33 protein-coding genes and 1 pseudogene (1 of these 34 running past the window's edge) are annotated in these 43,234 nt (G+C 67.7%); 17 read left to right on the top strand and 17 right to left on the bottom strand.

Annotation, left to right across the window (positions count from 1 at the left end):
* Positions 1-606 (bottom strand): annotated as a pseudogene (locus M2428_RS16025) (hypothetical protein); the annotation flags it as partial.
* Positions 607-912: 306 nt separating this feature from the next.
* Between M2428_RS16025 and M2428_RS16020 the strand changes: the two are divergent.
* The gene (locus M2428_RS16020; protein WP_277526940.1) at positions 913-1,431 is read left to right on the top strand and encodes a DinB family protein; all 519 of its coding nucleotides are present in this window, start codon (positions 913-915) and stop codon (positions 1,429-1,431) included.
* Positions 1,432-1,521: 90 nt separating this feature from the next.
* Here the strand turns inward: M2428_RS16020 and M2428_RS16015 are convergent, their stop codons facing one another.
* From M2428_RS16015 to M2428_RS16000, 4 genes are all read right to left on the bottom strand, one after another.
* Positions 1,522-2,586 carry a GNAT family N-acetyltransferase gene (locus M2428_RS16015; RefSeq protein WP_277526939.1) on the bottom strand — a complete coding sequence of 355 codons (1,065 nt, stop codon included), beginning with the start codon at positions 2,584-2,586 and terminating at the stop codon, positions 1,522-1,524.
* A gap of 21 nt (positions 2,587-2,607) precedes the next feature.
* On the bottom strand, positions 2,608-6,303 hold the full coding sequence (gene cydD, locus M2428_RS16010; RefSeq protein WP_277526938.1) for a thiol reductant ABC exporter subunit CydD: 3,696 nt from the start codon (positions 6,301-6,303) through the stop codon (positions 2,608-2,610).
* Positions 6,304-6,310: 7 nt separating this feature from the next.
* On the bottom strand, positions 6,311-7,360 hold the full coding sequence (gene cydB, locus M2428_RS16005) for a cytochrome d ubiquinol oxidase subunit II (RefSeq protein WP_277526937.1): 1,050 nt from the start codon (positions 7,358-7,360) through the stop codon (positions 6,311-6,313).
* Positions 7,361-7,423: 63 nt separating this feature from the next.
* Positions 7,424-9,019: a cytochrome ubiquinol oxidase subunit I gene (locus M2428_RS16000; RefSeq protein WP_277526936.1), complete on the bottom strand. Its 1,596-nt coding sequence runs from the start codon at positions 9,017-9,019 to the stop codon at positions 7,424-7,426.
* 319 nt (positions 9,020-9,338) lie between these two features.
* On the opposite strand from M2428_RS16000, the gene M2428_RS15995 reads away from it, so the two are divergent.
* Complete coding sequence (locus M2428_RS15995) at positions 9,339-9,725, top strand: BlaI/MecI/CopY family transcriptional regulator (protein ID WP_229993248.1); 387 nt, start codon at positions 9,339-9,341, stop codon at positions 9,723-9,725.
* A 6-nt stretch (positions 9,726-9,731) separates the two neighbouring features.
* On the top strand, positions 9,732-10,721 hold the full coding sequence (locus tag M2428_RS15990; protein WP_277526935.1) for a M56 family metallopeptidase: 990 nt from the start codon (positions 9,732-9,734) through the stop codon (positions 10,719-10,721).
* Positions 10,722-10,748: 27 nt separating this feature from the next.
* Here the strand turns inward: M2428_RS15990 and M2428_RS15985 are convergent, their stop codons facing one another.
* A complete protein-coding gene (locus M2428_RS15985; protein WP_277526934.1) occupies positions 10,749-12,857 on the bottom strand; it encodes a DNA topoisomerase IV subunit B in 2,109 nt (702 codons plus the stop codon).
* Between the two features lie 251 nt (positions 12,858-13,108).
* On the opposite strand from M2428_RS15985, the gene M2428_RS15980 reads away from it, so the two are divergent.
* Positions 13,109-13,330 (top strand): hypothetical protein, encoded by a 222-nt coding sequence (locus M2428_RS15980; protein ID WP_026266251.1) that lies wholly within the window; start codon positions 13,109-13,111, stop codon positions 13,328-13,330.
* Positions 13,331-13,597: 267 nt separating this feature from the next.
* On the opposite strand, the gene M2428_RS15975 is transcribed toward M2428_RS15980, so the two are convergent.
* From M2428_RS15975 to M2428_RS15960, 4 genes are all read right to left on the bottom strand, one after another.
* Positions 13,598-14,935 carry an RNA polymerase sigma factor gene (locus M2428_RS15975; protein WP_277526933.1) on the bottom strand — a complete coding sequence of 446 codons (1,338 nt, stop codon included), beginning with the start codon at positions 14,933-14,935 and terminating at the stop codon, positions 13,598-13,600.
* Between the two features lie 283 nt (positions 14,936-15,218).
* Complete coding sequence (locus M2428_RS15970; RefSeq protein ID WP_277526932.1) at positions 15,219-16,859, bottom strand: DUF4192 family protein; 1,641 nt, start codon at positions 16,857-16,859, stop codon at positions 15,219-15,221.
* A gap of 126 nt (positions 16,860-16,985) precedes the next feature.
* Positions 16,986-18,317: an MFS transporter gene (locus tag M2428_RS15965; RefSeq protein WP_277526931.1), complete on the bottom strand. Its 1,332-nt coding sequence runs from the start codon at positions 18,315-18,317 to the stop codon at positions 16,986-16,988.
* Positions 18,318-18,351: 34 nt separating this feature from the next.
* Positions 18,352-19,290 carry a PAC2 family protein gene (locus tag M2428_RS15960; RefSeq protein WP_277526930.1) on the bottom strand — a complete coding sequence of 313 codons (939 nt, stop codon included), beginning with the start codon at positions 19,288-19,290 and terminating at the stop codon, positions 18,352-18,354.
* Positions 19,291-19,669: 379 nt separating this feature from the next.
* Here M2428_RS15960 and M2428_RS15955 point away from each other — a divergent pair, with 379 nt between their 5' ends.
* The 4 genes from M2428_RS15955 (at position 19,670) to M2428_RS15940 (ending at position 25,247) form a co-directional block, all read left to right on the top strand.
* Positions 19,670-21,211, top strand: coding sequence for a leucyl aminopeptidase (locus tag M2428_RS15955; RefSeq protein ID WP_277526929.1), 1,542 nt, complete (start codon positions 19,670-19,672; stop codon positions 21,209-21,211).
* Between the two features lie 266 nt (positions 21,212-21,477).
* On the top strand, positions 21,478-22,863 hold the full coding sequence (gene lpdA / locus M2428_RS15950) for a dihydrolipoyl dehydrogenase (RefSeq protein WP_277526928.1): 1,386 nt from the start codon (positions 21,478-21,480) through the stop codon (positions 22,861-22,863).
* Between the two features lie 115 nt (positions 22,864-22,978).
* Entirely contained in the window at positions 22,979-24,745 is a 1,767-nt protein-coding gene (gene sucB, locus M2428_RS15945; protein WP_277526927.1) for a 2-oxoglutarate dehydrogenase, E2 component, dihydrolipoamide succinyltransferase, read from the top strand.
* 151 nt (positions 24,746-24,896) lie between these two features.
* Positions 24,897-25,247: a hypothetical protein gene (locus tag M2428_RS15940; protein ID WP_229995712.1), complete on the top strand. Its 351-nt coding sequence runs from the start codon at positions 24,897-24,899 to the stop codon at positions 25,245-25,247.
* A gap of 101 nt (positions 25,248-25,348) precedes the next feature.
* On the opposite strand, the gene M2428_RS15935 is transcribed toward M2428_RS15940, so the two are convergent.
* Complete coding sequence (locus M2428_RS15935; protein ID WP_277526926.1) at positions 25,349-25,732, bottom strand: VOC family protein; 384 nt, start codon at positions 25,730-25,732, stop codon at positions 25,349-25,351.
* A 147-nt stretch (positions 25,733-25,879) separates the two neighbouring features.
* Between M2428_RS15935 and M2428_RS15930 the strand changes: the two genes are divergently transcribed.
* On the top strand, positions 25,880-26,308 hold the full coding sequence (locus tag M2428_RS15930; RefSeq protein ID WP_277526925.1) for an OsmC family protein: 429 nt from the start codon (positions 25,880-25,882) through the stop codon (positions 26,306-26,308).
* Between the two features lie 168 nt (positions 26,309-26,476).
* On the opposite strand, the gene M2428_RS15925 is transcribed toward M2428_RS15930, so the two are convergent.
* Positions 26,477-30,076: a S41 family peptidase gene (locus M2428_RS15925; RefSeq protein ID WP_277526924.1), complete on the bottom strand. Its 3,600-nt coding sequence runs from the start codon at positions 30,074-30,076 to the stop codon at positions 26,477-26,479.
* A 73-nt stretch (positions 30,077-30,149) separates the two neighbouring features.
* On the opposite strand from M2428_RS15925, the gene M2428_RS15920 reads away from it, so the two are divergent.
* Positions 30,150-31,043: a TIGR01777 family oxidoreductase gene (locus M2428_RS15920; RefSeq protein ID WP_277526923.1), complete on the top strand. Its 894-nt coding sequence runs from the start codon at positions 30,150-30,152 to the stop codon at positions 31,041-31,043.
* On the opposite strand, the gene M2428_RS15915 is transcribed toward M2428_RS15920, so the two are convergent.
* Positions 31,040-33,148 (bottom strand): serine/threonine-protein kinase, encoded by a 2,109-nt coding sequence (locus M2428_RS15915; RefSeq protein WP_277526922.1) that lies wholly within the window; start codon positions 33,146-33,148, stop codon positions 31,040-31,042. The genes M2428_RS15920 and M2428_RS15915 overlap by 4 nt on opposite strands.
* A 107-nt stretch (positions 33,149-33,255) precedes the next feature.
* Here M2428_RS15915 and lipB point away from each other — a divergent pair, with 107 nt between their 5' ends.
* From lipB to M2428_RS15895, 4 genes are all read left to right on the top strand, one after another.
* Positions 33,256-33,924 carry a lipoyl(octanoyl) transferase LipB gene (gene lipB / locus M2428_RS15910; protein ID WP_277526921.1) on the top strand — a complete coding sequence of 223 codons (669 nt, stop codon included), beginning with the start codon at positions 33,256-33,258 and terminating at the stop codon, positions 33,922-33,924.
* Positions 33,921-34,928: a lipoyl synthase gene (lipA, locus tag M2428_RS15905; protein WP_018772382.1), complete on the top strand. Its 1,008-nt coding sequence runs from the start codon at positions 33,921-33,923 to the stop codon at positions 34,926-34,928. Before lipB ends, lipA begins: the two co-directional genes overlap by 4 nt.
* 90 nt (positions 34,929-35,018) lie before the next feature.
* On the top strand, positions 35,019-35,780 hold the full coding sequence (locus tag M2428_RS15900; protein WP_277526920.1) for a DUF4191 domain-containing protein: 762 nt from the start codon (positions 35,019-35,021) through the stop codon (positions 35,778-35,780).
* Between the two features lie 143 nt (positions 35,781-35,923).
* Positions 35,924-36,337, top strand: coding sequence for a DUF3817 domain-containing protein (locus M2428_RS15895; protein ID WP_277526919.1), 414 nt, complete (start codon positions 35,924-35,926; stop codon positions 36,335-36,337).
* Positions 36,338-36,455: 118 nt separating this feature from the next.
* On the opposite strand, the gene M2428_RS15890 is transcribed toward M2428_RS15895, so the two are convergent.
* Positions 36,456-36,893, bottom strand: coding sequence for an RDD family protein (locus tag M2428_RS15890; RefSeq protein WP_277526918.1), 438 nt, complete (start codon positions 36,891-36,893; stop codon positions 36,456-36,458).
* A gap of 284 nt (positions 36,894-37,177) precedes the next feature.
* Between M2428_RS15890 and glnA the strand changes: the two genes are divergently transcribed.
* The 3 genes from glnA (at position 37,178) to M2428_RS15875 (ending at position 40,850) form a co-directional block, all read left to right on the top strand.
* Positions 37,178-38,602, top strand: a complete 1,425-nt coding sequence (glnA, locus tag M2428_RS15885) for a type I glutamate--ammonia ligase (RefSeq protein ID WP_277526917.1) — start codon at positions 37,178-37,180, stop codon at positions 38,600-38,602.
* 335 nt (positions 38,603-38,937) lie between these two features.
* Complete coding sequence (locus tag M2428_RS15880; protein ID WP_277526916.1) at positions 38,938-39,066, top strand: hypothetical protein; 129 nt, start codon at positions 38,938-38,940, stop codon at positions 39,064-39,066.
* A gap of 254 nt (positions 39,067-39,320) precedes the next feature.
* Entirely contained in the window at positions 39,321-40,850 is a 1,530-nt protein-coding gene (locus tag M2428_RS15875) for a hypothetical protein (RefSeq protein WP_277526915.1), read from the top strand.
* A 38-nt stretch (positions 40,851-40,888) separates the two neighbouring features.
* Here the strand turns inward: M2428_RS15875 and M2428_RS15870 are convergent, their stop codons facing one another.
* The 3 genes from M2428_RS15870 to M2428_RS15860 all read right to left on the bottom strand — a co-directional run.
* Positions 40,889-41,404 (bottom strand): GNAT family N-acetyltransferase, encoded by a 516-nt coding sequence (locus M2428_RS15870; protein WP_277526914.1) that lies wholly within the window; start codon positions 41,402-41,404, stop codon positions 40,889-40,891.
* 48 nt (positions 41,405-41,452) lie between these two features.
* The gene (locus M2428_RS15865) at positions 41,453-41,869 is read right to left on the bottom strand and encodes a VOC family protein (RefSeq protein ID WP_277526913.1); all 417 of its coding nucleotides are present in this window, start codon (positions 41,867-41,869) and stop codon (positions 41,453-41,455) included.
* A gap of 72 nt (positions 41,870-41,941) precedes the next feature.
* A protein-coding gene (locus M2428_RS15860; RefSeq protein ID WP_277526912.1) for a bifunctional [glutamine synthetase] adenylyltransferase/[glutamine synthetase]-adenylyl-L-tyrosine phosphorylase crosses the window boundary here: on the bottom strand, positions 41,942-43,234 show its end. The gene runs 1,719 nt beyond the window's last position; the window shows 1,293 of its 3,012 coding nt (coding positions 1,720-3,012); its start codon lies beyond the right edge, outside the window; its stop codon occupies positions 41,942-41,944.

Below are 43,234 nucleotides of genomic sequence, written 5' to 3'. Positions count from 1 at the left end.
CTCGGCGAGGGAGAGCCGGCGCCGTGCCTCCGCGGCGCCGATCCGCAGCCGCGCCCGCAGGAATTCCGCGGTGTTCCGGTACCCGTCATCCACGATTGACGCCGGCCCGGAGGACGCATCAGCCGCCGTCGCCGTAGCGGACGCGGCCGCACCCACGGACGCCGTCACACCCGCTGACACGGCCGCCGACACGGATGACGCGTCAGTCTCGGCCGCCGTCGCGCCTGCCGCGGTGGTGCCGGCAGGTTCTGCGGCTCCGGATCCGCCGGTCTGCCAGCCGGCGGGGCTCTCGCGCCAGCCCGTGGTCCACGAGGTGACCGCGCCCGCGGCAGCCCCGGCTGTGTTAGCGGACTGCTTCCGGGTCCGGTCCACGGCGGCGGCCGCGACCAGCTGCAGATACTCCACGGTGCGCGAGAACTCCTCCACGCGTCCGGCGAAGTCCGACGCGGCCCGGAATCCCCAGGATCCGGCGTCCTCCACCGCCGTCGCACTCACCGCCTGCAGCGCGGCCAGCGCGCCGTCAACCCCGTCCACACCGGGTTGCCGGACCGGGGCCGGGCCCCGGTCCGTGTCCTCGCAAGCAATGAAATCCCTGACGGCTTCCATGACTCGAGTCTGGACTCGGGGTGCGACATTAATAGCGACCCTGGCACCGACCGCGATATCGCCACGGCCGGGTTTGTCGTCGACATGGATTTGTCCGCCGCACCACAGCTGCGGGGAACGCGGCGGCCAGGTGTACGTGCCCTCATAGGAGCCTGCTCTAGGAGTCCCACGACTGTCTTGCCCGCCACCCAGCCGGTGTGCCCTTCGTGTTCCACCGCAGGCCACCAAGGGTCGCAACTGCGCCCCACCCCGGCTGCCGCAAAGAGTCGGGATGCCCGGCGGGACAAATGCACCTACACTGCTGGAATGCCTATCATTCCGGATACCAAGGACTGGACCTGGGTCCTGTCACGGCCCTGCCCCGAGTGCGGTTTCGATGCCTCCGCTGCGACCCCATCCACGGCGCCGGGGATGGTCACCAGCATGCTCCCGCGATGGCGGGCAGCCCTGCGACGTCCGGACGCGGCGGAGCGCCCCAATCAGGCCACCTGGTCCGTCCTCGAGTACGGCTGTCACGTCCGGGACGTCTTCACGTTGTTCGATCACCGCCTGTCCCTCATGCTCACCGAAGACGATGCCCGGTTCGATGACTGGGACCAGGACAAAACAGCAATCGAGAAGGACTACGCCAATGCCGACCCAGCCGAGGTCGCCGTCGAGCTAACCGCCGAAGGCGAGCAGATCGCCGCGTCCTTCGCTCGCGTCCCGGAGGAGGACTGGGGCCGCAAGGGGACCCGGAGCAATGGCTCCGTGTTCACTGTCCTGACCTTCGCGCAGTACTTCCTGCACGACGTCGTCCATCACCTCCACGATGTGGACGGCTAGCGCCTGGACGGCTGGCACCCAGACGGTTAGCGCCTGGACGGCTGGCATCCAGTACGGCAAGTCTGCGGGTCCGCTATATAAAAGCAGTCCCTAAGCAGCCGCCTCCGGGCCTGCCGGTTGGAGATCCTTGTCCCACGCCATGCTCCGGTTGACCGCCGCGTAGCCCATTTTGACGTAGAGCGCGAGGGCTCCGGTCGGGTTCTCCGAATCGACGTCCAGCGAGGCGACGTCCATCCCCGCGGCGGAGAAGCGGCGCATGGCATCGGCCAAGAGCACCTGCGCGATGCCCCGGCCCCGGAATTCCCGCCGGACTCCGAGCAGCTCCGTGTAACCCTCGCGGAACCCCCGGGTCGTGGCGGCCTCGGCGTCGTGGGTGGCCAGCTGGTAGCCGGCCACCGTGCCGGTGGAACGCTCCAGTACGACGCCGCTCAGGTCCGGCCGGGCCTGCGGGTCGTTCACCACAAAGCCCCAGGCCTCCTCGTCGCGGGGTTCGCTGCCCCAGTGGTCCCGAAATGCCGCGTTGTGCGCCAGCCGCACCGGCTCATGCAGCGCCGGTCCAAACGTCACGAGCTCCAGTCCGGCGTCCAGGCCGGCCTCGGGCACAGCCTGGTTCAGCGGCCGGTGCATCTCGTTGTAATAGCGGACAATGCGAAAGCCGGAACCGGCGAATAAGGCGGCCTGGTGTTGATGCTGCTGCTCCGTGTAGAGCCGCAGCCTGGGGCGCGGGACCGCGGTCCGTGCGTCGCCGGCCTCGTCGGCATGCTCCGCCGCCCCCGCGTCCTCTGCAAAGCGGTCCCTGGTCCGCTGTTCCATCCAGCCCAGCAGCCCGGTGCCGATCCCGCTCCCCTGCCACTCAGGGTCAACGCAGCCGGAGCCGTTCGCCTTGTCACCATCGCGGTTCTTGCTGATCCGGCCGTAGGCCCGGGCAACGCCCTCCGCATCGAATCCGAGGATGGTGTTTGCCGCCACCGGGTTGTTCTTCGACTCCATGATCTGTTCCAGATCCGCCCGGCGCTCAAACCAGACGGGCTGCTCGACGGCGGCGGTCCGGGCGATCAGACCGGCCCACGCGTCGAGGTCCCGGTGCTCCGCCGCCCGCCAGGACAGCCGGGGATCGAGTGCGGGCCGGGGCTGGAGCTCGCCGTTTGGGTTCATGGGAACAGGCTAATAGGCGGGCTACCCCCGCGCCAGCACGGCCGCCGGCGCCGGACCTTCGCCTGTGGCGGCCGCGGCAGCCGCGGCGTCCAGGTCAAGTCTGGTGTCAGCGGCGTCGATATCGTTCGGGTTGTGGGTGACAAGGACAACGGTCCGGTCGCGGAGACCGTCCCGCAGTTCGGCGAGCATGAGCCTGCCTGATTCCGCATCGAGGTGCGCGGTCGGTTCGTCGAGCAAGATGACATCGGCCCCGGTCATGAGCGTGCGCGCCACGGCCAGGCGCGTACGCTCCCCGCCACTGAGGAACGCCCCGCCCGGGCCGATCCGGGTGTCCAGTCCGTCCTCAAGCCGGGCCAGAAGCGGACCGAGTCCGACGGCGCCGAGGGCAGCGCGCATCTGGTCGTCGCCTCCGGCCGGAGCGGCCTTTCCGGCCCGCGCCGCGTCCCCGGACCCAGTCGCGGCAGCGTCCGTGCCGGCGGGTTCCGGCACGGGTGCCGGCTCCGGCCGCGCCAGGAGAAGGTTGCCGCGGATGGTCGAGTCGAACAGGTGTGCCTCCTGCGGGCACCAGGCGGCACGTCCGCTCAGGTACAGGTGGCCGCTGGCCGCCGGCAGGAACCCCAGGATCGCTGCCAGCAGGGTCGACTTGCCGGAGCCGGAGGCACCGGTGACGGCGAGCCAGCGCCCAGGCCCGGCCTCTGCCGTGAGTCCGGTAAAGACGTTGCCGCCGCCCGGCCAGGCAACAGCGAGGTCCACCAGTTCGATCCCGGGCCCGCCGCCGGGCCGCGAGGCCACGGGCACCAGGCCGCCGGCAACGGCGTCGTCGCCCTCCGGTCCATCGTTGGCCCCCGGAGCCAGGACGCCTGCCTCGCTGATCCGCCGCATGACGGCGCGCAGCGCCGGGTACTGTCGCACAGCCGTGGTGATCGCCCCGTACGGGTCCACCAGGGCAAGCTGGACAAGGACGACCACGGCGACCGTCGCCGGTTCGACCGCGCCGCTAAGAGCGAGCGGGGCGGCCAGCAACGCACTAGCCAGGGCGGCTCCGGCGCAGGCCAGGACGGTCAAGGCCTGGCCAAGCCCTTCCGCCCAGGCCGAGCGCTGCGACGTAGCAGTCGCGGCCCGGTCTGCCCGGCCTATCGCACCCAGCACGGGGGCGCTCACGCCGTTGGCGTGGAGTTCTGCGCGGGCGTCCAGGGTGGCGGCCACGTGACGGAGCACGCCTGAGCGGAGTCTTTGTTCGGTGCCGGCAGACATGCGGTCGGCGGCCAACGCCAGAGCAGGGGCAACCACAATGCTCAGCAGCGCTGCCGCGCACACCGCGGGCAGCGCCGCGGGAAGCAGCAACCCGATCCCGCCCACAGCGGCCGCGGCGACAGCTATGGCAGTCACGGGCGGCAGCACGACGCGGGGCAGGAGCTCGCGGACAGTGTCGACGTCGTCCACCACCGTGCCCAGGACGTTGCCGCCCTGCAGCAGCCGGCGCAAGGACAGTGCCCTGCGGCTCAGCGACTCCCACAGCCGGCCCCGGAGCCGGGTCAGTGCGGCAAACACGGCGTCATGCAGCAGCAGCCGTTCGGCGTACCGCAGGCACGCCCGGCCAACGCCGAAGAACCGCACGCCGACGATCGCGGTGAGCAGAAACAGGATGGGCGGCTGCTCGCTGGCGCGGATGATCAGCCAGCCGGACAGCCCGGCGAGGGCGACGGCGAACAGCGCCGCCAAAGTGCCTACGGCTCCGGCGGCAACAAATCGACCCATCGCCGGGGCCAGCAGGCGACGCAACTGGGAGGTGACTGAGCCGGCCGAGCCGACGGTCACGGCAGGCGCGGCGCCAGCCTCAGGGCGGCCCGGCGCCGGGATCGGTGTCACGCTCGGGCTCGGCGTCGCGGCACCCGCTACGGAAGGCTGCCGGATTGCCGCGGCCTGGTCGTCCGCATCGACCAGGGCAGATGCTGGCCAAGGCGTGACGGCGTCCGGATGTTCGATCCCGTGGTGCCCGCCGCCGTGGGGGGCCACCGCGACCAGTGAGTCGGCAAGCTCACGGGTCTGCCGGTCGTGTGCGACGAGCAGCACAGTGGCCTGTCCGCGGAGCCCGGCAAGGGCCCGATTGACCATTGTGGCCGATGCCCGGTCCAGATGGGCGGTGGGTTCATCCAGGAGCAGTACGCTGGCTCCGGCTTCGATCCGCGCCAGCCCGCGGGCCAGCGCCACCCGCCTCAGCTCCCCCGGGCTCAGTTCGGCCGGGTGCTTGGCCGCCAGGTGCTCCGCGCCCACGCCCGCGAGGCACCGCTGCGCTGCCGCATCGACATTCGTGCTGGCCGACGTGCCGGCCGGAGCGCCGGCGGCAGTGCCGGCCGGAGCGACGGCGTCTGGTACATAGGCCGCAATGCCGGCTGCACCGCCAGTTGCACCGCCAGCCGCGGCGGCGTCGAGCCCGTACGTTGGAACGCCGAGATACAGGCGGATCTCGTCCAACACCGTGGAGGCCACCATGACGGGGTGCTGTGGCACCCAGGCGACCTCCGCCGTCGTGAATCCTCCGAGGCGTCCGGACACGACGGTTCCCGTGCCCGTCCCGATAGTCCCAGCGAGGACTCCGAGCACGGTGCTCTTGCCGGCACCACTGGCCCCGTCGAGTGCCGTGATCCGGCCGGCAGGGGCGGTGAAGCTCAGCGGCCCGACGGCGGCGTCCGTGCGACCGCCGAACCGAACCGTCAGCCCGTCCACAGTGACCTCAGGCGGGCCAGCAGCGGGCCGGGCGGCCGGCGCCGGGTTTAGCGGCGTGGCTCCCGGGTCCGCGAGGACCGCAGTGGTTTCGGCGAGCGCTGCACGGCCGTCGTCGCTGGCGTGGTGTGCGGTGCCAAGCTCCCGGAGCGGCAGGTAGCAGTCGGGAGCCAGGATGAGCGCAAGCAGCCCTGCCTCAAGTGCCATGTCGCCGTGAACCAGGCGGACGCCGATGAACACGGCGACCACTGCTACGGAAATGGTTGAGATGAGCTCAAGAGCAAGGGCGGAGAGGAAGGCTGTGCGCAAAGTCCCCATGGTCCGGGAACGGTATTCCTCGGACATGTCCTCGAGTGCCTGGCGCTGGGCGGCGGCCCGGCCCAGGCCGACGAGGACGGGCAGGCCTTTGGCGAGCTCGATCATGTGGCCGGAGAGCCGCGCCAGTGCCGACTGGGCTTCCCTGACGCGTTCCTCTGTGTACCGCCCGATCAGGACCATGAACAGCGGCACCAGCGGCACCGTCAGAACGATCACCACCGCGCTGATCCAGTCGGCGAACAGGATGCGGGCCCCCAGCAGCAATGGAATGGTCGCACAGTTCACCAGCGCCGGCAGGTACTGGGTGTAGTAGTTGTCCAGGGCATCCAGCCCCCGGGTGGCCAGGACGGCGAGGCCGCCATCGGCGGGCCCGGACGCACGCGTTCCGTTCCTGAGCGCCTGCTCCAGCAGCTGCGAGCGCAGCTCCTCCTTCACCCCGAGCGCCGCCCGGCGCGATGCCACCGACTGCGCCCATACGGTCAGTGAGCGCAGCACGGCTCCGGCGGCGCCGAGAACCAGCTGGTCTGCCCAGGCTGGGTCATGCGCCGCAAGCCCGGCGAGCATCGATGCGACAGCCTGAGCCATCAGCACGAGGGACAGCGCCTTCAGGGCGGCCAGCAGGCCCAGCAGGTAGAGCGCGGAACGGGTCGCCGGGCCGGCGGGGAACGGTCTCATCAGGGAGTTAGTCCTTCGGTGCCAGCGCTTTGGCGGCGATCGCGGGAAGGAAGCTGTGCGCCTCCGGAATATGCGCCGCACTCACCCGGCGCCGGAACACCCAGTACGTCCAGGCCTGGTACGCCAGGACCAGCGGCAGCCCGATGCAGGCCACAATGCTCATCAGGCCCAGGGTGTAGTCCGAGGACGAGGCGTTGGAGACTGTCAGGTTGAATGCGGGATCCAGGGTGGACGGCAGCACCACGGGGAAGGCGGCACCGAAGATGGACGCGCTGCCGAGCAGGAGGAATGCCCCCAGCGACAAGAAGGCACGGCCTTCGGCATCCTTCCGGGCGAAATTCCACGCCAGGACTGCCGCGACAACGGCGGCGACGACGGCAGCGATGGTCCAGGCCTCGCCGCTGAGAAGTTGGAGGCTCACCGCCCAGCCGGCCATGGGCAGCAGCAGCACGGGCAGCAACCGGACGAACCAGGCCCTCGCCCGGTGGCGGACTTCGCCATCGGTCTTCAGGGCCAAGAACCCGAGCCCGTGCAGGAGGGAGAACCCGACGACGGCGAACCCGCCGAGCACGGCGTAGCCGCTGAACCAGGCGAACGGGCCGCCCTCGCGGTCACCGTTGGCATCCAGCGGCAGTCCCGTGGTGGTCAGGGCCAGTGCCGCGCCGACGCCGAAGGCCGCGACGAACGATCCTGCCGAAATGGCCCAGTCCCAGCGGGCGCGCCACCGGGGGTTGTCCACTTTGCCGCGGTATTCGAAAGCGACTGCACGGAAGATGAGCGCAACGAGGACCAGCAGCAGCGGCAGGTACAGTGCGGAGAACAGCGAGGCGTACCACAGCGGGAAGGCCGCGAAGGTGGCACCGCCGGCGGTCAGGAGCCAGACCTCGTTGCCGTCCCAGACCGGGCCGATCGTGTTAATCAGGACGCGGCGCTCCGTGTTGTCCCGGGCGAATACCTTCATCAGCATCCCGACGCCAAGGTCGAAGCCCTCGAGAAAGAGATAGCCGGTCCACAGCACCGCGATGGCGACGAACCAGATGGTGGGTAGCAGTTCCATGCTGAGAATCCTCTGCGCTTTTCCGTGTGGGGTTGCTGGGTAGGTGGGTTGCGGGGCCGGCGCCTAGTAGGCGAAAGCCAGGACGTCGTCGTCGGGCTTGCCCGGACCGCCCCGGGGGGTTTTGTCTTCGTTTTCGTCGACGGGGGCGTGCACAAGTTCCGGCATGGCCGAGGCCACACCGCCGCGGATGTACTTGACCAGGAGCTTGACCTCCACCACCAGCAGCACCGCATAGATGCTGGTCAGAACCACGAGGGAGGTCATGATCTCACCGGCCGAGACTCCCGGTGAGACGGCCGCGGCGGTGAACATGAACACCTGATCGATTCCGCTGGGGTCCGGGTTCGGGGCGACGACGAACGGCTGGCGGCCCATCTCGGTGAAGATCCATCCCGCGGCATTGGCACCGAACGGAGCGAGGATGCCGAACACTGCCAGGCGCATGAGCCCGCGGGAGGCCGGCACGGTTCCCTTGCGCGTGGCCCACAGTGCCACCAGGGCGGCGAGGGCGGCCACGCCGCCGAAGCCGATCATCATCCGGAAGCCCCAGTAGGTGACCTCCATGACAGGCACGTACTGGATCTGCTGGCCGGCGCGGTCCCCGTAGATGGGGTTGTCCGGCAAGGTGGTGCCGTACTTGGACTGGTACTCATCCAGCAGGCTGTTGACGCCTTTGACCTCCGTGGTGAAGTCGCCCTTGGCCAGGAAGGACAGGATGCCCGGGACCTCGATCACGGCCACGATGTCGTCGCAGTTCTTGGCGCCGACATTGCCGACGCTGAGGACCGAGAAGCCGGTGCCGTCGTGGCAGGCGGCCTCGGCGGCGGCCATTTTCATAGGCTGCTGCTCGAACATGAGCTTGCCCTGCAGGTCCCCGGTGACGGCGGTGCCCGCGAAGGAAATCATGGCGACGACGGCGCCGATTCGCAGCGAGCGGATCCAGACGGTGTGGTCTGCACGGTCCCGGCCGAGGATGCCGGCGGCCTCGCCGGGAATCACCTTGCCGTCGGCCCCGATCGTGTCGATGCCGTCGTGACGGCGGCGCCACAGGTGGTACCAGGCGATCCCGAGAAGGAAGCCTCCGGCGACGGCGAGGGCGCCGAAGAGGGTGTGCGGCACGGCCACGAGGGCGGTGTTGTTGGTGAAGACGGCCCACGCGTCGGTCATGACGGGCCTGCCGTTGACCATTTCGACGCCGACGGGGTGCTGCATCCAGCTGTTGGCCACAATAATGAAGTAGGCCGAGAAGACGGAGCCAATGACGGCGACCCAGAGGCAGGCCAGGTGGACGCCGGGTTTGAGTTGTTTCCAGCCGAAGATCCACAGGCCCAGGAACGTTGACTCGACGAAGAAGGCCAGGAGCGCTTCCATGGCCAGCGGGGCGCCGAACACGTCACCGACAAAGCGGCTGTACTCGCTCCAGGCCATGCCGAACTGGAATTCCTGCACAATTCCGGTGGCGACGCCCATGATGAAGTTGATCAGGAAGAGCTTGCCCCAGAACTTGGTCATGCGCAGATATTCCGGCTTGCCCGTGCGGTACCAGAGCGTCTGGATCACAGCCACCACCAGCCCGAGACCGATCGTGAGCGGCACCATCATGAAGTGGTAGACCGTGGTGATACCGAATTGCCAGCGTGCGATTTCCAAGGCGTCCAAGGCAGTCCCTACTTTTGGCTAGGTTCGAGCAACTTCTACATGGCGTAGAAGTAAGTCTTCTACAGAGTGTAGAACACGTCGGCGCTTCTCCGTAACTCAGACTCCCACGGCACGTCACGGCCTGCAATGGCCGGACAGCCGCCGCCCGGGGCAGCGGGGCCGCCGCACGACACGCCGGACGGCCGTGTTCTACTTCATGTAGAAAGAATGCGCAAAACGCGCTAAATTTGTAACTGAAGTGTTCACATACACCGCACCGGCAGGTACCAGCATTTTCCCAGCACGACGCCGGGGCGGCAGTCATAGAAGGATGTACGCAATGGCAAGTCTCGGTGAACTGGAACGGGCAGTGATGGACCTGCTCTGGGCAGGCCAAGAAGCTGCGACGGCCAACACGTTGCGGGACCTCCTCGCGCAGAGCACCCACCCCCAGGACGGCACCGCCGGACACGTGGGCAAGGACCTCGCGGTCACCACGGTGCTGACCGTACTCTCGCGCCTCGAGCGGAAGGGCCTTGTGGAACGCGAACGCGGCACCCGCCCGCACCGTTACCAGGCCGTCTCCAGCCGCGCGGACCACACCGCGGAGCTCATGCACGAGGTCCTCGGCTCCGCCCCGGACCGCGAGGCCGTCCTGGCCCGGTTCATTGGTTCCGTCACGGACAACGAAGCAGAAACCCTGCGCAAGCTTTTGGGCCGCAACTAGCGCCCGATGTTCTGGACCTCATATTTTCTGGCGGTCCTGGCGATAGCATTGGCGTGGCCGGTGCCTATCCTGCTCTCCCGTGCCCAGTGGCCGGCCCGCTCCCCCTTCACGGCAATGTTGCTGTGGCAGGCGATCGCCCTGGCCGGCGGCCTGTCCATGATCGGCGCCATGCTGGTCTACGGGCTCGAGCCGGTCGGGGATAACCTGATGTCCGGCCTGCGGGCCCTGGCGGGGATGGTGTTCAACAATGCCCCCACCACTGATCTGGGCTTTTGGCACATCTTTGCGCTCTCGACCGCCGCCCTGCTGACGGCGCACCTCGTTTTCACCCTGCTGCTGACGTACTACAAGATCCAGCGCCAGCGCCGGCGCCACCGCGAACTGCTGGACCTCTTGGCCTCTCCGTCTTCCGACGGCCCGCGGACCATGGTCCTGAACGTGGACTCGCCCGTGGCGTACTGCCTGCCCGGCGGCGCACGGTCCGTGACAGTTCTCTCCGACGGGCTCATGGCCGCCCTGGAGCCCGACGAGCTGCGCGCCGTGCTGATTCACGAGAACGCGCACCTTAGCCAGCGACACCATCTCCTGCTGTGGGCCTTCGCAGCGTGGCGCCAGGCCCTGCCGTGGCTCCCCACCACCCGGCTCGCGCAGGAGTCGGTCAACTCCCTGATCGAAATGCTGGCCGACGACGTCGCGCTCAAGACAGAGAGCAAGGCGACCCTGATCAAGGCGATTGCCATTGTGGCCAGCGGTTCCCCAGCCACCCCGGCGGCACGCCTGGCGTTCGGTGAGCCCGGCATGTCCGACGCCGACCCCAGCCAGCCCGGCGCCACCGGGGGCGCTGGTTCGGCCGGCACGACGGCGTCCCGCGTCAGCCGCCTGCTCTCGCCCCGGCCGCCGCTGTCGGAACCGCTGCGCGCCGCCGTCCTGGCCTGCTGCGCGCTGCTGCTGGCCGTGCCGACGGCCCTGTTGCTGGTCCCCGGCCTGCTCGGCTAGGGCCGGCCCGTCCCCGCGGGCGGGACGTCAGGCGTCGATGCGCTCCCGGTCCAGGTTTGCGGCCCCTGCAATGATGAAGTCCTTGCGCGGTGCCACGTCCGAGCCCATGAGGAGGTCGAACGTCTCTTCGGCCTGCTTGGCGTTCTCGATCCCGACCTTGCGGAGGGTCCGGTGCCGGGGGTCCATGGTGGTTTCGGCCAGCTGCTCGGCGTCCATCTCGCCCAGCCCCTTGTACCGCTGGATCGGCTCCTTGTAGCGCTTGCCCTCTTTGGCGAGCCGCGCCAGCAAGACATGGAGCTCTGCCTCGGAGTAGGTGTAGATCATCTCGTTGGCCTTCTGCCCGGCGTTGACCACCTCCACCCGGTGCAGAGGCGGGACGGCGGCGAAGACGCGGCCCTCGTCGATCATCGGGCGCATGTAGCGGAAGAAGAGCGTCAGGAGCAGGGTCCGGATGTGGGCGCCGTCGACGTCGGCGTCGGTCATCAGGATCACTTTGCCGTACCGGGCGGCGCTGATGTCGAACGTCCGGCCGGAGCCGGCTCCCACCACCTGGATCAGGGCCGCGCACTCGGCGTTGGAGAGCATGTCCCCCACCGAGGCCTTCTGGACGTTGAGGATTTTGCCGCGGATCGGCAGGAGCGCCTGGAAGTCGGAGGACCGCGCCAGCTTGGCGGTGCCGAGTGCCGAGTCACCTTCTACGATGAACAGTTCGGAGCGCCCGACGTCGTCCGTGCGGCAGTCGGCCAGTTTGGTGGGCATGGAGGAGGTTTCCAGCGCATTCTTCCGGCGTTGGGTTTCCTTGTGGACCCGCGCCGAAATGCGGGACTTCATCTCGCTGACGATCTTTTCCAGCAGCAGCGCGGACTGCGCCTTGTCGTTGCGGTTTGCCGACGTCAGCTTGGCGCTGATCTCCTGTTCCACCACCTTGGCCACAATGGCCCGGACGGCCGACGTACCCAGGATTTCCTTGGTCTGGCCCTCGAACTGCGGTTCGGCCAGCCGGACCGTCAGGACTGCGGTTAGGCCGGCAAAGATGTCGTCTTTTTCGATCTTGTCGTTGCCGGCCTTGAGCTTGCGGGCATTGGTCTCCACGGCCTTGCGGAACGTCTTGAGCAGGGCCTGCTCGAAGCCCGACTGGTGGGTGCCGCCCTTGGGCGTGGAAATGATGTTGACGAAGGTGCGGACCGTGCTGTCGTAGCCGATCCCCCAGCGCAGCGCGACGTCGACCTCGCAGTCGCGCTCGACCTCCGCGAGCTGGCTGTGGCCCTTTTCGTCGAGGACGGGGACGGTTTCCTTGAATTTCCCGGCACCGTGGAGGCGCCAGATGTCCGTGACGGCGGGGTCGGCGGCGAGGAAGTCCACAAACTCGGAGATGCCGCCGTCGTGGTGGAAGATCTCCTCATGCGGGCCCGATTCGCCGGGCGTGCCGGCAACCCTGCGTTCGTCCCGGACCGTGAGCTTCAAGCCGGGGACCAGGAACGAGGTCTGGCGGGCACGTGCGGCGAGGTCATCGTAGGAGAATTTGGCGTCGGGGGTGAAGATCTGCCGGTCCGCCCAGTAGCGGATCCGGGTTCCGGTCACGCCGCGCTTGGCCTTCCCAACGACGTCCAGCACGGAGCCGTCGATGAAGGGTTCGAAGAGCGTCGCGGGGTCCGGCTTGGTGCCCGGATCCTTGAACCGGCCAGGCTCCCCCCGGCGGAAGGACATCTTGTAGGTCTTGCCGCCGCGGTCCACTTCGACGTCCAGGCGGGCCGAGAGCGCGTTGACCACGGAGGCACCCACGCCGTGCAGGCCGCCGGAAGCGGTGTAGGAGCCGCCGCCAAACTTCCCGCCAGCGTGCAGTTTGGTGAAAACCACCTCGACGCCGGTCAGTCCGGTTTTCGGTTCGACGTCCACCGGGACGCCGCGGCCGTCGTCGTGGATCTCCACCGAATTGTCCGCATGCAGGATGATCTTGATGTCGTGGCCGAAGCCGGCGAGGGCCTCGTCGACGGAGTTGTCGATGATTTCCCAGAGGCAGTGCATGAGTCCGCGGGAGTCCGTGGAGCCGATGTACATGCCCGGGCGCTTACGGACGGCCTCGAGGCCCTCCAGCACGGAGAGGTGCCGGGCGGTGTAATCAGAACTGGGTGCCACGGGTCGTGAACTCCTTACAGGATCGGGACCGCCCCTGCTGCGTGCGCAGGCGGGCAGTCACAGAATTTGACGCTCTTCCTAGGTTAGTCGGACTCCGCGTCATCGACGGTTTGCCACTCCCCGCAGGGACCCTCCGGCCAGTCGCCGTTATTGAGACGTGATACGCGGACAGCGAAAGTAGGCCATCCGTTCCATGGTTTGGCCACGAATGCTGGTTATATAGGTATACCGATCTACTAAGGAGGCCGAACATGACAACAGCAGTTGCGGACCGCACACTGACCGCCGCAGACCGGTGCGATCGTTGCGGAGCACAGGCATATGTCCGAGTTGTTCTCGGTGCCTCCGGCGGTGAGCTTCTTTTCTGCGGCCACCACGCACGCGCCGTAGAGCCGACACTCAAGCCGCTCAGCTCAGACTGGCATGACGAGACTGACCGCCTTCACCAGAAGGCCCCGGTTCCGGTCGACTAGACCGCAACACCGGTTTCGTTTCGGCGCCCTACAGGGTTCCGGGCGACTTGAGACCACTGCATCAGGGCCCTTCCATATCGGAGGGGCCCTGATTCGTTAAGGGATGTGTGTCCGTGCTATCCGCGCGAAGCAACGTGGCGGCTCCGGGAGCGCCTGGCGGCAGTAACAGCAACGCGGGGCCATGTCCGGCCCCTTCCTCCGATGAGGATGGGCGGGAGGTGACCCCGCGTTGCTGCGACCTTCGCCTGGCCTGCGGCCTGTCGGCGCTTAGTCCAAGTAGTCGCGCAGGACCTGTGAGCGCGACGGGTGCCGCAGCTTGGACATGGTCTTGGATTCGATCTGCCGGATGCGCTCGCGCGTCACGCCGTAGACCTTGCCGATTTCGTCTAAAGTCTTCGGCTGACCGTCGGTGAGGCCGAAGCGCATCGCGACCACACCGGCTTCACGCTCGGACAACGTGTCCAGCACCGAGTGCAGCTGTTCCTGCAGCAGGGTGAAGCTCACGGCATCTGCGGGAACCACGGCTTCGGAGTCCTCGATGAGGTCGCCGAACTCGGAGTCGCCGTCCTCGCCAAGCGGGGTGTGCAGCGAGATGGGCTCGCGGCCGTACTTCTGGACCTCCACGACCTTTTCCGGAGTCATGTCCAGCTCGAGGGCCAGCTCCTCCGGCGTTGGTTCGCGGCCGAGGTCCTGCAGCATCTGGCGCTGGACACGGGCCAGCTTGTTGATGACTTCCACCATGTGCACCGGGATGCGGATGGTGCGGGCCTGGTCGGCCATGGCCCGGGTGATCGCCTGGCGGATCCACCAGGTGGCGTAGGTGGAGAACTTGAAGCCCTTGGTGTAGTCGAACTTCTCGACCGCACGGATCAGGCCCAGGTTACCTTCCTGGATCAGGTCCAGGAACAGCATGCCGCGGCCGGTGTAGCGCTTGGCCAGCGAGACCACCAGGCGGAGGTTAGCCTCCAGCAGGTGGTTCTTGGCACGCTTGCCGTCGTGGATGACGAACTCGAGCTCACGCTTGAGCTTCGGATCCATGGTGCCGTCGTCGGCGGCGATCTTCTCCTCGGCGAAGAGTCCGGCCTCAATCCGGAGGGCCAGGTCCACTTCCTGCTCGGCGTTCAGCAGGGCGACCTTGCCGATCTGCTTCAGGTAGTCCTTGACGGGGTCGGCGGTAGCGCCGGCGGACATGACCTGCTGCACGGGGGCGTCGTCGTCGTCGGCGTCGGAGTACACGAAGCCGGAGCCGGTGGTGGCCGCGGCCTTGCCGGCGACTTCTTCGCCTTCTACTTCGTCGCCGAGTTCGGCAGCGTCGGGCGTGATGTCGTCGAGATCCTCTTCGGCGTCGACGTCATCGTCAGACGTACTGGCTGAGTTGCCGGCGGCTTCTGCCGCGGCCTTGGCGCCGGGCTTAGGCCCGCGCTTCTTGGGCTCAGGCTTGGCGACTCCGGTTGCGGTGTCGCCACCCTCTGCGGAAGCGGCGTCCTTGACAGCCTTGTTGGCTGCGCGCGTGGCGGCGCGCTTGGCGTTGGTCGCCGCCTTCTTCTCCTCAGGGGACAATTCGGCCTGGTCGGCGGGTTCCTTCTTCGCGGAAGACGGGGTCACTGAAAACCTTTCTAGCTGCGGTCTGCGGAATCACCATACGGGCAACACCACTATGACCCTGTCAAGTCCGTGTTCAACATCAGGTGCAACCACGACCAGCAGAGCCACTTAGTAGAACTGCTGGGATGGCCTTAATGTTCCCTGTTTCCAAGGAACATTTAGGGCACTTGATACACGGACCCAACCGGGTCTCGGCAACCATTGTCTCACGGTTTTTTCCCTGAGTGCCTTTCGGGACGCCGGGTCCACCATATTGCCGCGGCTTCCGCGCCGCGTCAGTTACTCATGCCGCGTCAGGCGCAAATTTCTGCCAAGCAGCCTCGCGCCTGGCAGCCCAGCCGCAAAGGGTGCCGCGCCGGCCAAGCTCTGCCAGCAGTTCGGCGAGCCTGTACCCCGGGTGCTCCTGCAAGGCCTCCCGGTACAGGGCGTCGGCGTAGGAGCCGCGGCCTCGGCACCATTCGATCCAGCCCCGTGCCGTCACGGCGGCCGCGGTTGACTCCCCGTCGCCCAGAGCGCCGAGCCGCTCCAGAACCCGCTCGAGCCCGACCATCATGGCCCAATCCGGGACCGATGGCGCCAGTCCGAGCAGGACTTCCCCGTAACCGGGGACCGCTGCGGCAACCGGAGCGGCGCCGGCAGCGAACCCGCCGTCGGCTGGCGCCTCCGACAGCGGCGTTCCCCTAACTGGCGTGGAACGAGAAGCCGGATCGGACAAGCGATCGGGCAGGCGATCGGAAGAGCCATCCGCTGTATGGGCAGCTGTGCGGCCGGACATTTGCCCTGGCAGAGGACGAGGCGTCGGTCCGAGACCTGAGCCGGACATGGAGCCGGTCAAGGCGCCGGACCCTGCCTCCGTGTCGAACATGCCGAAGTCCTCAGCCCCGAATTCGGCCGCGGTTCGTCCGGCTGCCGCCATGACGAGCACAGCGTCCCGCCATGACGGAATGCACAGACTAGCCCGGAGGTAGCCGGCCAGTTCAGGTGAGAGCTGATGTGGCAGGGCCGCGGTCCTGGGATCGGAGCTACTGAGATCGGTTTTACTGGGACCCAGGTTCCCGGCGGGGTGGATCCCTGCCTCGGCGGCGGTGGCCCGAGGAGCCGGGCCGCTCGGGGCGCTCGGGGTGGGGCGAGGCGGATGCTCCAAGCCAGTGGCGGCCTGCATGGCCATCGTCCAGACATCGAGGACCTGGTCAAATTGGGTCCGGTCCCGCCGTCGCGGGGAGAATTGCTCCGCCCAGCCGCACTCGGCCGCGCGCACGGCGGGGTCCACAGGCAGCGGCGCCGGTTTGGCCCCTTGCGCGCCGGGGACGGCGCCGACGCTGCTGCCGCGGTAAACCATCTCGGCGTTGAGCCTGCTGTTCCTGATCTCCTCGATCGGCCGGCCGGGCGTCCCGCAGCACTCCGGATCATCGCAGTACGCGTTGCGCCAGAATTCAGCACCGATCATCCAGGCATCCCTCAAGGGCAATCCGGCTGCCTCGAGGGCGAGCTCGAGTTCCTTGAGCAGGGCCGCCCACGCATGGCCGCCGCCGCGGCTGTCCGCATCGGTGTCGGTGAAAAAGGCCAGCAGTGAACCGTCGGCCGCGTCGTCCGCCTGCAAGTAGGCCACAACGTTGCGTGCGAAGTCGGCCAGCGGATCCTTCCGGCCGGCGCCGGCGCCGCTTTTGGGGACAGCGCTTCCGCGCCCGCGGGCCCTCCCGCGGCCGGCGCCGCCGCCACCGCCGCCGCCGCTCGCTCCCCCACTGGCCGCGCGGCCGACGCCGCCGCCGGACAAGGGGAGGTCGACCCGCAAGGTGGCTCCGAGCCGTTTGCCTTGCAGGGTCATGGCCACGAGGCTGTTTTCCGGCCAGTAGCCGAGGGAGTGCGGGATGAAGCCCAGGATGTCTTCGGGGCCGGTAATTCTCAAGTGATCGGGAGCTGTCATGAGCCCAGCTTCGCGGCGGCCGCGTCCCCGCGGCAGTGCCAGACTGCGCTATGTGGATAACCAAGCACGGACAACGTGCGGGCCGTCAGAGCGGCAATAGGGCGCCCTAACCTGCCAAACAAGAGATCAGGGCGTGCGGCGGCGCTCCGCGACCAGCCTGCGCTGCGCGGCGAGGGCCTTGAGCAGCGGCGGAACCATGACCCCTTGGGCCGCCATCTGGAGCCGGACTTTCCGCCGGGTCACCATGATGCCGCAGGCTCCCCCGGCAAGCAGCAGGAACTGCACGCTTAGGGCCACCCGGAACGAATCCAGGCCGTAGAGCTCCCCCTGGGAGAACCCGCTGGCGTGCAGGAGGTCAAGCACCAGCCCAATCAGGTAGATGGACACCAGTGCGGCAATGAAGCCACCCACGTTGACAATCCCGGTGGCGGTGCCGAGCCGATGCGCCGGGTTGAAGGTCCGGGCGAAGTCGAAGCCAATCATGGAGCCGGGGCCGCCGACGGCCAGGGTCACCACGAGGCCAGCCAGGAGCCAGAGCGGCGAGCGTCCCGGCAACAGCAGCACCGCTGCCCAGGCGGCGGCGGTGCACCCGGAAATCAGCAGCACCATGGTGGAGCGCCGCAGCGGATGCCGGGCAACAAATCTGCCCATCAGGGGTCCGGCGGCAATGGCGGCGGCCACGTACAGCGCCATGAGGGCCGAGACGGTGCCGCGGTCCAGCCCCTGGGCGGAAATCAGGAACGGGTAGCCCCACGTCATGGCAAAAACGGTGCCGCTGAACTGGACGGTGAAGTGGCTCCAGAGCCCGAGCCGGGTGCCGGGCTGCCGCCAGGCGTGCGCCAGCGAAATGCCGGTAGCGCGCAGCCCCTGGGACGGCGAGGGAGGCGGGTGCCCGGGCGGCAGGTCCTGAAGCAGGAGCAGGACCAGCACGACGGCGAGGCCCGACATCGCAGCGAGTGTCAGGAAAGCAGGAGTCCAGCCCGCGGAGTGCAGGATCATCGCGAACGGCACTACGCTGAATAGCTGGCCCAGCTGCCCGGACATGCCGGTCAGCTGGGTGAGCAACGGCACACGCCTCGACGCGAACCAGAGCGGGATAAGCCGGATCACGGAGATAAACGTCATGGCGTCACCGGCGCCAACGAGGACACGTCCCAGGACTCCGCCGGGGATGTTGTCGGCAAACGCCAGCTGCAGCTGGCCGAGTCCCATCAGGACGCCGCCGCCGGCCAGCATGGCGCGGGAGCCGAACCGGTCCACGAGGATGCCTACGGGAATTTGCAGCGCCGCATAGACCAGCAGCTGCAGCACGGTGAAAAAGGAGATCTCGGCCGCGCTGGCGTGGAAGCGTTCCGTTGCCTCCAGGCCGACCACCCCGAAGGAAGTGCGCTGGCTGACCGCCACGAGATAGGCAAAGATCCCGATGATCCAGATCAGCCAGGCGCGGGGAGAGGTCACTCCCCCATTATGCCCGGTTCATGATAAATACTATTTATTCGCCGGGTTCTTTACGGGCCAGATACGCCTCGACGGCAGCACCAAGGGCATCGGCGTTCGGGAGTTGGTCGTTCTCATCTGCCAGCAGCGACCTCCGGACCGTCCCCTCGGCCTTTTCGTCGTACCGCGTCTCCAGCCGCGAAACCACCTGCTGGACCTCCTCGGAGGCCTCGATCTGCTCGGCAATCTGCCGGCCCACCTCGCGTCCCGCCTCGCGCAGGCGGTCGGTTGGCAGCATGAGGGACGTTGCCGCGCCCAGGTACTCCAGCCCGGCCACGGCGGCCGTGGGGTACTCGGCTTCGGCCAGGTAGTGCGGCACATGGATCACATAGCCGGCGACGTTCCGGCCGGCCTCCGTCAGGCGCAGCTCCAGGATGTGTCCCACCGCAGCCGGGACCTCCACTGTGGGCTTCCACACCGAGATTCCCTCGATCAGCTCCGGCCGGTTGCCGTGCACAGTCACACCGACCGGCCGGGTGTGGGGCACGGGCATCGGGATCGAATGGATCCAGGTGACGAGGTTGACGTCAAGCTCCTCGACGAGACCGACGACGGCGCGCGCGAAGCGCTCCCATTGCAGGTCCGGCTCGAACCCGGCAAGGAGCAGGAACGGGCTGCCCAGCCCGTCGACCAGCCGGTAGAGGGCCAGGCTCGGCGCCTGGTAGTCCTGCAGATGGTCCTCGACAAAGCTGATCTGCGGGCGCCGGGAGCGGTAGTCGATCAGCTGGTCGGCGTCGAACTCGGCGATCATCTGGGCATCGAGCGTGTCCAGCAGTTCAGCGGTGATCTGCCGGACCACGTGGCCGGCGTCGGCGAAGCCGGTGAACCCCATGACGAGGTTGAGTCCGCGCAGTTCGGGGCTGGAGAACAGCGCGTCATCACGGATGTAGAGCGACTGGGGATCCAGCAAAGAGCCGGAAATCCGTTCAATCACGGCGTGTTCCTTTCACGATGGCGGCGTGTGGGAGAAGCGGGGTGCGGTCCGTCGTCGGGACGGTGCCAAGCAGAACCCGCACAATCAGGCAGATCCTGCCGGCCAGTCCCATGAGGCACTCACCGCTCGGCAGCGCCGCTATCAATACAACGTCTCGGCGCCCGGGCTAATTCCTGCCTGGGGTGTGCTCCAGCTCTCATTCGATTCAATTTCCGCACTGCCGAGAGACTACGATCGGACATGGCCCCAGGGCTTGTTTTGCAGACACCGGGTTGCGTCCCAGACCGACGGCGCCCCCGGGATCCGTGGCAGGGCGCCAAACATGCAGTTCCTGCCGAATATCACCGAGAACCATCACAGAGAATTGAGGACTGTCCTCGTGGTCAAGAATAGTGAAGTCAAACTTAGTGCAGTCGCAGGGGATTTGAGGAAATCCCCCAGCGATGCCCTCGTCATCGGCGTCGGACAGGGCCCCGACGGCCCCGTCTTGCTCGACAATCCGCTGACGGCCAAGGCCGCGGAGGCCCTGGCGGAATCACTGAGCGTTCTTGGCATCACGGGCGCGGCGGACCAGGCCCACCGGCTGCCCGGCCTGCCCGAGGCTGGGGCCACTGTCCTGCTCCTCGCCGGCGTCGGCAAGCTGCCGGCGAAAAAAGTCTCAGCGAAGCAGCCGCTGTCCGAGGAGGCGCTGCGCCGCGCAGCCGGCTCGGCCGTCCGCCAGCTGGCCGGCGTCACCACAGTCACCCTGGCACTTCCGACGACGACCCTGGCCGAGGTCGCGGCGGTCGCCGAGGGCGCCGCGATGGGCGCCTATTCCTACACCGAGTTCCGGACCTCCAAGGACGGGCTCAAGGATCCAGTGAAGAACGTCGTCATCCGCACCGACTTCGCCACCGACAAGGCGCTCCAGCCGGTCCTGCAGCGGGCGTCCCTGATCGGCACCGCCGTGAACGCGACCCGCACCCTGGTGAACCAGCCCCCGAGCCACCTCTACCCAGAGTCCTTCGCCGACGCCGCCAAGGAACTGGCCAAGGGCCTGCCTGTCAAGGTGACGGTCTGGGACGAGAAGCGCCTTGAGAAGGAGGGCTTCGGCGGCATCCTCGGCGTCGGCAAGGGCTCCACCCGGCAGCCGCGCCTCGTGAAGGTCGAGTACGCCCCGGCCAAGGCCACGGCCAAGATCGCCCTCGTGGGCAAGGGCATCACCTTTGACACGGGCGGCATCTCCATCAAGCCGGCCCTGGGCATGGGCGACATGAAGTCCGACATGGCGGGCGCCGCCGTCGTCCTCAACACCGTGCTGGCCCTGGCGGGCCTCGGGCTGCCCGTCAAGGCGACCGCGTGGCTCTGCATCGCCGAGAACATGCCCTCCGGCGCTGCCCAGCGCCCTGCCGACGTCCTGACGATGTTCGGCGGCAAGACCGTCGAGGTCCTCAACACCGACGCCGAGGGCCGCCTGGTCATGGCCGACGGCATCGTCGCGGCCAGCCAGGAATTCCCGGACGCCATCATCGACGTCGCAACCCTGACCGGCGCCCAGCTGATCGCCCTGGGCGACCGCACCGCCGGGGTGATGGGCTCCGACTCTCTCACCGGCGCCATCAAGACCGCGGCCGACCGGGCAGGCGAGCTCGTCTGGCCGATGCCGTTGCCGGAAGAGCTCCGGGCCAGCCTCGACTCGCAGGTCGCGGACATTGCCAACATCGGCGAACGCCACGGCGGCATGATGACCGCGGCCGTCTTCCTGCGCGAATTCGTGGGCAAGGGCAAGGACGGCGAACAGATCCCGTGGGCACACATCGACATCGCCGGCCCGTCGTTTAACAACGGCAGCGCCTACGGCTACAACCACAAACAGGGCACGGGCTGTACCGTCCGGACCCTGGTGGCCTACGTCGAGGACATCCTCGCCAAGTCCGTCTAGCCAGCATTGCGGCTTTGTGGCCGGGCGGCGATGCCTCCCCGGCCACAAAGGCGCGTGACACTGGACACAAGCGCTCCACAAACGCCATGGCAAGGTGGAGCATGTATTAGTGGTTCGCTAAGGTAAACCTTGTTTCCCAGAAGCAGACCCAAATGTAGTAGTCACAAATGAAAGGGATCCGGCCGGCTGGCACAATCACAGCAGGCAGGTTCCAAGACCAGATGATGCGTACTCTCGTGTCATCGTTCACGCGAGGGAGCGTTTTAGTGGCCGATCAGGCAACTGCGCAAGAATTCGACATCCTGGTACTCGGCGGCGGCAGCGGCGGCTACGCCACCGCACTGCGTGCTGTCCAGCTTGGCCTCACCGTCGGCCTCATCGAAAAGGGCAAGCTCGGTGGCACGTGCCTCCACAACGGCTGTATCCCCACCAAGGCCCTGCTGCACTCGGCAGAGCTGGCCGACCACGCCCGCGACTCGGCCAAGTACGGCGTCAACGTGACTCTTGACAGCATCGACATCAACGCCGTCAACGCTTACAAGGACGGCATCATTGCCGGTAAGTTCAAGGGCCTGCAGGGTCTGATCAAGGGCAAGAAGGGCATCACCGTCATTGAGGGTGAAGGCAAGCTTCAGGGCACCGACACCGTCGTCGTGAACGGCACCGCGTACAAGGGCAAGAACATTGTCCTCGCGACCGGCTCCTACTCCCGCACGCTGCCGGGCCTGGAAATCGGCGGCAAGGTCATCACCTCCGACGAAGCCCTCACCATGGATTACATCCCCAAGAGCGCGATCGTCCTGGGCGGCGGCGTGATCGGCGTCGAGTTCGCTTCGGTCTGGAAGTCCTTCGGTGTCGACGTCACGATCGTCGAGGGCCTGCCGTCGCTGGTCCCGAATGAGGACGCCACGATCGTCAAGGCTTTTGAGCGCGCCTTCAAGAAGCGCGGCATCAAGTTCTCCACCGGTGTCTTCTTCCAGGGCGTCGAGCAGAACGGCGACGGCGTCAAGGTCACCCTCGTGGACGGCAAGACCTTCGAAGCCGACCTGCTGCTCGTAGCTGTCGGCCGCGGCCCCGTCACGGCGAACCTCGGCTACGAAGAAGCCGGAATCACCATCGACCGCGGCTTCGTCATCACCAACGAGCGCCTGCACACCGGCGTCGGCAACATCTTCGCCGTCGGCGACATCGTCCCCGGCGTGCAGCTCGCGCACCGCGGCTACCAGCAGGGCATCTTCGTCGCCGAAGAGATCGCCGGCCTGAAGCCGGTCATCGTCGAGGACGTCAACATCCCCAAGGTCACCTACTCCGAACCCGAGATCGCCACCGTCGGCTACAGCGAGAAGGCTGCCAAGGAGAAGTTTGGCGAGGACCAGATCCAGACCCAGGAATACAACCTGGCCGGCAACGGCAAGAGCTCCATCCTGGGCACCACCGGCCTGGTCAAGCTGGTCCGTCAGAAGGACGGCCCCGTGGTGGGCGTTCACATGATCGGCGCCCGCATGGGCGAGCAGATCGGTGAAGCCCAGCTGATCGTGAACTGGGAAGCCTACCCGGAGGATGTGGCCCAGCTGGTCCACGCCCACCCCACCCAGAACGAATCCCTGGGCGAGGCGCACCTGGCGCTGGCGGGCAAGCCCCTCCACGGCTAAGCATCTCCGCAAGACAACAGAGCTTGGTGCACCCGGCCGGAAATGCCGGGTGCACTAAGCTCGAACAAGGCAGCAATCATCCGCACTAAAGATCAATAAGGAGAACGGGGACGACATGTCTGAATCCGTTAACTTGCCCGCCCTCGGTGAGAGCGTCACCGAAGGAACCGTCACCCGCTGGCTCAAGCAGGTCGGTGACCGGGTAGAGGTGGACGAGCCGCTGCTCGAAGTCTCCACCGACAAAGTAGACACCGAGATCCCCTCTCCGATCGCCGGCGTGATCGAGGAAATCCTCGTCGCCGAAGACGAGACAGCTGAAGTTGGCGCCCCGCTGGTCCGCATCGGCTCGGGCGACGCCGCCCAGGCCGCCGCAGAGGCTCCGGCCGCCGCCCCCGCCGAAGAGGCCCCGGCCGCCGAGGCCGCCGCCCCCGCCGAAGAGGCACCGGCCCCCAAGGCCGAGGCTCCCGCAGCCCCGGCTGCAGAGGCACCGGCTGCAGCTCCGGCCGGCGAAGGACACGACGTCACGCTGCCTGCCCTCGGCGAAAGCGTCACCGAAGGCACCGTTACCCGCTGGCTGAAGAGCATCGGCGACACCGTCGAGGTCGACGAGCCGCTGCTCGAGGTCTCCACCGACAAGGTGGACACCGAAATCCCGTCCCCCGTTGCCGGAACCCTCCTGGAAATCCGGGTCAACGAGGACGAGACCGCCGAGGTCGGCTCCGTCCTGGCCGTCATCGGTTCCGGCGCCGCCGCACCTGCCGCACCGGCTCCCGCCGAGGCACCGGCCCCGGAAGCCCCGAAGCAGGAGGCTCCGGCAGCCCCCGCACCGGCGGCAGCTCCCGCGGCCCCGGCCCCGGCCCCGGAGGCACCCAAGCAGGAAGCCCCGGCTGCTCCCGCTGCTCCCGCCGCACCGGCGAAGACGGAAGCTGCCGCACCGGCAGAGTCCGGCTACGTCACTCCCCTGGTCCGCAAGCTGGCCAACCAGCAGGGTGTCGACATCGCTGCCCTGACCGGCACGGGCGTCGGCGGCCGCATCCGCAAGCAGGATGTGCTGGCAGCTGCCGAGGTAAAGGCCGCACCGGCCGGAGCCACAGCGGCTCCCGCCGCGGCACCGGCCTCCGCACCGGCAACTGCGCCGGCCGCAGGTGCAGTATCTTCTCTGCGCGGCACCGTGCAGAAGGCTCCGCGCATCCGCCAGGTCATCGCCCGCCGCATGCGCGAGTCGCTGGACATCTCCACCCAGCTGACGCAGGTCCACGAGGTCGACATGACCAAGGTGGCCAAGCTGCGGGCCAAGGCCAAGAACTCCTTCCAGGCCCAGAACGGCTCCAAGCTGACCTTCCTGCCCTTCATCGCGAAGGCTGTTGCCGAGGCCCTGAAGCAGCACCCGAAGGTCAACGCCTCCTACGACGAGGACAAGCAGGAGATCACCTACCACAACGCCGAGCACCTGGCGATTGCGGTGGACACCGACAAGGGCCTGCTGGTTCCGGTCATCTCTGACGCCGGCAACCTGAATCTGGCCGGCCTTGCCGGCAAGATCGCCGACGTCGCCGACCGCACCCGCAACGGCAAGATCGGCCCGGACGAGCTCTCCGGCGGAACCTTCAGCATCACCAACATCGGTTCCGTGGGCGCCCTGTTCGACACCCCGATCATCAACCAGCCGCAGGTTGCCATCCTCGGCACCGGCGCGATCGTCAAGCGGGCCGTCGTGGTCGCCGACGAGAACGGCGATGACTCGCTGGCCATCCGTTCGATGATGTACCTCTCCCTGACGTACGACCACCGCCTGGTGGACGGCGCCGACGCGGGCCGCTTCCTGCAGACGCTGAAGGCACGCCTTGAGGAAGGCGCCTTCGAAGCCGATCTCGGGCTCTAGGGTCTAATAGCACACCGACGGCGACGGCGGTGCGGGCGCCGGTGGGAAACCACCGGAGGGCCCGTGCCGCCGTCGCCGTTTGCCGTTCCGTCCCGGGACCGCCCGGCGGGTCCTACTACAGTGCGTAGAACACTCTGGCTACACTGATGCCATGAACATCGTCTATAACGTCATGGTCTTCCTGCACATCATCGGCGCCGCCATGATCGTCGGCATCTGGATCGGCCAGATGAAGAAGCCCACCGTCCACCCCCGCCAGTTCGACGGCGCGATGCTGCAGCTGATCACGGGCATCATCATGATGGGGCTGATCCCGGCCCTGGACATGAACGCCAACTACGTCAAGCTCGGCATCAAGCTCGTCATCGCCCTCATTGTCGGCGTCCTGGCCTTCATTGGCCGCCGCAAGTACAAGAAGGGCGAGCCGATCAGCAAGGGCCTCGCGAACAGCGTTGGCGGCCTGGCGCTGCTCAACGTGGCGATCGCGACCCTCTGGCAGTAGTTTCTGACGAACAGCAGTGGCGCCGCACCCCGGCCGGGGTGCGGCGCCACTGTCGTTAAGACGCCGCCGTCGTTAAGCGGCCGCTGTTGTTAAGCGGCTTGTCAGTCGCCGGCGATGCAGAATTCGTTGCCCTCGGGATCCTGCATGACATCCCAATGGAAGTCGCCAATGTCATGGCCCTCCACAAACCGGGCACCGAGGGACTTGGCGTGGGCGCGCAACGCAGCAGGGTCGGACCCGTGGATGTCCAGGTGCAGGCGGCGCCTGCCTTCCGTGGGCTCTTCGACCTGCTGGAAGGCCAGCTGCGGGGCTCCGGGGCTGGCGGGCTGGAGCCAGACGAACTGTTCGAAGCGCGACGAGACCACCGTGCCCAGCAAAGAGGCCCAGAACTGGGCCAGGCGCTCGGCGTCGACGGCGTTGACCATCATCGTGGCGATGCGCGCCGACGGCGCCGCAGGCGCCTGCGCATCTTCCGTAATTTCCATGACGACACTGTACGGACGAGACTGCGCGGGGTCACAATCCTCTAAGAGCGGACAACCCGTGCGCGGGCGGCGCCGAATCCCTAGGATTGGACACGGCACGGTCCGGCGCTTCGCCGGGTCGCGGATTCACAACGACGAGGAGTGGACATGGCAGCAACACGCACAGCACACACTGTATGGAATGGCGACCTGATGACGGGCGCTGGCAACACAACGCTGGACAGCTCCGGACTGGGTAACTTCGATGTCACCTGGAAGGCGCGCGCCGAGGCTTCCGAGGGCAAGACCAGCCCCGAAGAGCTCATCGCTGCGGCGCACTCGGCCTGTTTCTCCATGGCCTTCAGCCTGGCCGCCGCTCAGGCCGGCCACACCCCCGAGGAAGTCAACACCAAGGCGGATGTCACCTTCGTGCCGGGCACAGGCATCACGGACAGCCACCTCACCGTCAGCGCGCGGATCCCGGGAATCTCGGAAGACGAATTCCAGCGCCTCGCTGAGGAAGCCAAGGTGGGCTGCCCCGTCTCGGCCGCCCTCACCGGCATCAAGATCACCTTGGACGCCACCCTGGCCTCCTAGCTCCGGGCGCAATTTGAGGCCGGCAGGTCAAGGCCGGCACAGCAAAGGCCCGCGTACGACGAAGAACTGCGGTACAGCGAAGGCCCCCGCTCCCCTGGCATAGCCAGGAAAGCGGGGGCCTTCGCTGTGGGTCCTTCGATAAGGGTCCTCGCCGTCGGGCAGGGACCGCTAGGCCTGGCCGGCCTGCTGGCGTGCAGGCAGCGGTGCGGGCCGGACCCTGCGGTAGCCCTCGCGCAGCGGCGGACGGTCCGTAGGCAGTTCCTGGATCATTTCCTTCAGCGCCCCGATTCCGTACTCCAGCTGCGGGTCGGTGCCGGCGGCGTAGGCGTGCGGCGGGAAGGTGACCTCGATATCCGGGGTGACGCCGAAGTTCTCCACGCCCCAGCCAACGCCACCGGCGAACCACGTGGCGTAGCGCGGCTGGGTGACACCGGTGCCGTCGGCCAGCGCGAAGCGGTTGTCGATCCCGACGACGCCGCCCCAGGTGCGGGTGCCGATGACGGGCCCGATCCCCCGCAGCTTGGAGACCTGCGTGATGATGTCACCATCGGAGCCGGCGAACTCGTCCGTGAGGATGATGACCGGTCCGCGGGGAGCGTGGTGCGGGTACGTCCGCGGCTTTTCCCCGCGCGGCATGCTCCAGCCGGTGACCTTGCGCCCGATGAGCTCGGCCACGAGCTGGGAGGTGTGGCCGCCGCGGTTGCGCCGGACATCGACAATCAGTCCGTCCAGGGCGGTTTCGGTATCGAGGTCGCGGTGCAGCTGGGCCCAGCCGTTGGCCATCATGTCCGGGATGTGCAGGTAGCCGAACGTCCCGTTCGAGGCTTCGCGGACGGTCCGCCGGTTGCCGGCGACCCATTCCTGGTAGCGCAGGCGCTCCTCGTCCTTGACCGGGATCACCGCCACGCGGCGCTGGGCCCCTGCGGCCGCGCCGTGGCCGGCGCCGTTGCGCAGGGTGAGTTCCACCGCGCGGCCGGCCGCACCGACGAGCTGCACAGCCGGGGTCCGCGTTTGGGTAAGTTCGACGCCGTCGATCGCCAGCAGGACGTCGCCCGGCTTGGCGTCGGCGCCGGGCCGGGTCAGCGGCGAGGTGGCCAGCGGGTCGGAGGACTCCCCCGCGAGGATGCGGGTGATTTCCCAGCCCTCGCCGGTGAACTCCAGATCCGCGCCGAGGCGGCCCTGGGGGCTGCTGCCGTTCTCCGTGACGGCCACCGGGCGGACGTAGGCGTGTGAGGTGCCCAGCTCGCCGTGCAGCTCCCAGAGCAGGTCCACAAGATCATCATGGGAACCGAGGCGTTCCACCACCGGGCGGTAGCGGGCGTGGATGGACTCCCAGTCCTGGCCGGCCATGTCCTCGGTCCAGAAGAAGTCGCGCTGCAGCCGCCATGCCTCGTCGAAGGCCTGGCCCCACACGCTGAGCGGGTCCAGCTGCACCCGGATGCGGCCGAGGTCCACCTTGATCAGCTGGCCGGAGTCCTCGTCGGCCTTGGCGCCGGCGGGCGCAACCCGGATCTGCTTGTCCTGGATGAACACGATCTTTTCTCCGTTGCCGGAGAGCCGGTAGCTGTCCAGCGCCTCAACAATCGTGGAGGTGCGGCGCTTGGCCAGGTCGTAGCGGACCAGGCTCGGCGCGGCGCCCTTGTCCTCGAGGCTGGCCCGGCCTTCGCCTGTTGTGCCGGCGAGTTCGCTGTCAAGCCAGAGCAGGGCCCCGGCAGCGGCGGTCAGTGAGGAGTAGTTGCCTTGCGGCACGGGAACGGAGATGACGCGGTGGGCCAGTCCGTCGGCGTCGACCCGCACTGACGGCACGGGCTTGGCGGCGGACTGCGCCCCGCCCGCGCCGCCCACGGCCGCGACTGACACGGCGTCTGCGGCACCGGCGCCGGCGTCGGCGGCGTCCTCGAGATCGACGCTCGGGCCGAACGGCGACGGGGTGTCCGCGGCGAGGGCGACGAGGTAGGGCTTGATCGGGCTCGGGAAGGACAGATCGAAGGAGTGGCCGTCGTAGACCGGATCGAAACTGCGGTTGGAGAGGAAGGCGAGGTATTTGCCATCCGGGGTGAACGACGGGGATTCGTCGCGGAACCGGCCGTCGGTGACATCAATGATCGCCGCGTCCGTGCCGCCGTCGATCCTGGTGATCCGGAGCCGGCTGCGGGACCCGAAGGACGTGACCGGCTCGGACCAGCCGAGCCACGCGGAGTCCGGGGACCAGGTGAATCCTTCAATGCTGCCCTCGCCGATGCTGCTCAGCTGGGAAATCGCGCCAGTGCGGGTGTCGGCAAGGTAGATGTCACCGAAGGATGTACCGACTGCGAGCCAGCGCCCGTCGGGGCTGGCTTCGATGGCGCTGGCCCGGCTGGGCTTGGGGAAGTCGATCCGGGTGACCTCGCTGGATGCAGGCGCCGCCTCCGTGGCGGTTCCCGCATCGGCCGGCCCGGCCTCGGGGCCGGAGACGGATGCGTCAGCAGCGGCCGGGGCCGGGGCTACTGTGACCGGGCTGGACACGGTACCGTTCGCCGCGGCGGGGGTTGATCCGGAGCCGGTCAGCGCGGCTGCGGACACCGGCTTCGGCAACGGCATGCCGGCGTCTTCGGGCGCAGCTGTGGACTGCAGGCCGGACTGGGGAGCGGACACCGCGGCGGCCTGCGGCGCCTGCGGGGCCACCGACGCGCCGGCCAAGGGCGCCGCAATGGCTTTCAGGTACAGGGCCTCCACGCCGTCGTGGTCGGCGACATAGGCGATCCGGCCCTCACCGAAAGGCCGGGCCAGCCGTGCCCGGACGCCCGGGGTGGCTTCGAGGACGCGGGACGGGCCATCCTTGTGCCGCAGCCAGTGGACGGTTCCGTGGGATTCGACGGCGCTGGACGCACCCGTGCGGTCCGGGACGACGTCCCCGAGGTGCCGCGAGGGCTTCAGCGGGGCGGCGCGGCGCGCCTGCGAGGCGGACCCCAGCGAAATGTCGAGTTTGACGGCCTCCGCGTCGAGGCTGGGCAGCAGCCAGAGCTCCCCGGCCGATTCGAAGACGACGCGTTCCCCGTCGGTGGCGGCGTGGCGGACGTAGAAGTCCTCGTGGTCCGTGTGGCGCCGCAGGTCGCTGCCGTTCGGCAGTACGGAGTAGAGGTTGCCGTAGCCCTCGTGGTCGGACAGGAACGCGATCCGTCCCTTGACCCACAGGGGGTCCGTGAGGTTTCCGTCCAGCGCGGGGGCGAGCCGCTCGAATTCCCCGTTTCCGTCGGCGTCGATCCATAGCTTGCCGGCGGCGCCGCCGCGGTACCGCTTCCACCAGGCGGGCTCACGCGACAGGACGCTGGCGAGCACCACGGGGCGCTCGTCCCCGACGACGGGGCCGAAGGCCACCGATTCGACCGGGCCGAACGGGAGTTCCTGCGCCCAGCCGCCGGTCACGGGGAGGCTGTAGGCCTGCGTGAGCCGGCTGTCTGACTGGCGGAACGCGCTGGTGACCAGGACGTCGCCGTCGGGCGTGAAGCCCTTGACCCGGGTGGAGCTGTGGCCGAAGTAGCTCAACTGGCGGTAGCCGCCGCCGTCGACGTTTGCTGTGACGACCTCCGGGGCCGTCCCCTGGACGACGGTCCAGACCAGGCGCTTACCGTCGGGGGTGAAGCGGGGGTTGCGGGCCGGCAACTGCAGGGAGGATACGCGCCAGGCACGGCCCCCGCCCACGGGTGCAATCCACACATCGTCCTCGGCCACGAAGGTGACCAGATCGCCGTGGACATGCGGGAAACGGAAGTAACTGGAGGGGGTCATCGTTCGATCATAGCGACAACGGCCGTGTCGGCCCGGGAGTTTCGCGGCCGTGCCGGGCATGGTGAGATGGATCATGCGAATCCTTATTGCCGGGGCCTCCGGGCTGATCGGAACTGCCCTTTCGAGCGCACTGCGCAGCGAGGGGCACGATGTGGTGGCCCTTGTCAGGCGTGCCCCCGCGTCTCAAGCAGAGTTCCAGTGGGACCCGGCCGCCGGCCGGATCGACGACACCGCCCTGAAGGGCGCGGACGCGGTGGTCAACCTCTCCGGCGCCGGAATCGGCGACCGGCCCTGGACCCGGGCACGTGTCAACGAACTCCGCAGCTCCCGGCTGGGGGCGACACGGACCCTGACGTCGGCGATGACCCGGCAGGAGACGCCGCCTGCGGTGTTCCTGAGCCAGTCGGCCTCCGGCTACTACGGCAACGCCGGCACGGTGGTGCTTCGGGAGAACGCGCCGGCCGGGAACGGCACCCTGGCCCGGATCTGCGTCGACTGGGAGGCCGCGGCGCATGAGGCGCCGGCCGGGGTCCGCGTGGTCACGCCCCGCACGGGCGTCGTCCTGAGCCGCTCCGGCGGCGCGCTTGGCCGGTTGCTGCCGCTGCTGCGCCTGGGCGTCGGCGGCCCGCTCGGCAACGGCCGCCAGTACTGGCCCTGGATCACCTTGCCGGATGCGGCCGGCGCCTTTTCCTTCCTTCTCTCGGCGCCCGTGTCCGGGCCGGTCAACGTCTGCGCCCCCGAAACCGCGGATGTGAACTCCCTGATCGCCCAGCTGGCCGGGGCGCTGCACCGGCCGGCGGTGTTGCGGGTACCCGCCCCGGTGCTGCGGCTGGTGATGGGCCAGCTCGCCGAAGAACTGCTGCTCGCCAGCCAGCGGCTGGAACCGGCAGTGCTGGCGGACAACAGCTTCGCCTGGCAGCACCCGTCTCTCCGCGTAGCCGCGGCGTGGGTGGCCGGACGCGGCTAACCTGACGCAGGATCCTCGCCGAGGACCTGCGCAATCCGCCACCGCCCGTCAATGCTCGCCAGGACAAGCCGCAGCCTGATCTCTTTCCCGGCTGGGGCCTCAGCCACCACCTGACCGGCGGCATCGCGTTCCTGATACGGCGAGGACACGGCACTGACTGCCACCACTGTCCGGTCCGGGCCGCCGTCCACAACCGTCTGCACCCGCGCCAGCGTGGTCTCGAACCCGGACAGGACATGTCCAGCCGCCGCCAGCCGGGCGCCGATCGTGGCATCCGCGTCCGCCGCGGCCGATGCCGGGACGTTCACTTCCTGCAGCAGACGCAGATTCCCGGAGCTGAAGGCCAGTGAGCGGAGCGCGGCAAGTCCCCGGACCGCTTGGCCGGGGTCTGCAGACTCCAGAAGCTCCCGGAGTTCGCCTGGGATGCTGGCAGCGGCCGGGCCAGCGGTTGCGGATGCCCCGCTGCCCGTCCCCGGGTTGCCAGGCCCCCCGCTGCGGGAGGAGCCGTCCGTACCGGCCTCGGCGGCGCCCGGTGCTGCCGCGGGCGGCACCGAAGCGGGCGACGCCGATGCGGCAAACAATTCCGCGATGCCCCCTCCGGGACGCAGCCAGGCGGCGCAGAGACCGGCCACCAGCATCACCGCTACTGCCGCGCCGGCCCACAGCTTCCGGCGGCCCCGACCGCGCCCGGGGTCGAACGCGTCACCGTGCCGAATGCGTGGCCGGACCCCCGGGCGGATGCCTCGCACAGTCTCTCGACGGGCCTCCTCCCCGACCGTGTTGTGTTCATTGCTGCGCCCGGCAACGGGCCCGGCGTTAGGCCCGGCGTTGTGCCCGGCGGCGGAGTGCCTCGCAGCCGGCCCGGAGGCGGCGTGCCTCGCCGTCGAGACAGCGGACGTCCTGGCATGCGCCCCCGCCGGCGCGGCGAGGGCCATCCCGGGCACGGCCCTACCTGCCGCACGGCCTGTATCCGGCAAACGTCCCTCGCCGGCGAAGGAGCCGATGCGGGCGGAAGAACCTGAGGCCGTGAAGGAGTCTGCGCCGGTGTCCGGGGCAGCGTCGTTGAACGGGCCAGGGGCGGCGGCGGGTGCCGCATTGGCAGCACGTCCCGGCATGGGCGCGCGGCCCACGAAGGGCCGGCGGAACCAGCCGCGGAGCCGCTCCGCCCGCCGCTCCCGGGCGCTACGGGGCACCGTGCGGCGGGTCAGCAAGTGCGGGGCCACGCTCGGGTGGGCAGTGACAGACAGGTCCACCGGCTCCGCCGCCGTGCTGCGATAGATCGCGGCGGCCAATTCGGCTGCCGAGGGCCGTTTCCGCCGGTCTTCGTCCAGTCCGGACTCCAGCGCGGCGGCCAGCGCCGCCGGGACCTCTGGCACCAGAAGTGGCAGCGGCGGCCGGCCTGCACCCGGGACCGGGGCCTGGCCCGTCAGGCAATACCAGCCCAGGGCCGCCAATGAATAAACGTCGCACTCCGGCTGGAGGCCCGCCCTGACTGCATCCACCGGCGCCGGATCGGAAAAGCCCTCGGTCCCGGCGGCGTGGGCTGCCCCGGCGTCGCCCACCATCCGGGCTACGCCCACATCGGCCAGCAACGGTTTCCCGTGCGCCGTGAACAACACGTTGCCCGGCGAGACATCGCCGTGGGTGAAGCCATGCGAATGCAGGTACTGAAGGGCCTGGGCAATGGGTGTCAGGACCGTGACCGTCTCGCCCGCACCAAGCCGGCCACGGCCCGTGACCAGGTCCGCGACCGATCCCCCTGGCGCATAGTCCAGCACCAGGCCCAGGGCCTCCTTATCGTCCGGACCGGGCCGCGGCCCGCGAAGGCGCTGGACGGTGTGGGCCCGGAGCAGGTGGTCGTGGTCCAGCGCCGAGAGGATCCGAACTTCCCGGCGCATGGCCTCTTCAGCTTCCCGGTCCGCGGTTCCGCCGTCGTTTTTCCCTGCCTCTCCCCCGTTGTCGAAGCACTTGAGAGCGAATTCCCGGCCCGTTGACCTGTCGGTCACCAGCCACACGGCGGCTGTGCCCCCGCGCCCCAGCAGGCGTCCGACGTCGTAACCGGGAACCTCGGGGGCGGCGCTGCCCACGGCAGGGAGATCTTCCATACCCAAGAAATAGCCGATCGCGCGGAATCGTGCAGAAGTTATCCACAGGCATGAGAGCTTAAGCACACAAACGGGTGCTGGGTGCGGCTGGGTCTAAGCTTGATGCCATGACTCTTGAGTTCAAACAGCTGGGTCTCGCCCCGGACTTCATCGATTACACGCGCGGCTGGGACATCCAGCGCGAATTGCATGAAAAAGTCCTCGCGGGCACCGCGCCCAGCACTGTACTGCTGCTCGAACACTCCGCGGTCTACACCGCCGGCAAGCGCACCGAAGACCACGAACGGCCCTTTGACGGAACTCCCGTGGTCGCAGTGGACCGCGGCGGCAAGCTCACATGGCACGGCCCCGGCCAGCTGGTGGGCTACCCCATCATCAAGCTCAAGAACAAGGCAGGCATCCGCGACTACGTGGAGCGCCTCGAAGCCGTGATCATTGCCGTCCTGGCGGACTACGGCATCGACGCCGTCCGGATCAAGGGCCGCGCCGGCGTCTGGATCGAGCAGGATGAGAAGGGCCCGGACCGCAAGATCGCGGCCATCGGCATCCGCGTCAACGAAGGCGTCACCATGCACGGCTTCGCGATCAACTGCAACAACGATCTCGCCGCCTACGGCCAGATCATTGCCTGCGGCATCAGCGACGCCGGAGTCACCACCATCGCCCAGGAACTTGGCAGGGACGTCACCCCGGCGGACCTCGTGTCGCGGATCACCGAAGAACTGCGCAACAATGAACATGCCCTAGTTGCAACCCCAGAAGGAGCTCTACTGTGACACTGGCACCAGAAGGCCGGAAGATGCTGCGCATTGAGCAGCGAAACGCGGCCACACCGGTGGAACGTAAGCCGGAATGGATCAAGGCCAAGGTCCAGATGGGCCCCGAGTTCGTCCAGCTCAAGAACCTCGTCAAGAAGGAAGGCCTCCACACGGTGTGTGAAGAGGCCGGCTGCCCGAACATCTTCGAATGCTGGGAAGACAAGGAAGCGACCTTCCTGATCGGCGGCTCCGAATGCACCCGGCGCTGCGATTTCTGCCAGATCGACACCGGCAAGCCCTCGCCCGTGGACATGTTCGAGCCCACCAAGGTGGCCCGCTCGGTCCAGGCCATGCAGCTGCGCTACGCCACCGTGACCGGTGTGGCCCGCGACGACCTCGCCGACGAGGGCGTCTGGCTGTACGCCGAGACGGTCCGCAAGATCCACGAACTGAACCCGGGCACCGGCGTCGAACTGCTGATCCCCGATTTCTCCGGCAAGCCCGAGCACATCGAGGCGATCTGCGACTCCAAGCCCGAGGTCTTCGCCCACAACGTCGAAACCGTGCCCCGGATCTTCAAGCGGATCCGCCCGGCGTTCCGCTACGACCGCTCCCTGGACGTCATCACCCAGGGCCGCAAGCTCGGCATGGTGACCAAGTCCAACCTGATCCTGGGCATGGGCGAGACCCGCGAGGAAATCTCCGAGGCCCTGCGGGACCTGCACGAGGCCGGCTGCGACCTGATCACCATCACCCAGTACCTCCGCCCCTCCGAACGCCACCTGCCGGTGGACCGCTGGGTCAAGCCGCAGGAATTCGTGGACCTGCAGAACGAAGCGGACGAGATCGGCTTCCTCGGCGTCATGTCCGGGCCCCTGGTGCGTTCCTCCTACCGCGCCGGCCGGCTCTGGGCCACCGCGATGCGCAAAAAGGGCTGGGAAATCCCGGCCGAGCTCGCGCACATCGAAAGCTCGGGCAGCACCCGCCAGGAAGCCAGCTCACTGCTCGCAGCGCATTCCTGAAGCCCGTTCTAACACCCTTCCAGCCAAGGGCCGGCACCGGAGTCATCTGGTGCCGGCCCTTGGCCGTCCATCACGTAGAATTAAGGCACTATGGCGAATTCCCCTGATCCCAGCAACTCCAGCCCGGCTTCCGATGCTCCGAAGCGCGGACTTTTCTCCCGCAAGCCCAAGGCAGCAAAGGCCAAGAAGCCGAGCCGGCTGAAGCAGATCGGCGAAGTCTTCCAGATGACGCGCCGCCACGATCCCATGGTTCCGTGGCTGATGTTGCTGGCCTTCCTGGGTGTTGTTGCAGTCAGCCTCCTGGTCGGGTTCCTGCTCGAAAACTGGATCACCGGCCTGATCATCGGCGTCGCACTGGGTGCCCTTGCGGCCACGCTGATCCTGTCCCGCCGTGCCGAGCGTGCCGCGTTCGCGCAGATCGAGGACCAGCCGGGCGCTTCAGGTGCCGCATTGGGCACGCTCAAGCGCGGCTGGATCACCGAGGACCAGCCCGTCGCCGTGAACCCGCGCACGCAGGACGCCGTCTTCCGCGCCATCGGCCGTCCCGGCGTCGTGCTCGTCAGCGAAGGCCCCAGCAACCGGGTCAAGCCGCTGGTCGACGCCGAGCGCAAGCGTCTTGCCCGCATCCTCCCCAACGTCACCATCCATGTGATCGAGAGCGGCCGCGGCGAGGGTCAGGTGCCGCTCAGCCAGATCGCCAGGAAGATGAACAAACTCAAGGGCGAATTGACCAAGACCGAGGTCAGTGCCGTGTCCAAGCGCATTTCCTCGCTCGGCGGCCGCCTGCCCATCCCGAAGGGCATCGATCCCTACAAGGCCCGTCCGGACCGCAAAGCGGCCCGCGGACGCTAGGCCCTGCCCGCCGCGCCGCCCACTAACGCAGCAACCAGTAACGCAGAAACGCCCCGGTTCACGGCCACTTCAGGCCGCCAGCCGGGGCGTTTCCATTACCGCCCGGCATCTCCCCGACGGATGCCAGGAATCAGGAGAACCGCATGAAATTCCCACCGACCGCCACGATGATCCGTATCTTCCGGGGGCTGGCAATCGCCGAAGCGTTCAGCTGGGCCGCGTTGTTGTTCGGCATGGTGCTCAAATGGGTGACCAAGACGACGGAACTCGGCGTAGAGCTTGCCGGTCCGATCCACGGGGCGTTCTTCATCGGCTATGCGATCGCGGCGTTGAGCTTGTGGGCGAAGCTTCGCTGGCCGTTCCGGGTTGCCTTGCTCTCAGGCCTCTCCGCCGTGTTCCCCTTCGCGACCGTCTGGTTTGAACGCTGGGCCGGGCGCTGCGGTCACCTCAACGCCACTGGCGCCGGGGCTGCGGCACATGGCCAACAGGGAAGCGAACTGAGCGAAGTGGCAGAAACTTCGGATCGCGACGACGACACGGTATCTACCAGAGTCTGACGGGGTCAGGCTCGGGTCAGGCTCGGGTCTGACTGGCGCTGACCGGGGCGGGCCAGTACGGTCCGCCGTCGCGCCTCCCTCGACTGGCGGGGGATCGCCGTCAGGCCACCAGTGAAAGCTACATCCGGACGAGCACGGTATGCATGGCCTTGTCGTGGAGGCCGCGCTGGTCCGGATCGAAGATGACGGCAGGGATCACCAGGCACAGCAGCAGCGTGCGCACGAGGGCCGCGAGCGGGCCCGCCGGGCCTCCGCCCAGCCGGACCACGTGGATCCCCACGATCCGGTGGCCAATGCTGTAGCCGAGGGTGCCGATCAGCAGGATCTGCTCGATGGCAAACACGGCAAGGGTGGCCCAGGAATCGCCGGCGAAGGCGAAATTGCTGATCAACAGCGCGATGCCCCAGTCAATGCAGATCGCCAGGATGCGCCGGCCGGCACGGGCGATCGATCCTGACCCGGCGTCGGGCAGTCCTAGCCGCTCCCCCGGGTACCTGGAGATGCCGGATGTGTCCGGCCCGGTGAGCCATGAACCGATGTCTTTGCGATCAACCACCCTCCAATCTTATCGGCTCTGGCATGTCCACAGTGTGGGCGGTAGGGTGTCACACTGTGGACCGTATAGGCCACAGTGTGGACCGGCGGCTAGCGTTTACGTGTCAGGGCATTCTGTAACCTCCCTGAAACAATGCGGACACTGCGGGGAAATCCCATGTCCTTAGGGTGGTAACAGTTGCTAGCGACTGCGAAGCGGGGGAACTTTTTTGCTTCCCCGCTTGTTGGACTGCGCTGGACCAATGTGCCTGACGGCCAGATTTTTCATATGCGTAAGGAGCATAGATGTTCAAGACTGCGGACGAAGTCCTCAAGTTCATCAAGGACGAAGACATCAAATTCGTCGATATCCGCTTCACCGATCTCCCTGGCGTTCAGCAGCACTTCAACGTGCCCGCCAAGAGCGTTGACGCCGACTTCTTCGTCAACGGCCAGCTGTTCGACGGATCTTCGATCCGCGGCTTCCAGGGCATCGCCGAGTCTGACATGCAGCTCATCCCGGACGTCACGACGGCGTTCATCGACACGTTCCGCATGGAGAAGACCCTTGCGCTGAACTTCTCGATCGTGAACCCGCGTACCGGTGACCCGTACCACCGCGATCCCCGCGGCGTGGCCGAGAAGGCAGAGGCCTACTTGGCTTCCACCGGCATCGCCGACACCGCGTTCTTCGCCCCCGAGGCCGAGTTCTTCGTCTTCGACAACGTCCAGTACCAGTCCTCGCCCCAGGGCAGCTTCTACAAGATCGATTCCGAGGAAGCGCACTGGAACACGGGCCGTGAGGAAGAGGGCGGAAACCTCGGCTACAAGACCCCCATCAAGGGCGGTTACTTCCCGGTCTCCCCCACCGACAAGCAGGCTGACCTGCGCGACGCCATGTGTGTTGCCCTGGACGAGGCCGGCCTTGAGGTCGAGCGCAGCCACCACGAAGTAGGCTCTGCCGGCCAGGCTGAGATCAACTACAAGTTCACCACCCTGACCCACGCGGCTGATGACCTGCAGAAGTTCAAGTACGTCATCAAGAACACCGCCGATGCCTGGGGCAAGTCCGTGACCTTCATGCCGAAGCCGGTCTTCGGTGACAACGGCTCGGGCATGCACTGCCACCAGTCGCTGTGGACCGGTGGCGAGCCGCTGTTCTACGACGAGAAGGGCTACGCCGGCCTGTCCGACACCGCCCGCTGGTACATCGGCGGTCTGCTGAAGCACTCCTCCGCCGTCCTGGCCTTCACCAACCCGACGGTGAACTCTTACCGCCGCCTGGTCAAGGGCTTCGAAGCTCCGGTCAACATGGTCTACTCGCAGGGCAACCGCTCCGCCGGTATCCGTATCCCGATCACGGGCTCCAACCCGAAGGCCAAGCGCATCGAGTTCCGCGCGCCGGACCCCTCCTCCAACCCGTACTTGGCGTTCGCCGCCCAGCTGATGGCCGGCATCGACGGCATCCGCAACCGGATCGAACCGCCGGCTCCGATCGACAAGGACCTCTACGAGCTCCCCGCCGAAGAAGCCAAGGACATCCCCAAGGCTCCGGGCACCCTCGAGGAGGCCCTGGATGCACTGGCCGAGGACAACGAGTTCCTGCAGGCCGGCGGTGTCTTCACCCAGGACCTGATCGACACCTGGATCGAGTACAAGTACGAGAACGAGATCCGTCCGCTCTCACTGCGCCCGAACCCGTACGAGTTCGAGCTCTACTACGGCGTCTAGTTAGATCACGCGGCTGAATCGGGCATAGCCCGCAGACAGTCCGCAAGAACGCAGATACAGAAACGGCCCTCGTACCGATTCCGGTAGGAGGGCCGTTTTCGTTTGCCCGGTACCTATTTGCGGATCGAGCGGTCGATCAGTCGGATCCGTAACCCATCTCCGCAGTGCCTCAGAGATGTCGCGTAGTTCGTCCTTACTACGTAAGCAAAGCCCCCAATCAGAAACCGCTTGTGCCTGGGCAGGGTTCGGAGTTGCATAAAACTATGAACCCAATGGCGTCCTTGGACACGCCCGAGGTTTCCGGGGATGTTGTTCTGTTGATCGTAGGAATAGGCGTGGCTGCGATCATTCTGATGGCGGCCTTCCTGACCTTCCTTTACTACCGCGACAGGGCCGAGGACAAGCGATCCGAGGAAATAGGGATGCGTCACCGATCCTTTGGCGGGTCCCACCGGCGCTTCTAGCCCAGTTCCTGCTGGCGCCAGTCCGGCTGGTAGTCAGGGTGGTCCATACACGGCTCAGCGATGAGGAACAGGAACTTCTCATAAGGCAGCTCGGTCGGACAATTTGTAGTTCCGGAGCGGTCATTGCGACTGCGCCGTACTGCAGTGAGTTCTCCGCATTGGTCGAGTTGGGCCGTAGCCGATGTGATTGTCTTGTAGCATTTGCCTTGGTCCCTTCCCGCACACGGCGAGGGCATTCTTTGGGGGAAATGTTGATGGGAACTCTTACGCGCGCGGCTTCGGCCGCCGGTGCTGCCATAATTTTGTCGGCCATCGGCTTCGCAGCTCCGGCCCAGGCCGCTTATGTTTGCTGGGATTCTGCCAGCGGGCAGACGTGCCGGGACTTCGGCGAAAATGCCACGGACCGCACCACGGTCCGGGCGCTGGAGCGCCCTACCTTTACCGGCATCCTCACGGTGGGACAGACCCTCACGTCGTATCCCGGCGAATGGGTACGGGCCCAAACGCTGAAGTACCAGTGGCTTCGCGACGGTGCCGTCATTCCCGGTGCCCAGGGCGAAACCTACGACATAACAGAGGAAGATGACGGCCGGTCCCTGGCCCTGCGCGTGACAGGCTCCGCCGACGGGCTGATGGACGGCGTCACGACCACCCAACCGTCGCCCAAGGTCAGTGCAACCAACACCGCAGCGTATACGGCCCGGCCAGCCATCATCATTACCGGCGAAGCTCCATCTGTGTCGGGTTGGACGAGGGTCGGATTCGAGTTGGACGTCGACGATTTGGGCATGTGGTCGACCGACGCTTTGGCGTTACAGTGGCAAGCCGATGGCGTGGACATCGAGGGAGCCACCACAGACAACTACAAGATCAGGACTGCCGACCTGGGCAAAGTGGTTACCCTCAAGGTGACCGGCAGTTGGCCGGGTCTAGGGAGCGTGTCCAAGTCGAACATAGCCCCGATCGTCACCCCCGGGTACATCCACCCCACGGATGAAATGTGGTTGGCAGGCGGCTCCGAGGTCGGCGACACCCTCAATGTGGAAGGCAGCGGCGGCTGGTATGCCGACGGTGAGCCGATTACCCTCCTCTATCAGTGGGAGCGGGACGGCCAAAAGATTACCGGGGCAACCCAGGCGACCTACACTGTCGTGGCCGCGGATCAGGGCCATCAGATCCGGGCGCAGGTCACCGCAACGGCTCCCGGACACTCGCCGAATACCCAAACGTCGCTATACAACGACATCGTTGACAGCACCGCTGGTGGAGACAGCGGTCAGCCCGCTCCTGCACCGGCACCCGCGGAGCCCGTAGAGCAGGCCCCTGCTCCGGCACCGGCCCCCGTGGAGCAGGCGCCCGCACCGGCACCGGCACCGGCCCTAGATGACCAGGCTCTCATCCGTCAGGCCGATCTAGTCCAGCCAACAACCCGCAATGCCTCGGCGCCCGACGTCGTTCCTGCGCGGGCCGGTGGTGGATTCGTCCAGCCGCAGGCTGCCTCGCGGGCCGAGTCGCCGGTCGCCGACGCTGCCGGCCCGGTCGAGGCAGCTGCCCCAGCGGACGCCGCGCCCGCCGACACGGCACCGGCTGCTACCACCAGCCCGGCTCCTTCATCCACACCGGGGCCCGCCGCCACCACGGCACAGGCGGCCAGCACTAGCACCGCAAACCCGCTGCCGCTCGTCCTGTGGATCGCCGGTGTTCTCATCGTGGCGGGCCTGGTCTGGGTCATCCGGCCGCTGCGTGCCTCGGTGAGCCGGATTGTCGCCCGCAAGGCCCCTTAGGGCTGGCGAGATACCAGCGCGGCCCAGGACTCCCTGGATCAGAATGCCCGGTACATGATGCGCTGCGGGCCGGCGTCGCCGCCTTCGTAGCGGCCGCGGTCCTCGAAACCGGCCTTGCGGTAGGCGGCCAGCCCGCCGGGATTCAGTTCGTTGACGGAGAGAACGACGCCGGCCTGCCCGCTGCCGTGGCCCGCCGTCAGTTTGGCGGCCTCCCGCACTGCGGCCTCCGCGGCGAGGGTGCCGAGGCCCTGGCCCTGCTGCCGCCGGTCGATCAGGAAGCCCCGCAGCAGCCAGGCGGAGTCGTCGTCGGGCCAGCCAGCCAGGGTCGCGGCACCGGCCTGGAGCGTCAGCACGCCGACGGCGGTGCCGTTCTCATCCACGGCGAACGGGTGTCGGGACTCTTCCTCGAGCGCGATCAGCATCATTCGCAGCGGCTCGCCAACAAACCTCTGCTGCCCCTCACCAAGCTCCAGCAGCGCGATCTCCCCCAGCTTGATGGCCCGGGCGTCGTCGTCGAGGTTCTTCAAGGGCAGCAGCCACACGTGTCCAGCCATGTAGCCAGCGTACCTGCGCCGCGGCGCAGGCCGCCGAGGGTGAAGCAGCTACAGGGCAGCGTCCTTGGGCGGACCGGCCGGATCCATCCAGAAAACTTCCCAGAGGTGGCCGTCCGGGTCCTGGAAGCTGTGCGTGTACATGAAGCCGTAGTCCTGGGCCTCTTCCGATGCAGTGCCCCCGGAGGTCAGGGCGGTGCGGATGACCTCGTCCACAGCGTCGCGGCTCTCCAGCGAGAAGGACATGATGGCCTCGGCGCTGTCCGCCGTCGCGGCGATCGACTTGGAGGTGAAGGTCTTGAAGTAGGACTCGACGAGCAGCATCACATACGCGCCGTCATTGACGATCATGCAGGTGGCGTTCTCGTCGGTGAAGTCGGGGTTGAAGGAGAATCCCAGCGCCGTGAAGAACTCAACGGTCTTATCGAGATTCCGGACGGGAAGGTTCACAAACAGTTGCCTGGCCATCCGCCCAAGGTAGCACCGCGCGGCAATGGTGTCAGTAGGGCTTTTCAGCAGCCGCGTGCCAGCCGGCAGGCATTACTGGCCGTAGAAGACCCGCTCGAAAACTGCCCGGGCCCGCCGGCTCAGCCGGAGGTAGTCTTCTTCCAGCGCCGCGGCGTTGCCCTGCCCGTACCCGCACCAGCGGGCCACCGCCTCAAGGTCGCGGCGGGAGGAGGGCAGCAGATCCGAGGACCGGCCGGTCCAGATGACGTTGGCCGACCGGATCCGGCTCGCCAGCCGCCAGGCCCGAAGGAGGACCACGGTGTCCGCCGCGTCTATGAGGTCCAGAGCAGCGGCCGCCTCGAGGGCCTCCACGGTGGACGTGGTCCGCAGCTCCGGGTGCGTGCCGGCGTGCTGAAGCTGGAGCAGCTGGGCCAGCCATTCGACGTCGCTCAGCCCGCCCCGGCCAAGCTTCAGGTGCCGGGCGGGATCGGCCCCGCGCGGCAGGCGCTCCGCCTCGACCCTGGCCTTGACCCGCCGGACTTCCCGCACGTCCTGGTCAGACAGCGACTCCGGGTATCGGACGGTATCGATCAGCGCCACAAAATCCTCTGCCAGGTCATCGTCGCCGGCCATCGGGCGCGCCCGCAGCAGCGCCTGGGCCTCCCAGACGAGAGACCACCGGCGGTAGTACTCGGCATAGGACTCCAGGGTCCGCACCATGGGCCCGCTCTTGCCCTCGGGGCGCAGGTCCGCGTCCACCGCCAGCACCCGTTCGGCGAGGATCGCCGGCTTGAGCGGCTGGGTCAGCAAGCTGGAGAGCTTGCCTACAATCTGCAGCGCCTGCGCCTGCGCCTCCTCTTCCGGCACGCCGGGGAGTCCGCGGTGGACGTACATGACGTCGGCGTCCGAGCCGTAGCCGATCTCCCGGCCGCCCTGGCGGCCCATCGCGACCACCAGCACGTGCGTCTTCAGCGGCTCCTCGGCGGTGACGATCGTCTCCGCCACGCGCAGCGCCCCCAGGACGGCCGCGCGGTCCGTATCGGCGAGGGCTGCCCCCACCTGGTCCTGGTCCAGCAGCCCCTCACTGTCCGCAATGGCCACCCGCAGGATTTCCCTGCGCCGGATCAGCCGGATCAGCCGCATGGCGCTCTCCGGATCCGCGTGCCGGGACATCTTCGAGGTGATCTCAAGCCATTGGGACTTGAAGCTGAGCGGCACCAGTTCCTTGTCCGTGCCCAGCCAGGCCACGGACTCGGGCGAAACCTCCAGCAGGTCCGCGATCAGCCGGGAGTTGGCGAGCACGTGGCAGAGCCGCTCGGCCGCGGCCGTCGAATCCCGGAGCATGCCCAGGTACCAGTGCGTCGTGCCAAGCGCCTCGCTGACGCG

Source organism: Arthrobacter sp. ES3-54, assembly GCF_029504395.1.
GTDB lineage: Bacteria > Actinomycetota > Actinomycetes > Actinomycetales > Micrococcaceae > Arthrobacter.
This window is presented reverse-complemented; position numbering and strand designations above follow the sequence as displayed.

Excerpts from the sequence above, each read along its gene's own strand:
- M2428_RS15980 (WP_026266251.1), top strand. The coding sequence starts at position 13,109 with ATGACAACAGCAGTTGCGGACCGCACACTGACCGCCGCAGACCGGTGC.
- M2428_RS15870 (WP_277526914.1), bottom strand. The coding sequence starts at position 41,404 with ATGGCTGGACACGTGTGGCTGCTGCCCTTGAAGAACCTCGACGACGAC.
- M2428_RS16020 (WP_277526940.1), top strand. The coding sequence starts at position 913 with ATGCCTATCATTCCGGATACCAAGGACTGGACCTGGGTCCTGTCACGG.
- M2428_RS15900 (WP_277526920.1), top strand. The coding sequence starts at position 35,019 with ATGGCGAATTCCCCTGATCCCAGCAACTCCAGCCCGGCTTCCGATGCT.
- M2428_RS15875 (WP_277526915.1), top strand. The coding sequence starts at position 39,321 with ATGGGAACTCTTACGCGCGCGGCTTCGGCCGCCGGTGCTGCCATAATT.
- M2428_RS15925 (WP_277526924.1), bottom strand. The coding sequence starts at position 30,076 with ATGACCCCCTCCAGTTACTTCCGTTTCCCGCATGTCCACGGCGATCTG.
- sucB (WP_277526927.1), top strand. The coding sequence starts at position 22,979 with ATGTCTGAATCCGTTAACTTGCCCGCCCTCGGTGAGAGCGTCACCGAA.
- M2428_RS16015 (WP_277526939.1), bottom strand. The coding sequence starts at position 2,586 with ATGAACCCAAACGGCGAGCTCCAGCCCCGGCCCGCACTCGATCCCCGG.
- M2428_RS15970 (WP_277526932.1), bottom strand. The coding sequence starts at position 16,859 with ATGACAGCTCCCGATCACTTGAGAATTACCGGCCCCGAAGACATCCTG.
- M2428_RS15940 (WP_229995712.1), top strand. The coding sequence starts at position 24,897 with ATGAACATCGTCTATAACGTCATGGTCTTCCTGCACATCATCGGCGCC.
- glnA (WP_277526917.1), top strand. The coding sequence starts at position 37,178 with ATGTTCAAGACTGCGGACGAAGTCCTCAAGTTCATCAAGGACGAAGAC.
- M2428_RS15920 (WP_277526923.1), top strand. The coding sequence starts at position 30,150 with ATGCGAATCCTTATTGCCGGGGCCTCCGGGCTGATCGGAACTGCCCTT.
- M2428_RS15990 (WP_277526935.1), top strand. The coding sequence starts at position 9,732 with ATGTTCTGGACCTCATATTTTCTGGCGGTCCTGGCGATAGCATTGGCG.
- cydD (WP_277526938.1), bottom strand. The coding sequence starts at position 6,303 with ATGAGACCGTTCCCCGCCGGCCCGGCGACCCGTTCCGCGCTCTACCTG.
- cydB (WP_277526937.1), bottom strand. The coding sequence starts at position 7,360 with ATGGAACTGCTACCCACCATCTGGTTCGTCGCCATCGCGGTGCTGTGG.
- M2428_RS15995 (WP_229993248.1), top strand. The coding sequence starts at position 9,339 with ATGGCAAGTCTCGGTGAACTGGAACGGGCAGTGATGGACCTGCTCTGG.
- M2428_RS15915 (WP_277526922.1), bottom strand. The coding sequence starts at position 33,148 with ATGGAAGATCTCCCTGCCGTGGGCAGCGCCGCCCCCGAGGTTCCCGGT.
- lipB (WP_277526921.1), top strand. The coding sequence starts at position 33,256 with ATGACTCTTGAGTTCAAACAGCTGGGTCTCGCCCCGGACTTCATCGAT.
- M2428_RS15935 (WP_277526926.1), bottom strand. The coding sequence starts at position 25,732 with ATGGAAATTACGGAAGATGCGCAGGCGCCTGCGGCGCCGTCGGCGCGC.
- M2428_RS15865 (WP_277526913.1), bottom strand. The coding sequence starts at position 41,869 with ATGGCCAGGCAACTGTTTGTGAACCTTCCCGTCCGGAATCTCGATAAG.
- M2428_RS15930 (WP_277526925.1), top strand. The coding sequence starts at position 25,880 with ATGGCAGCAACACGCACAGCACACACTGTATGGAATGGCGACCTGATG.
- M2428_RS15895 (WP_277526919.1), top strand. The coding sequence starts at position 35,924 with ATGAAATTCCCACCGACCGCCACGATGATCCGTATCTTCCGGGGGCTG.